This is a genomic window from Pseudomonas sp. NPDC089422 (assembly GCF_044749405.1).
Lineage (GTDB): Bacteria > Pseudomonadota > Gammaproteobacteria > Pseudomonadales > Pseudomonadaceae > Aquipseudomonas.
This window is the reverse complement of record NZ_JBIVHW010000008.1, coordinates 225,682-282,605: the sequence shown is the minus strand read 5'-3', so window position 1 is coordinate 282,605 and position 56,924 is coordinate 225,682. Positions and strand designations below refer to the sequence as shown.

Genomic DNA, 56,924 nt, shown 5'->3' with positions numbered 1-56,924 from the left:
TTCCAGGCCGGTATCCGCGCGCAGAAGGGCGTCGAACTGTGAGTGAAACGCGCAGCTGCCCGGCGGTGCTGATCGCAGCACCTGCCTCTGGTCAGGGCAAGACCACCGTGACTGCAGCCCTGGCCCGCCTGCACCGCAACCTGGGGCGTAACGTCCGGGTGTTCAAGTGCGGCCCGGATTTCCTCGACCCGATGATCCTGGAGCGGGCCAGTGGCGCGCCGGTGTACCAGCTCGATCTGTGGATGATCGGTGCCGAAGAAAGCCGTCGACTGCTGTGGCAAGCCGCAGAAGAAGCCGACCTGATTCTGATCGAAGGGGTGATGGGCCTGTTCGACGGTACCCCGTCGAGCGCCGATCTGGCCCGCCATTTCGGCGTGCCCGTGCTGGCGGTGATCGACGGCACGGCGATGGCCCAGACCTTCGGCGCCCTGGCCCTGGGCCTGGCGCGTTATCAGGCCGACCTGCCGTTCGCCGGCGTGCTGGCCAACCGAGTCGGTAGCCTGCGCCATGCGCAATTGCTCGAAGGCAGCCTGACCGAGGGCCTGCGTTGGTATGGCGGCCTTTCCCGCGAGCGCGGTATCGAGCTGCCCAGCCGCCACCTGGGGCTGGTTCAGGCCAGCGAACTGAACGACCTGGATGCCCGCCTGGATGCTGCGGCCGAAGCCCTCGGCGCCAGCTGCGACGCCGCCTTGCCACCGCCAGTAGCGTTTGCCGCGCCTGAGCCGCAACCGTGCGTTGCGTCGCTGAGCGGTGTGCGCATTGGAGTGGCGCGAGACGAAGCCTTCGCCTTTACCTACGGCGCCAATCTGGATCTGTTGCGCGACCTGGGCGCACAGTTGGCGTTCTTTTCGCCGCTGCACGACCGTGAGCTACCGGCAGTGGACAGCCTGTATCTGCCGGGTGGTTATCCAGAACTGCATCACCACGCATTGGCAGCCAATACGCCGATGTGCGAAGCGATCCGTGCCCATCATGCCCAGGGCAAGCCATTGCTGGCCGAGTGCGGCGGCATGCTGTACCTGCTCGACGCGCTGACGGATGTTGCAGGCGAGCGTGCCGAACTGCTCGGCCTGTTGCCCGGCGAGGCGGCCATGCAGAAGCGCCTGGCAGCCCTGGCCCTGCAGGCCGTAGAACTGCCGGAAGGCACCCTGCGCGGGCACACCTATCACCACTCGCTGACGACCACCGAACTGGAGCCGATCGCCCGGGGCTTGAGCCCCAACGGCGGGCGTGGCAACGAAGCGGTGTATCGGCTGGGCCGGCTGACCGCCTCCTACGTGCACTTCTACTTCCCGTCCAACCCTGATGCGGCGGCGGCGCTGTTGCGGCCATGAGCGATCACGCCTACAGCGCCGCCGAGCGCGCCGCGATCTACCGAGCGATCGGTGAGCGTCGCGACATGCGCCATTTTGCCGGTGGCTCGGTGGCGCCCGAGCTGCTCGGCCGCCTGCTGGCTGCCGCGCACCAGGCGCCCAGTGTCGGCCTGATGCAACCCTGGCGCTTCATTCGCATCACTCAACGGGAGCTGCGCGGGCGCATTCAGGGCCTGGTCGAAGAGGAGCGGGTGCGTACCGCCGAAGCCCTGGGCGAGCGCTCCGATGACTTCATGAAACTCAAGGTCGAAGGCATCAGCGACTGCGCCGAAGTGCTGGTGGCGGCGTTGATGGACAACCGCGAGCCGCACATCTTCGGCCGCCGCACCTTGCCGGAAATGGACCTGGCCTCCTTGGCCTGCGCCATCCAGAACCTGTGGCTGGCCGCCCGTGCCGAGGGCCTGGGGTTGGGCTGGGTTTCTCTGTTCGACCCGCAAGCCCTGGCCGCGCTGCTGGGCATGCCCGCTGGCGCCAAGCCGGTGGCGGTGTTGTGCCTGGGGCCGGTCAGCGAGTTCTACGCACAGCCGATGCTGGTACAGGAAAACTGGGCGCAAGAACGCCCCTTGAGTGAAATGCTGTTCGAGAACCAATGGGGAGAGCGCCCATGAGCGTGGCCTTGCTGACTGTGGCCGGAGTGGCCCTCGACGCGCTGCTGGGCGAGCCGCAGCGCCGACACCCGCTGGTGGGCTTCGGCAACCTGGCGTCGAGCCTGGAGCGCCGCTTGAATGCCGGTGGGCGCGGCTGGCGCAGCCATGGCGTGAGCGCCTGGTTCCTGGCTGTGGTACCGCTGACGCTGGTGGCGCTGATCCTGTCCTGGCTGCCCTATGTCGGCTGGCTGGTGGATGTGCTGGCGCTGTATTGCGCCCTCGGCTTGCGCAGCCTCGGCGAGCATGTGCTGCCGGTGGCCAACGCCTTGCGTCAAGGTGACCTGCAAGAGGCTCGGCGCCGTGTCGGTTATCTGGTCAGCCGGGAAACCCGCGAACTGGATGAGCCTGCCGTGGCTCGCGCAGCCACTGAATCGGTGCTGGAAAACGGCAGCGATGCGGTGTTCGCCGCGCTGTTCTGGTTCGCCGTGGCCGGTGCGCCGGGCGTGGTGCTGTACCGCCTGAGCAATACCCTGGATGCGATGTGGGGTTACCGTAACGAACGCTTCGAGCGCTTCGGCTGGTGCGCCGCACGCATCGACGACGTGCTGAACTATATTCCCGCCAGGCTCGTGGCGCTGACCTACGCGCTGCTGGGCAAGACGCGTCTGGCACTGACCTGCTGGCGCAAACAGGCGCCGCTGTGGGACAGCCCCAACGCTGGGCCGGTAATGGCCTCTGGTGCCGGTGCGCTGGGTGTCGAACTGGGCGGCCCGGCGGTGTACCACGGCGAACTGCACGAGCGCCCGCGCCTGGGTGAGGGGCCAATGGCCGATGCCGATGCCATCGAGCGCGGCTGGAGCCTGGTGCAGCGTGGCGTCTGGTTATGGGTACTGCTGATCTGCGTGGGAGCCTATCTGAATGCTTGAACACGGTGGCCGCCTGCTGCGGGCGGCGCGGCAATACGCAATTGCCCGCGAAGACTGGCTGGATCTGTCCAGCGGCATTGCCCCTTGGCCTTACCCGATCCCCCCGATTCCGCTGGATGCTTGGGCACGCCTGCCGGAAGCCGATGACGGCCTCGAAGACGCCGCGCGACACTATTACGGTGTGCGGCAACTGTTGCCGGTGGCAGGTTCCCAGGCGGCCATCCAGGCCCTGCCCCTGTTGCGCCCGCTGGGGCGCGTGGGTGTGCTGGCGCCGTGCTACGCCGAGCACCCGCATGCCTGGCAGCGGGCGGGGCATCAGTTGATCGAGCTGGATGAACGTCAGGTCGAGGCGCAGCTCGATCAGCTCGACGTGCTGGTGCTGGTCAATCCGAACAACCCGACCGGGCGGCTGGTGCCACGTGAACGGCTGCTGGCCTGGCATGCGCAGCTCGCGAAGCGCGGCGGCTGGCTGCTGGTGGACGAAGCGTTCATGGACAACTCGCCGGAACACAGCGTGGCTGATTGCGCCGAGCGCCCGGGCCTGATCGTGCTGCGTTCGTTCGGCAAGTTCTTCGGCCTGGCCGGTGTGCGACTGGGCTGTGTAGTGGCCGAATCCTCATTGTTGCAGGGCCTTGCCGAGTTGCTCGGGCCGTGGACCATCAGTGGTCCGACCCGGGTGCTGGCGCAAGCCTGCTTTGCCGACCACGCGGCGCATCAGGCCCAGATCGAACGCTGCGCCCAGGCCAGCCAACGCCTGGCTACGCTGTTGCAACGCTGCGGCCTGGCGCCCAGCGGCGGCTGCGACCTGTTCCAGTACCTGCGCAGCGAGCGTGCAGCCCACTTGCATGACTTTCTCGCCCGCCGCGGCATCCTCGTGCGCCTGTTCGAGCAGCCGGCTGCCGTGCGCCTTGGCCTGCCGGCAACTGCCGCAGACGAGCAACGGCTGGCCCAGGCCTTGGCTGATTATCAGAAGGAAACGGCATGACCACCCTCATGGTGCAAGGCACCACCTCCGATGCTGGCAAGAGCACGCTGGTTACCGCCCTGTGCCGCTGGCTGATGCGCCAGGGCGTCGGGGTGGTGCCGTTCAAGCCGCAGAACATGGCGCTCAACAGCGCGGTGACCGCCGACGGTGGCGAAATCGGCCGTGCCCAGGCGGTGCAGGCCCAGGCTTGCCGGCTGGCACCTCACACCGACATGAACCCGGTTCTGCTCAAGCCCAACAGCGACACGGGCGCCCAGGTGATCATCCATGGTCGCGCTGTCGCCAGCATGAACGCGGTGGCCTATCACGACTACAAGGTCATCGCCATGCAAGCTGTGCTGGCCTCGCACCAGCGCCTCAGCGCGGCCTATCCGGTGGTGATGGTCGAGGGCGCAGGTTCGCCAGCGGAGATCAACCTGCGCGCCGGTGACATCGCCAACATGGGCTTTGCCGAGGCGGTCGACTGCCCGGTGATCCTGGTGGCCGACATCAACCGTGGTGGGGTGTTCGCCCACCTGGTCGGCACCCTCGAACTGCTGTCGCCGAGCGAGCAGGCGCGGGTCAAGGGCTTCGTCATCAACCGCTTCCGCGGTGACATCGCGTTGCTGCAACCGGGCCTGGACTGGCTGGAGCAACGTACCGGCAAACCGGTGCTGGGCGTGCTGCCCTATGTCACCGACCTGCACCTGGAAGCCGAAGATGGCATCGACATCCGCCAGGGCGCCAAGCAGGATCGTGTGCTCAAGGTGATCGTCCCGGTGTTGCCACGCATCAGCAACCACACCGATTTCGACCCGCTGCGCCTGCACCCGCAGGTCGACCTGCAGTTCATCGGCCCGGGCCAGCCGATTCCGGCCGCCGACCTGATCATCCTGCCCGGCTCGAAGAGCGTGCGCGGCGACCTGGCGCAACTGCGCGAGCGAGGTTGGGACAAGGCCATCGAGCGGCACCTGCGCTATGGCGGCAAGCTGATCGGGATCTGTGGAGGCCTGCAGATGCTCGGCCGCCAAGTCCACGACCCACTTGGTCTCGAGGGCGCCGCCGGCTCCAGCCCCGGGCTTGGCCTGTTCGATTACGAGACGGTGCTCGAAGCCGACAAGCAACTGCGCAATGTCGCCGGGACCCTGAACCTTGAAGCCGCAGCGGTCGCCGGCTATGAAATTCACGCGGGCGTCACCGCAGGGCCTGCCTTGGAGCAGCCCGCGGTGCAGCTCGCCGATGGCCGTTGTGACGGCGCTGTCAGTGCCGATCGCCAGATCCTCGCCACCTACCTGCATGGCCTGTTCGAGGGCAGCCAGTCGTGTGCCGCGCTGCTGCGCTGGGCGGGGCTGGAGAATGCGCAGACCATCGATTACGAAGCCCTGCGTGAGCGTGACATCGAGCGCCTGGCCGATCTGGTGGAAAAACACCTGGACACCGCGCACCTTCGAACGCTCTGTGGAGTCGCCTGACATGCGCAACCTGATCCTCGGCGGCGCCCGCTCGGGCAAGAGTCGCCTGGCCGAGCAACTGGCCAGCGACAGCGGCCTGCCAGTGACCTACATCGCCACCAGCGAGCCACTCGATGGCGAAATGAACGAGCGCGTGCGCTTGCACCGCCAGCGTCGGCCTGAACACTGGGGGCTGATCGAAGAACCCTTGGCCCTGGCTGCCGTGCTGCGCGCGGAAGCCGCCGAGGGCCGATGCCTGCTGGTGGACTGCCTGACCTTGTGGCTGACCAACCTGCTGATGCTCGACGATCCGCAGCGGCTGGCCGCAGAGCGCGATGCGCTGCTCGACTGCCTGGAGCATTTGCCTGGCACCCTCATTCTGGTCAGCAACGAAACCGGCCTGGGCGTGGTGCCCATGGGCGAGCTGACCCGCCGTTATGTCGACCTGGCCGGCTGGCTGCACCAGGCCGTTGCCGAACGCTGCCAGCGCGTGGTGCTGACCGTGGCCGGCCTACCTCTCATGCTCAAAGGACCCGCTCTATGAACCAAGCCTGGTGGCGTGATGCCTGCCAACCCCTCGACAACGCCGCCATGGACCAGGCCCGCGCCCGTCAGCAGCAGCTGACCAAACCTGCCGGCTCGCTCGGCCAGCTGGAAGGCCTGGCCGTGCAGCTGGCTGGCCTGCAGGGCCGCGAGCGGCCAACCCTGGAGCAGGTCGCCATCAGCCTTTTCGCGGGCGACCACGGCGTGGTCGAGGAGGGCATTTCGGCCTACCCGCAGGCGGTCACCGGGCAGATGCTGCGCAACTTCGTCGGCGGTGGTGCGGCAATCAGCGTGCTGGCGCGCCAACTGCAGGCCAGTCTTGAAGTGATCGACCTGGGCACCATCGACCCTGAGCTGGAACTGCCAGGGGTGCGGCACCTGCGCCTCGGTGCTGGCACCGCCAACTTCGCCCGCCAGCCGGCCATGACCGATGCCCAGCTGCAGGCTGCCTTGCAGGCCGGTCGCGACAGCGCCCTGCGCGCAGCAGCCAATGGCGCGCAGCTGTTCATCGGTGGAGAGATGGGCATCGGCAACACCTCGGCCGCTGCTGCCCTGGCCAGTGCCATGCTGGCTTGCCCGGCACGTGAGCTGAGCGGGCCGGGTACCGGCCTGGATAGCGCAGGTGTTCGTCACAAGGCCGAAGTGATCGAGCGCGCCCTGGTGCTGCACGGCCTGCGCGCCGACCAGCCGTTGCAGGCGCTGGCTTGTGTCGGCGGCTTCGAGATCGCTGCGCTGACCGGTGCCTACCTGGCCTGCGCCCAGCAAGGCATTGCCGTGCTGGTGGATGGCTTCATCTGCAGTGTCGCGGCATTGCTGGCGGTGCGGCTCAATCCGCAGAGCCGTGACTGGCTGCTGTTCGCTCACCAGGGCGCCGAGCCTGGGCACAAGACCCTGCTCGCGGCACTGCAAGCCCAGCCATTGCTGGCGTTGGGCCTGCGCCTGGGTGAAGGCAGTGGAGCCGCCCTGGCGGTGCCGCTGATGCGCCTGGCCTGCGCCCTGCACGGGCAGATGGCGACCTTCGCCGAGGCGGCGGTGGCGGACCGCCCGGCATGATCCTCGACCTGCTGCGCCACGGTGAAACGGTGCAGGGCGGCGGCCTGCGCGGCAGCCTGGACGATGCCTTGACCGACAAGGGCTGGGGGCAGATGCGTGCAGCGCTGGCAGGTGCAGGCCCCTGGGATGTACTGGTCAGCTCGCCGTTGCAGCGCTGTGCGCGTTTTGCCGAGCAGCTGGGCATGCCGGTTCAGTTCGAAGGCGATCTGCAAGAGCTGCATTTCGGCGAATGGGAAGGGCGCAGTGCCCTGCAGATCATGCAAACCCAGGCCGACGAGCTGGGGCGTTTCTGGGTCGATCCGTACAGCTACACGCCGCCTGCAGGGGAGCCTGTCGCGGCCTTTGCCGAGCGTGTGTTCTCTGCCGTCGGGCGCCTGCGCCAGCTGCATGCCGGCAAGCGCGTGCTGTTGGTCACCCATGGTGGCGTCATGCGCCTGCTGTTGGCACGCGCCCGTGGGCTGCCCAGGGAGCAGTTGCTGCAGGTCGAGGTTGGCCATGGCGCCCTGATGCGCCTGGCGGTGGATGAGGCTGGCGCGATGCACGAGGTGCTCTGACATGCTGCCGTTCTGGATTGCCCTGCAGTTTCTCAGCAGCTTGCCCGTGCATTTGCCGGGGATGCCCGAGCCGCGTGAAACGGGCCGATCATTGTTGTGCTATCCGCTGGTCGGGTTGCTGTTCGGCCTGTTGCTGTGGTTGGCGAGCCACCTGCTGCAAGGTGTTGCGGCGCCGTTGCACGCGGCCCTGCTGCTGACGCTGTGGGTGTTGCTCAGTGGTGCGTTGCATCTGGATGGCCTGGCCGACAGTGCCGATGCCTGGCTGGGTGGCTTCGGTGACCGCGAGCGCACGCTGCAGATCATGAAAGATCCGCGCAGCGGGCCAATAGCCGTGGTCACCCTGGTGCTGGTACTGCTGCTGAAATTCTGTGCCCTGTGGGTGCTGGTGGAGCAGGGCGCAGGCATGGCCTTGCTGCTGGCGCCGGTGGTAGGGCGGGCGGCGATGCTCGGCTTGTTTCTCGGTACGCCTTACGTGCGTCGCGGGGGCCTGGGGCAGGCGCTGGCCGAGCACTTGCCGCGGCGTGCGGGCGTGTGGGTTCTGCTCGCCAGCATGCTGTTGTGTTTGCTGGCGGGTGGCGCGCGCGCGATCTTGCCGATGCTGGCGGCGATCGCGGTGTTCATCGGGTTACGCCGGTTGATGTGTAAGCGTCTGGGTGGGACCACGGGTGATACCGCAGGCGCCATGCTGGAGATTCTCGAACTGACTGTGCTGTTGGGCTTGGCGATTTAGGAACAGTCCTACAGTGTTTGGCGAAAATCCTTTCGGATAAAACTGGCTGCAGAATTGCGGAAAAATGCTGAAAAAATTCAGGAAATGACGCCTTTTCTGCAGCTATCTATGCTCGCGGTTTCTCTGTCACCGCGAAGGCATGGACAATGCGACGACTCCTGCTGGCCTTGTTGTTGGTCACCGTCAGTGGCTCCGTTACTGCAGCCGACCTGATCGACTTCTGGAACACCCCGCGCCACGGCGGCAACAGCTTCAATCGCTTGCCGCCGGATCAGGCCTACTTCGATGCGTTGAGTGCATATGGCGCGAGCTGGGTGCGGCTGTCCTACGACAAGTGGAAGCCGGCGCAGCGTGACTTCCTGTTGGGCGATGCGGATCGGTATGAGCAGTTGCCCGCCGCCGATCTCAAGCAGCTGCGCGATACCCTGGATCGCGCGCACAGGGCAGGGCTCAAGGTGGTCATCGCGCCGCTATCGCTACCTGGCATGCGTTGGTCGCAAAACAACCAGGGGCAGTTCGATGACCGTCTTTGGCAAGGTGGCGGATACGCTCGGCAAGCTGCCCGTTTCTGGCGCGACCTGGCCCGGGAGCTGAAAGACCATCCCGCCATCGCCGCCTACAACCTGGTCAACGAACCTGCCCCCGAGAAACTTGGCGGCCTGGCCGAGCACGCATCGGCTGAGCACATGCAGCAATGGTACGCCCAGGTGCAGGGTGGGTCGCGTGACCTGCCTGCCCTGTACGCGCAATTGATCGCGGCAATACGCGAGGTGGATGCCAAGACCCCGATCATGGTCGACGCGGGCTGGTTCGCCAGCGCCGATGCTTTCGGTTACTGGCAGGCGCCCCTGCAGGATGATCGAGTGCTCTACAGCGTGCACATGTATGAGCCCTATTCGGCCACCAGTGCGCCGAACCTGTTGCGCGAAGTCCCCATCGACTATCCCGGCCCGGCGCCGTTTGGTGGTGAAAACCAGCAATGGGATGCCGAACGGGTTCGTCACTATCTGAACTTGCCGTTGGCCTGGATGGAGCGCATGAAGCTGCCGCCTTCCCGGTTGGTCGTGGGGGAGTTCGGGTGCATGCGCCGACTGCCCGGTTGCAGCGAGTATCTGGAAGACGTCCTCTCGGTCATGGACCGACATCGCTTGCACTGGGCGTTCTACAGCTTCCGCGAAGACAACTGGGATGGCATGGACTACGAACTGGGCTCGGCAAAGGTGCCCTGGCGGTATTGGCAAGCGATCGAGCAAGGGGCTCCTGATCCGTTGCCACGCAAGGCCACAGCGGAATTCGAACCGATTCGGCGACGGCTGGCAGACTGAAACTTCTTGCAACATCCCGGGTGCGGGTATATACACGTATTCATGTTGACCAGTGAATGCATCTGCACCCACCTGCGTCGCGCCGCCCGAGGGGTGAGCCGGCATTACGACGAGGCCCTTGCCGGCTTCGGCATCAATGTCGCCCAGTTTTCCCTGTTGCGTCACCTGCAGCGGCTCGATCGCCCCAGTATCACCACGCTGGCCGAGGCCATGGGCCTGGAGCGCAGTACCTTGGGCCGTAACCTGCGCGTGCTGGAGGCAGAGGGCCTGGTAGCCCTGGCCGATGGCGATGACCAGCGCAACCGTGTGGTGTTGCTGACCGAGGCGGGCGCGGCACGTTTGCAAGCCGCCCATCCTGCCTGGGAGCAGGCGCAATTGATGCTGGTCGAGCAGTTGGGCGAAGGGCAACGTGACGAGCTTGTACGTTTGCTGGAGCGGCTTGCCTGATTCATTACGATTAGAAGCGGGTATATACCCGTACAACCTTGCGATGTGCTGGAGATAACGACAATGACTTCGGTGTGGCGAACCAGCGGGTGGGTACTTGTGGGGGCAGCGTTGATCCTGGCGCTGTCCCTGGGTGTGCGGCACGGTTTCGGCCTGTTCCTGGCGCCGATGAGCGCCGACTTTGGCTGGGGCCGTGAAGTGTTCGCCTTTGCCATCGCCCTGCAGAACCTGATCTGGGGCCTGGCACAGCCGTTTGCCGGGGCGCTGGCTGACCGTCTTGGTGCGGCTCGGGTGGTGATCATCGGTGGCATTCTCTATGCCGCTGGCCTGTTGTTGATGAGTACCGCCGATTCGGCCTGGTCGCTGTCGCTCAGTGCCGGCCTGCTGATCGGTATCGGCCTGTCTGGCACCTCATTTTCGGTCATCCTCGGTGTGGTCGGCCGCGCTGTTCCGGCGGAAAAACGCAGCATGGCCATGGGCATCGCCAGCGCTGCCGGTTCTTTCGGCCAGTTCGCCATGCTCCCCGGTACCCTCGGCCTGATCGAATGGCTGGGCTGGTCGTCGGCGCTATTGGTGCTTGGCTTGCTGGTGGCACTGATCGTGCCCTTTGTCGGCCTGCTGCGTGACCGCCCGCTGCCCAGTCATGGTGCAGAGCAGACGTTGGGCGAGGCCCTGCGCGAAGCGTGCTCGCACTCCGGTTTCTGGCTGCTTGCCCTGGGTTTCTTCGTCTGTGGCTTCCAGGTGGTCTTCATTGGCGTGCACCTGCCTGCCTACCTGGTTGACCAGCACCTGCCGGCGACCACCGGCACCACCGTGCTGGCGCTGGTCGGGTTGTTCAACATCGTGGGTACCTACACTGCCGGCTGGCTGGGTGGGCGCATGTCCAAGCCACGCCTGCTCACCGCACTGTATTTGCTGCGTGCAGTGGTGATCGCGTTGTTCCTGTGGGTGCCGGTGACTGAGGTGAGTGCCTACCTGTTCGGTATTGCCATGGGGCTGCTGTGGCTTTCCACCGTACCGTTGACCAATGGCACCGTGGCCACGGTATTCGGCGTGCGCAACCTGTCGATGCTCGGCGGCATCGTCTTCCTGTTCCACCAGCTGGGCGCCTTCCTGGGGGGCTGGCTGGGTGGCGTGGTGTACGACCAGACCGGCAACTATGACCTGGTCTGGCAGATTTCGATTCTGCTCAGCGTGCTGGCTGCCGCGCTCAACTGGCCGGTACGTGAACGGCCGGTCGCCCGCCTGCAGGTGCAAGCGGCATGAACCGCTACCTGGCCCGCGGGCTGCTGCTGGCGGCAGTGGCATTGTTGCTGGTGCTGGCGTGGTGGGGCTGGCAGCGGGGCGGGTTGGCGTTGATGCAGCTGGGCATGGGCGTTTGTTAAGCGCTACCCTGCAAGTTCAAGGATTGTCTTGCAGGAGGAATGAATGATGCGTGCCCATTGGTTGACGATGCCGTTGCTGGCGCTGCTGGCCGCCAGTACCAGCTGGGCTGCCGATTGCCCGGCGCTGTTGCAGGGCAGCTTGCCTGAATTGCGTGGCAAGGAGCAGGTCGACCTGTGCCAACGCTTCGGCGGCAAGCCGCTGGTGGTGGTCAATACGGCCAGTTATTGTGGTTTTGCACCGCAGTTCGAGGGGCTGGAGTCGACGTACAAGGAGTATCACGAGCAAGGCCTGGAAATGCTGGGTGTGCCGTCCAACGACTTCAAGCAGGAAGACGCCGATAGCGAGAAGACTGCCAAGGTCTGCTACGCCAACTACGGTGTGACCTTCACCATGACCAAGACCCAGGCGGTTCGCGGCACGGATGCGATACCGCTGTTTGTCGAGCTGGCGCACCAGAGCAGCGCGCCGAAATGGAACTTCTACAAGTACGTGGTGGATCGCCGGGGCAAGGTGATCGGCAACTTCTCCAGCTTGACCAAGCCGGATGATCCCGCCTTCAGGGCCGCGATCGAGAAGGCGATAGCCTCGCATCCGTAGGTGAAGTCGTGGTAAGGGCGGAAGGTGTTCGCGTAGAGGCTGACAGGTGTTCGCCGAAAGGTTTGCAGCGCCTGTCAGCCCTCACACAATTGCATTGCGGCTGCTTTTGTCAGTGTGGATGTACCGTAATTGCCACCAGCTTCAACACCACCGGCCTAACCATCAGTACGCACACAAATGCCACTGGCATCGCCAATTGGTAAGCCTTCAGCACATTGCTCAGGTACTCCGGGTTCACCCCGGCATTCGCCGCAGTGATCACGAAGCACATCAGCAGCGCCATGATCGATGACATGTAGAACGCGAACACGTACGGCGTTGCGCTCGGGCGCAGTTTGCGCCGGCTGCGCGTGTGGGGCAGATTGCTCATGCGATCTCCTGAAAGTTGGCTGAGGGCGCAGGTTAGCAATGCCGCCGGCAGCGGCTGTAGAGCCGCAGGGATGAGTTCTTTATAAAGAGATTCTTACGAATCGAAGAGCTCGCCATGGATCTGCTCAACGCCATCCGCAGTTTCATCAAGGTGGTCGAAGCCGGCAGCATCGCCGCCGGTGCCCGCAACCTTGGCCTCAGCCCGGCGGCGGTCAGCCAGAACCTGGCACGGCTGGAAGGGCACTTGCACGTGCGCCTGCTCAGCCGCACCACCCGCAGCATGGCGCTCACGCCTGCCGGTACTCAATACTACGAACGAGTCAGGCACATCGAGCGCGATCTGGCCCTTGCCGAACAAGCGGTCACCACGCCCGACAGTGAGCCCCAAGGGCGGCTGTGCATCGCCTCGACCTCTGCTTTTGGTCGCCATGTGCTGGCACCGCTGATCCCGGCCTTCAGTGCCCGCTACCCACTGATTTCGATAGAATTGATAACGACTGATCGCAAGGTCAATCACGCCCGCGAAGATGTCGATGTCAGCCTGCGCATCACCCCGCAACTCGAAGACCAACTGCTGGCGCGGCACATCGCGCGCATCCCGTTCATCTGCTGCGCGTCACCGGGTTACCTCGCCAGTGCCGGCTTGCCGACCACCCCGGAGGTGTTGAGGGAACATCGCTGCCTGGTATTTCGTTATCCGGTGGACGGCCGTTTCCTGCGTTGGGGCTTTGTGCGTGATGGCATGCGTTTCGAGGCGGAGTTCGGCACCGTATTGATCAGTGACGACATCGATGCCCTGACCCAGATGGCCCTCAATGATGGCGGCATCACCCGATTGGCCGAGTTCATCGTCAGGCCGCATCTGGCCTCGGGGGCACTGGTGCCGCTGTTCGAATACAGCGAAAGCGGCCAGGCCTATGCCCAGACCGAGCCAATGGATATCTACCTGTGCGTAGCCGATCGTTTCGCCATGACCGCAAAAGTGCGCGCGTTCATGGACTACCTGCGTGAGTCGTTGGGCGATGGCTGGCAAGTGCAGGCATGAAAAAACCGCCACGAGGGCGGTTTCTTGATGGGGCGGGTACGAATCAGAAGCGGTAGGTGAGCGAGGCACCGATACCGTGTGCGCTGTTCTCGTACTTGGCCTGGTAACGGCCCTTGGTCGGGCTTGCCAGGTTGACCTTGGTGTCCTCTTCCCACAGGTAGGAGTAGGCCACGTCGATGGTCATGTCGTCGGTTGGGCTGTAACCGGCACCGATGCTGATTGCCTTGCGATCGCCCGTAGGGATGCGTGGCGAGCGGTCGGTGTTGTTGGTTGGCGACTGGTCGACGGAGAAGCCGGTACGCAGGACCCACTCCTTGTTCACCTTGTAGGACGCGCCGATGGCGTGAGCCCAGGTATCGTGCCAGTTCTGCTCTTCGCTGATGGTGCCGAACTGGGCGGCCAGTGGTGCAGGGACTTCGTTGTTGACAGTGATGTCCTTCAGGCGGCTCCAGCGCGTCCAGGTGCTGCCTGCATACAGGGTCCACTGGTCGTCGAGTTCATGAGTCACCGAGAAGTCCACCGACTCAGGCGTCTTGATCTTCAGGGTGGCGTCGAACTTGCTGCCGCTGAAAGGCCCGATCAGGGCGTTGTTGATCTTGGTATTGCCTTCGAGCTTGTAGTCGACCATCGAGTGATAGGTCAGGCCGAGGCGGGTGCGATCGGTGGCCTGAACCAGGATGCCGACGTTGTAGCCGACAGCAGTGTCGTCGCCCTTGATCTTCACTTCGCCATCATTGACGCCAGGAGAGCGCGGGTTGATGGTGTTCGACCCCAGTTCGCCCTTGATCTTGTTGATGGTAGGGCCAAAGCCGATCGAAACCACGTCATTGAAGGCGTAGCTGACGGTTGGCTGGAACGTGATGACCTCGACGTGGCTCTTCTTGCCCCAGTAGCGTGCGGCGTCGCCGCTGCCGTAGTCGGTAACCAGGCCGAACGGCACGTAGACACCGAAGCCGACGCTCCAGTGCTCATCGAGCGGCTTGACGTAGTAGCCCATCGGTACCCCTACCGTTGGCACCATGTCACCGTCAGTTTCCCCTGGCAGCGGGCTGCTGCCCGGCCCCGAGATGTCGGTCTTGGCAATGACGGCTGCGCCCCCCACGGTCACTTGCTGGCGCTTGAGGCGAGACATGCCGGCAGGGTTGCCATACACCGTGCTGGCATCATCGGCAGCGGAAGAACGACCCGCGAAACCTGTCCCCATGCCGCTGACGCTTTGTTCGTTGAGGGCGAAGCCCGCCGCGAACAGTTGGCTGGATGCCAGAGCAACGGCTACGCCGAGGGAGGTTTTGAGCAATGCTTTTTTCATTATTAGAAACTCCTTGGGATCTCCGGGGCGAAAAGCTACCAACAAATCACGCGCCGCGCTATAGCCTCAATCACAGGAGATAGAGCGGTTTTGTAGGACAATCCGACCAAAATTCCCTTTTTTCCGGTAATGGTGTAGGACGCTTCTTAAGATGCCTGTGGCAATTTCTGTTCAACGCACAGTTGCCAGGCCTGGGTGAAGTCGCGCAGGCGACCTTGAGGGTGGAAAATCTGCCGCCAGATACGTGCCAGGCCGAGCAGGTCGTCGGCCGCTGGCAGCGGCGTGGACTGCTCTTCGATGAGCATCCAGGCGATGGCGGTGGAGTAGCGCAGGTTTACTGTCAGCTCCAGGTGTGGCCCGCCGAGGAAGGCGTGCTGGCTGGCCAGGCCGCGTACCAGGCTGGCGAGCTCCGGATCGCGCGCAAGAAAGTGGTCCCAGACTGCCTGGTGACGGCTTTCGCCGATGCGGTAGAGGCCGTGGCCACGGCGGTCGTGCAAGGCTGAACCGAGTGCCGATTGGCAGGCCGCGATACCCAGCAGAAGGGCCTCGGCGCTGGCGCAATGACGATTCAGATAGACCAGGGTTGGTCGGATCACATACTGACACAATTCATTCGCCGCGATACCCATGATGCCCTCGAGCAGTAAAGGGCCGACGGGCGCTGGAGCTTGGCAGCTGGAAATTGGTCAGGCCCGCCGGAAGCGGTAAGGACCGCTCGAGTTGAAGTGTAGTGTGATAATCGTGGTGTAAAGGGCTGTTTTTAAATCGATTGCTGCCTGCCACCCGGCGCTATATGCCCTGCGGCAATTAGGCCAAGAACGATCAGGTAGCTCGCGGCAGGCGCCATTCAGCCCTTGAATACCCCGACATTCGCCACTCACGCGGTCAGCGATTGACGGGTGCGGGCGATCACCGCCTGCAGCGGTTCCGAGCGGCTGTACTGTTCAGGGTACAGGCGTTCGGTGTGGCAGGCGACGCCGTGTTCGTCCACCAGGGTGAAGCTGAAGTTGCCCTTGCGTGGGGCGGTGATCAGGCACTTCAACGGCGAGAAGGCCTGGGAGAGGGTGCCAATGGCAGCCTGAATTTGATGATGAGTTTGCATATTGTTGGAGGTTCCTGCTTTAAACACGGGGTTATGATCCGTGCATGATAGAAACGTTCCAGTGACGCCTTTATTAAGGGACGAACGAACCTGACTGGAACAGGGCAGCCAGAGAGAGCGCAATCAAAGTGTGGGCGCTTGGGCTGACTGGTAGGTACTTCAGAAGGCAGGCAGCACGCCGGGGCCAAGGTTCTAGGCCGTCGGGGTGGAATCCTGATCAATCTTCCGGTTGATTCGTGCTTGAACAGCGCTGGGCTGGCGAGTGAATCATCGAGTGGGCCGGTCCTGGTTTCAGCAGCGATCGTTCGGGAGAGCGATGGGCTGCAAGGACGCTTCTGGCCAGAATTGACTTTCAGCTTGGGTACTAACGGTGCGCACCTTACCGAAACTGTGCGACCTTTGCAAGCGTTGTACGTTTCTTCAGGCTAGCCGCGCAGTATGGCGTGTCTTTCGCCCTATGGGAAGAGGGGGGAACGGGCCTCCAACCGGCCTGATGGGCCAATTTCGTGCATCCAAACGCAGGCTTTCGGTGCACTTGTTCACATTCGAGGCGTGACTTGTAACAGCCCGGAAACAGCCCTGTCGAAGCTCGCCAATGACTTGACTGGCACCTTAAGTCAATGAAAAAAAACACTAATTTTTGCTGGTGAAAAAATCGTCAGTTTGACTGTAGGCCCCATTTCACGGGGGTTTGCGGGCTCGTTGGAGGGGTTGTCCACCGAGTTATCCACAGGAACTGTGGATTGTCCCGAGCGCTTGCTCTAGGACGGGTGTGCCAGCAAATTAGAGAACTGTCCGACAATCGACAGGCATCAGCCGACCAGCCAGTCATCCACTCGGAAACGTCAAGAAAAAATCATCGAAAAAAAATTTCAATCCTCCGGAAATCGACACGTCATGCACGAAAAAAAGGAGTAGAGTGGCGCGCCTTTCGAATTGCCATCCCTGTCGGTCATGAAGTTTCGTGGTAAACCCCTCGCCAGCCCCGTTGCTGCCTCAGCAGCCCCTTCACCCAAACGCATTTCCCTGAAAGTGGCCCTCTGGTTGCTCGACAGCCCACGCCTGGGTGCCAGGCAGCAGGTCAAGCACATCGCCGGGCGGCTGCTCAAGCAGCCCGCGCGTGAAGGCGTGGTGGTGGCGCAGAGCCGCCTGGGGCAGATGCTCTGCCGTGATTGCGGCAATGCGCGCGACCGTCGCATCGGCCATGAACTGCTGCGCCAGGCGGCACGGGCCGGGGATCGGCGGGCGCAGCTGGAGTATGCGCGGCTGTTCCAGGCCGACGCGCCGGAACAGGCGCCCGACCCAGCAGACTGATAAGCTGCACTCAACTCGCAATAGTGTGATCGGGGTAAGCATGGCAGTGGATCTGACCAGCATTCTGCTGGGCTTGGTGGCAGGGGCCTTGCCTTGCCTGGGTTGGATCATGCAGGTTCAGCGCCGTCAGGGCGCGCGCCAGGGGGAGCAGGCCTTGCTGGAGGAGCGACTGAGCAGTGCGCAACTGGCTCAGGCCGGCCTGCAGGCGCAACTGGATGCCAGCCGCGACGAGGTCAGCGACCTCAGTGAAGCCAATACCGTCAAGCAGACCCAACTGGCCGCCCAGGGCCGCGAACTGGAGCTGCTGCAGATCGACCGTGACAATGCCCGCGATGCCGCCCACGCCTGGCACCTCGAACGCGCCACGCGTGAAGCCGAACTGCGTCGTCTGGAGGCCCAGGCCGCACGCCTGGAGGCCGAGCTGCGCGAACAGCAGGACAGCCACCAGCAGCGCCTGGAAGACCTCCAGGAGGCCCGTGACACCTTGCGCGCCCAGTTCGCCGACCTGGCCACGAAAATCTTCGACGAGCGCGAACAGCGCTTCGCCCAGACCAGCCAGCAGCACCTGGGCCAGTTGCTCGACCCGCTCAAGGAGCGCATCCAGGCGTTCGAAAAGCGCGTCGAGGAAAGCTACCAGCAGGAAGCCCGCGAGCGCTTCTCGCTGGGCAAGGAACTGGAGCGCCTGCAGCAACTCAACCTGCGCCTGTCCGACGAAGCCACCAACCTCACCCAGGCACTCAAGGGGCAGAAAACCCAGGGTAACTGGGGCGAGCTGATCCTCGAACGGGTGCTGGAACATGCCGGCCTGGAGAAAGGCCGCGAGTACCAGACCCAGGTCAGCCTGAAGAGCGCCGATGGCGAGCGCTTCCAGCCGGACGTGCTGATCATGCTGCCCGGTGACAAGCAGGTGGTGGTCGATGCCAAGGTCAGCCTCACCGCCTACCAGCAATTTGTCGGCAGCAACGACGAAGCCGCGCTCAAGCAGCATGTGCAGTCGCTGCGCAATCATGTCAAAGGCCTGTCGAGCAAGGACTACAACCGCCTCGAAGGCCTGCACAGCCTGGACTTCGTGCTGTTGTTCGTGCCGATCGAGGCGGCCTTCTCGGCAGCCCTGCAGGCCGAGCCCAACCTGTTCCAGGAGGCGTTCGACCGGCAGATCGTGATTGTCAGCCCGACCACCTTGCTGGCCACCCTGCGAGTCATCGACAGCCTGTGGAAGCAGGAGCGCCAGGGCCAGAACGCCCGTGAGATCGCCGAGCGCGCCGGTTGGCTGTACGACAAGTTCGTGCTGTTCATCCAGGACCTGGACGAACTGGGCAATCGCCTGCAACAGGTCGACAAGGCCTACGCTGCGGCACGCAACAAGCTGTGCGAAGGGCGCGGCAACCTGGTCAGCCGCAGTGAGCAGCTCAAGCTGCTTGGGGCCCGTGCCAGCAAGAGCCTGCCGGCCGAGCTGCTGGAACGGGCACTTTCAGACGAAGCAATGGCCGACGAGACCGTTACTGAACCAGGCTCAGATGGCGATTGAGCAGGGCGCGCAAGGCCGCCGGTTTCACCGGCTTGGCCAGGTAGTCCAGGCCTGCGGCATGCACGGTGGCCAAGGTTTCCTTGCTGCCGTCGGCGCTGATCACCACACCGGGCACTGGCTCGCCCAGGCGCGCACGTAACCAGCCCATCAGCCCGGTACCGGTTTCGCCGTCGTCCAGGTGGAAGTCCACCAACGCCAGGTGCGGACGCATGCCCTTGGCCAGCAGCGCTTCGCATTCGGCGCGGTTGCGTGCGGTCCACACCTGGCAGCCCCAGCGGCTGAGCAGGCTGTTCATGCCGATCAGGATGCTGTCTTCGTTGTCCACGCACAGCACCTGCAAGCCGGCCAGCGGCTGGCTCGCGGCTTCCACCGGGGCGCTTGGCGCTGCCGCGGCCTGGTGGGCGATCGGTACGTTGACGCGGAACACCGTGCCCTTGCCGGGCCAGGAGCGCACCTCCAGCTTGTGGCCAAGCACCCGGCACAGGCCGTCGGCGATCGCCAGGCCCAGGCCCAGGCCTTTTTCGGCGCGGGTCTGGTGGCTGTCCAGGCGCTTGAACTCCTGGAAAATCACCTGCAGCTTGTCGTCGGCAATGCCCGGGCCACGGTCCCAGACCTCCAGCCACAGCCGCTCGCCCTGGCGGCGCACCCCCAGCAGGATCGGGCTCTTGCCATAGCGCAGCGCGTTGGTCAGGAAGTTCTGCAGCACCCGGCGCAGCAGTTTCATGTCGCTGTCGACCCGCAGGCGGCTGCCGCGCAGGCGGAACTCCAGGCCCTTTTCGGCCGCCAGCACTTTGAACTCGGCGCCCAGGGTGTCGAACAGTTCGTTGAGGGCGAAGGGTTTGGCGTCGGGGGTGATCTTGCCGTTTTCCAGGCGCGAGATGTCCAGCAGGTCGCTGATCAATTCCTCGGCCGAGCGCAGCGAACTGTCCATATGCTGCACCAGCTGCTGGGCCTCTTCGTTCATGCCTTCGGCCTGCTGTGACAGGGCGGCAGAGAACAGCCGCGCAGCGTTCAGCGGCTGCATCAGGTCGTGGCTGACTGCCGCGAGGAAGCGGGTCTTGGACTTGCTCACGGCTTCGGCCTGGCTCTTGGCTTCCGACAGCGCCTGGTTGAGTTGCGACAGCTCGTGGGTCCGTTCAGCCACGCGTTGCTCCAGGCCTTCGTTGGCGTCGCGCAGCGCCTGTTCGGCCTCGCGGAACGGGGTGATGTCGGTGAAGCTCATGACAAAGCCGCCACCGGGCATCGGGTTGCCGATCAGCTCGATCACCCGGCCGTTGGGGAACAGTCGCTCGGAGGAATGGGCGCGGCCCTGACGCATCCAGTGCAGGCGCCGCGCCACGTGGACTTGCGCCTCGCCCGGGCCGCACAGGCCGCGCTCGGCGTTGTAGCGGATGATGTCGGCGATCGGCCGGCCGACGCTGATCAGCCCGTCGGGGTAGTTGAACAGTTCCAGGTAACGGCGGTTCCAGGCCACCAGGTGCAGGTTCTGGTCGACCACGCTGATGCCCTGGTTGATGTTCTCGATGGCGCCCTGCAGCAAGGCGCGGTTGAACTGCAGCACCTCGCTGGCTTCGTCGGCGATGCGCACCACGTCCTCGAGCTGCATGTCGCGGCCCTCGATGGCGGCCTTGACCACGGCGCGGGTCGAGGAGCTGCCGAGTACACCGGCGAGCAGGCGTTCGGTGTGTTCGATCCAGTCGCCGTCGGCATTCTGGTTGGGGTTGAAACCCTTGCCCTGGCGGTAGGCGAAACGGATGAAGCTTTGGCGTGCGCGTTCCTCGCCGACAAAGCGCGAGGCCAGGTTGAGCAGGTCATCGATCTGCACCGCCAGTAGCGGTTTGCTGCTGGGCCGGGCGCTGGTCTGCTGGCCGATGAAGCGGCCCGCCTGCCAGTGTTCCGACACGCGGGTGCGCGACAGCATCGACACCCACACGAACAGGGTGAAGTTGCCCGCCAGCGATAGCACGACGCCCTGGGTCAAGGGGCTGATCGGCAGGTCGAGCGGGTTGCCATGCAGCCAGGCCAGGCCCGGGAACAGCCCCAGCGACAGGCCCAGGCTATGGGCGATGATCGGCAGCACCAGGGTGTAGAACCACAGGAAGATGCCCGCCGCCAGGCCGGCGAACACGCCACGGCGGTTGGCCTGCTTCCAGTACAGCGCGCCGAGCATGGCCGGTGTCAGCTGGGTGACGGCGGCGAAGGCGATCTGGCCGATGGTGGCCAGGCTCGCCGTGGAGCCGAGCAGGCGGTAGCTGACATAGGCCAGCAACAGGATCACCACGATGGTCACCCGGCGCACCGACAGCATCCAGTGGCGGAACGCCTCGAACGGCCGTTCGGCGTTGTTGCGGCGCAGCAACCAGGGCAGCAGCATGTCGTTGGAGACCATGGTCGACAGCGCCACGGCCTCGACGATGACCATGCCGGTGGCGGCCGAAGCACCGCCGATGAAGGCCAGCAGGGCCAGGCTCGGGTGTGCTTCGGCCAGTGGCAGGCTGATGACGAAGGAGTCGGAGATCACAGAGCCCGGCAGCAGCATCTGCCCGGCCAGGGCGATCGGCACCACAAACAGCGCGGCCAGGGCCAGGTACAGCGGGAACACCCAGCGCGCCAGGCGCATGTCCTGGGGTTCGATGTTCTCCACCACGGTGACATGGAACTGCCGCGGCAGACAGATGATCGCCATCATCGCCACGGCGGTCTGCACCACCATCGACGGCCAGTTGATGGTTTCCTGCCAGTAGCTGTCCAGTTGCACCGACTGGCGCGCCTGGGTCAGCAGGTCGTCGAAGCCGTCGTACAGGTTGAACACCACGAACACGCCCACGGCGAGGAAGGCCAGCAGCTTGATCAGCGACTCGAAGGCAATTGCCAGGACCATGCCGCGGTGGTGCTCGGTGACGTCCAGGCTGCGTGTGCCGAAGACGATGGCGAACAGCGCCAGCACCAGCGACACCACCAGTGCCGTGTCCTGCACGCGGGTGCCGGTGGCGTCGGCGTTGGCGCCGATCAGCAGGTTGACGCCGAGCACGATGCCCTTGAGCTGCAGGGCAATGTAAGGCAGTACGCCGACCAGGCAGATCAGCGCCACCACCACCGCCAGGGACTGCGACTTGCCGTAGCGTGCGGCGATGAAGTCGGCGATCGAGGTAATGTTCTGCTGCTTGCTGATCAGCACCATCTTCTGCAGCACCCACGGCGCGAAGATCAGCAGCAGGATCGGGCCAAGGTAGATCGGCAGGAACGCCCAGAGTTGTTCGGCAGCCTGGCCGACCGCGCCGAAGAACGTCCAGCTGGTGCAGTACACTGCCAGCGACAGGCTGTACACCCAGGCACGCAGGCGCGGCGGCAACGGCGTGCTGCGGCGGTCGCCGTAGAAGGCGATGGCGAACATGATGGCCATATAGGCCAGGGCGACCACGGCGATCAGCCCGCTGGACAACGACATGAAAACTCCGGAGCAAAAAAGATAACGCGGTCCCGATCAATCAGTCTGGCACGCGGGCGGCGGTTCGTCAGCGCAGACGATGGTCGCAGCGGCGAGTCGTCGCAGCTTCATCGTTTGCCTGTACTGGCCTCTTCGCGGGCTTGTCCCGCGAAGAGGCCAGTACAGGCGACATCAATCCCGACGGGTACCCAGCCAGTAGAACACCCCTGCCAGTATCACCGACATCACCAGCAGGTAGAAGATCACCCCCGGCCACCACCGCCCCAGGGCGAACCCCACCAGCACCGGCCCCAGCGCTGCCCCAAGGTTGGACAGGTTCTGCGCCCCGTAATACACCCCGCGCAGGTGCTCCGGTGCAATCAGGTCGATGAACATGTATTCAGCAGGGATGACGATGATCTCGCCCAGGGTGAACACCAGCATCGCCAGGCACCAGGCCACTGCCGACCCAGCCATGGCAAAACCCAGCAGCCCGGCGATGAACAGCGCCATGCCGGCCAGCAGCCAGGGCATCAGCTGCTGGCGGCCGATGCGCCGACCGATCAGGTACTGCAGGGCAATCACCGTGACCGCGTTGGTGGTCACCAGGTAGCCGACCAGCCGTGCCGCCTCGCTGGCGCTGCTGGTCACCACCAGGTATTGCGACAGATACGCGGTGAACTGGCCGAACACCACCGCACTCAGCACGCCGCCCAGGGTGAAGCACACCAGCCGACGGTCACGCGCCAGCCCCAGCGCCACCTGGCTGAACCCGGCGCTCGGCTGTACTTGGGCGCTGGCCTGCAGCCCACGGTCGCCGAGCCGCCAGTAGGCCAGGCACATGCCCAGGCCGGTCAGCGCCGAGGCAATGAAAGGCAGGTGATCGTCCAGTTCCAGCAGCGCCACGCCGAGCAGCGGGCCGATGGCATAACCGACGTTGCTCAGGGTGTACTTGATGGCGAATACCTCGGCCCGTTGCTCCACCGGCAGCAGCGCGCAGAAGCCGGCCTTGGCGGCGATGTCGACCATTGCCAGGGCCAGGTTGATCAGCACCAGGCAGGTGAAGAACAGCCATACCGAACGGCTGGCGATGGCCACCACGAAGGCGAGGGCGAACACCAGCGTGCTGGCGCTGACCAGGGTGTGGTTGCGCACGGTATCGACCAGATGCCCGCCGTAGAGGCTCAGCAGCGAGGCAACGATCAGCGCGCCACCGATCAGCAGGCCGATCCGACCGACCGACAGTTGGAAGTTGTCGGCCAGGTAGACCACCAGGTAGGGCAGGGTGAGGGCGCGGGCCACGGTCAGGGTAAAAGTGGCGGCCAGCAACAGGCGGATGCTGGCGGGGTAGCGCTTGAGGGCGGCGAGCATTACCACGTCCTTGTGCATTCATGGGCTTGTGCAAGCATATGCCACGAACCCGCTGCCGCGCCTGTTCAGTGTGAAGCCGTCGCAGGGCTTTCGAGCAGGTTGTCATGCAGGCAGGCCAGCGTGTGCAGCGCATCCAGCAGCCATTTCAGCTCGTCCAGGCTGACCCCGGCTTCGATGTGGGCGTAGAACTGTTCCGTGCTGCTCAGGTCGCAAGGCAGTTCGACACCCATCAGGTCGTCATCCTCGAAGCTGATGCACAACTCGCCGCCTTCTTCGGAAAACTCCAGGTTCATGTCGATCAGGTTTGCCTCCAGTTCCAGCAAGTGCTCGATTGTCTCGGGCTTGGCGAAGCGGGCGCAGACCTTGCGGGTGATACCGGTCAGGTAGAAGGTATCCTCGAACTCGATGGAAGGCGTTTCATACAGGTAGTCGAAATCGACATCTTCCTGTTCGTCAGTGCGTACCGCAATGCCGCGCACCCATGGGAATTCGACGACCAGGCTGAAGCGGTTGTAATGGTCGTGAACGGTCCTGGTTTCGTAGTTGCCACCGCCAGTGCTGTGCCGCTCCTGCCGCTCATCGACATACTCCAGATTGAAGTAACTGAAATGGAAGGTATGCCGTTCCCCTTCATGGCGACCCTCGAAGGCACCGATGATTTCACTGCTGTGATCGCCCCTCAGGTAATCGGCGAAGTGGTCGGAAAGGCGCGAAAGGATGTGCTCGGGCGGCGTGCTGATGGGGCGAATCCCTGCCTCGATCATGCCCGCCCGCTGGGCGATTTGATAAGAAAGCTCCGGCAGCCATTCCTCGCTGGTGGGCGTGCCCTTCCACTTGGCGTAAGCCGCTCCTGCAAAGATCAGGATGCAAATGATCATCGACGCCTTGATCACTCCTGGATCACCGTTCAACTGCACCAGTCCTTGGGCCCAGGCACCCCCCAAAAGTAACGAGCCGAGCGACAGCGCGGCGTACATCAATGCCTTGCGCCAATCGCCAGTGTTCTCGAAACGCAGCCCACCCTGAAAATCGCGCAAGGACGCCACTACCTGCAGCAACTCATCTTTGCTCGTGGCGGCCTCGGTCATTTCCCTGGCGGCGATGATGGCCGCTTCCAGGCGCTCGTTATGGGTTATCGACACGGTTGAACTGCTCCATCAGTGCAAAGGCTGGAGGCATTCTGCCATCCCCGGCCTTTTTGTCCATGCGCCAGGGTGACCAGCGGAGGATTGACAGCCTTTCGGTCACCGGGAATACTCTGGCAATAATTCATATATATGTTTAGATAACAAGACGAGACCCGACCCATGCACCCACTGTCCGGTGATGCTCGACTGCCACGCTACCAACAGCTGCGCGATCACCTGATCGAGCAGATCGCCAACAACCGCTGGCGCCCGGGCGAGGCCATTCCCACCGAGGCCGCCCTGGCCACCGAGTTCGACATGTCCGTCGGCACCGTGCGCAAGGCTGTCGACGTGCTGGTCGCCGAAGGCGTGCTGGAGCGTCAACAGGGCCGCGGCACCTTCATCCGCCGCCCGCAGTTCCAGTCTTCGCTGTTCCGCTTCTTCCGCTTCGAAAGCGCCACTGGCGAGCGGCTGATGCCGGAAAGCCGCATCCTCTCGATCGAGCCGGTACCGGCGCCTTCGGCCGTTGCCCAGGCCCTGGGCCTGGCCGCCGAGGCCGAGGTCATCCGCATTGTCCGTACCCGTCTGCTCGGTGCCCAGCCAGTGCTCGCCGAGGAAATCTGGCTGCCGCGCCAGACCTTCCAGCCGCTGCTCGACGTCGAGCTGGACAGCAAAGGCCCGCTGCTCTACCCGATCTACGAGGAGCTGTGCGGTCAGGTGGTCGCCTACGCCGAAGAGACCCTGACCGCTGAAGCGGTCGATGCGGCCCATGGCCGCCTGTTGCAACTGCCGGCCGACAGCCCGGTGGTGGTGATCGAGCGCCTGGCCCGCGATTACGCCGGCAAGCCGTTGGAATGGCGCCGCTCGCGCGGCCACGCGCAGCACTTCCGCTACCGCGTCGACATTCGCTGAGCCGCTAAGCCGGCCGCTTCGCCCGTTACCCGTCTGCGCCGTTCTGCCACGGCGCAGTGGCTTCGCCTGCCCGGTCGCCAGCGTGCCAAGCGCTTCGGCACGCCCGGCCGTAACACACACGACTAGAAGGATAACAATCATGTTCAGCTGGTACCGCCAGATCACTTCACGGGAACGCAAGACGTTCTGGGCCTGTTTCGGTGGCTGGTCGCTCGATGCGCTTGAAGTGCAAATGTTCGGCCTCGCCATCCCCGCGCTGATCGCCGCGTTCTCCCTGACCAAGGGCGATGCCGGCCTGATCAGCGGCCTGACCCTGGTTACCTCGGCGATCGGTGGTTGGCTCGGCGGAACCTTGTCGGACCGTTATGGGCGCGTGCGGACCCTGCAGTGGATGATCCTCTGGTTCTCCTTCTTCACCTTCCTCTCGGCGTTCGTCACCGGGTTCTACCCGCTGCTGTTGGTCAAGGCCATGCAGGGCTTCGGCATCGGTGGCGAGTGGGCGGCCGGCGCGGTGCTGATGGCCGAGACCATCAATCCGAAATACCGCGGCAAGGTCATGGGCACCGTGCAGAGTGCCTGGGCCGTGGGCTGGGGCCTGGCGGTGGGCCTGTTCACCCTGATCTATTCGCTGGTGCCGGCTGAGTACGCCTGGCGGGTGATGTTCTTCGTCGGCTTGCTGCCGTCGCTGCTGATCATCTGGGTGCGCCGCAACGTGCCGGAGCCGGACAGCTTCCAGCGCCTGCAGAAGGAGAAGGCCATTCCCGGCAGCTTCTTCAAGTCCATGGCCGGCATCTTCCGCCCGGAACTGCTGCGCGTGACCCTGCTTGGCGGCCTGCTGGGCCTGGGTGCCCACGGTGGTTACCACGCGGTGATGACCTGGCTGCCGACCTTCCTCAAGACCGAACGCAACTTGTCGGTCCTGAACTCCGGTGGCTACCTGGCGGTGATCATCTTTGCCTTCTGGTGTGGTTGCGTGGTCAGCGGCCTGCTGATCGACCGCATCGGCCGTCGCAGGAACATCCTGCTGTTCGCGCTGTGCTGCGTGCTCACCGTGCAGGCCTATGTGTTCTTCCCGCTGACCAATACCCAGATGCTGTTCCTCGGCTTCCCGCTGGGCTTCTTCGCCGCCGGCATCCCGGCCAGCCTGGGAGCATTCTTCAACGAGCTGTACCCCGCCGACGTGCGCGGCGCCGGAGTCGGCTTCTGCTACAACTTCGGCCGCGTGCTGTCGGCGGTGTTCCCGTTCCTGGTCGGCCACATGAGCGAATCCATGTCGCTGGGTAGCGCGATCGGTATCGATGCTGGCATCGCCTACGGCGTGGCCATGCTCGCCGCGCTGTGCCTGCCGGAAACCCGTGGCCGCAACCTTGAGGCCACGCCAGCACCGGCAATGGCTGGCGCTGTCGCCAAGTAACCTGACTGTTCTGTGAAAACCATGCCCGACGTTCCTGCTCCACACCTGACCGCCATCGACAGCCATGCCCACGTCTTCAGCCGTGGGCTGAACCTGGCCAGCGAGCGGCGTTATGCCCCCAGCTACGATGCACCGCTGGGCGATTACCTGGGCCAGTTGCTGGCCCACGGTTTCAGCCACGGCGTACTGGTGCAGCCCAGCTTCCTGGGCACCGACAACCGCTACCTGCTCAGCGCCCTGCAAACCGTGCCGGGGCAACTGCGCGGGGTGGTGATGCTTGACCGGGACGTCGAGCGCGAGACGCTGCAGGAGATGGATCGGCTTGGGGTCAGGGGCGTGCGCCTGAACCTCATGGGGCAGGGGCTGCCAGATCTGACGGGCGCCGAGTGGCGGCCTTTGCTGGAGCGCATCGGTGAACAGGGCTGGCATCTGGAACTGCACCGCCATGTCGCGGACGTTCCTGCACTGGTGCGGGCGCTCGAGCCTTATGGCCTGGATATCGTCGTCGATCACTTTGGTCGCCCCGATGCCCGTCTGGGCCTGGGGCAGCCGGGTTTTGCCGAGCTGTTGACGCTGGGCGGCAAGGGCAAGGTGTGGGTCAAGGTATCGGGTATCTACCGGCTGGAAGGCACGCCGGAGCAGAACCTGGCATTTGCACGCCAGGCCCTGTGTGCGCTTGAGGCCCACTATGGTGCCGAACGGTTGATGTGGGGCAGTGACTGGCCGCATACCCAGCATGAGTCGGCGGTGAGCTTTAGCACGGCGGTCGAACAGTTCGAGGCCCTGGGGTGCTCGGCTGAATTGCATCGGGCGTTGCTGGTGGGTACTGCACAGGCACTGTTCGGCTTCGAATGATCGGATGCCTGTGCCGGGCTCTTCGCGGGCATGCCCCGCGAAGAGCCCGGCACAGGAAAATCAGAACCGGAACCGGCTGATCATCTGCTGCAACTGCCCACCCAAGCGCGCCAGCTCCACGCTGGACACCGAAGTCTGCTGACTGGCCTCGGCGGTCTGTTCGGAAATATCCCGCACTGTCACCACGCTGCGGCTGATCTCTTCAGCCACTGCGCTCTGCTGCTCCGAAGCCGCCGCAATCTGCTGGTTCATCAGCTGAATTCCCGACACTCGCTGGGTAATCCCCTCCAGCGCCACCCCGGCCTCACGCACCAGCGCCACGCTGCTTTCGGTCAGACTCTGGCTCTGCTCCATCAATTCGCTCACCGAACGGGTGCCGTCCTCAAGGCTGCCGATCGCCGACTCAATCTCCAGTGTCGACGCCTGGGTACGCTGTGCCAGGCTGCGCACTTCGTCCGCCACTACGGCAAAACCACGGCCCGCTTCACCGGCCCGCGCTGCTTCGATGGCGGCATTGAGCGCCAGCAGGTTGGTCTGTTCGGCCACGGCCTTGATCACATCCATGACCTTGCCGATGCGCTGGCTCTCGGTGCGCAGCGCTCCCATGGCTTCGCCAGTGGCCTCTACCTGGCTGGCCAGGCGACTGATCTGGGCGACGGCGCGGTTGACCACGCCGTCGCCTTCGCGGGCTTCGTCGTCGGTGGCACTGGCGGCCGCAGAAGCTTCGCCGGCATTGCGCGCCACTTCATGCACGGTGGCAGCCATTTCCTGCATGGCTGTGGCCACCTGGTCGGTTTCCACCTTCTGGTTGTTGGCGCCAGCGCTGGTCTGCTCGGTGATCGCCGAAAGCTCCTCGGTGGCGCTGGCGATCTGCGAAATGCCATCGCGCACCTGGGCGATCAGCTCGCGCAGGTTGCGGGTCATGCCCTGCAGGGCGTTCTGCAACTGGCCGACTTCGTCGCGGCGGCGACTGGCCGGTTGTGCGCTGAGGTCACCGGCAGCCACCTGTTCCATGGCCTTGAGTGCCTGGCGCAGCGGCTGGCTGATCTGCCGGGCAATGATCACGGCAGCCAGCGCGCCGATCAGCAAGGCGAGCAGGGTGGTGGCGATTTGCAGGGTGCGAGCGAAGTGGCTGTCCCTGGCGACCAGCACAGCCTGGTCATCCAGCAACTGGCCGATGACGCCGTTGAGGGTTTCGATGTCGTTGGCCATGGCGGCACGGTAGCCCACCAGGTTGCTGACCTCGCCACGGAACGCCTCGACGGCCTTGGCATAGGCGTGTATCTGCTGCTCCAGTTGCTGGAAATGCTGCGGGAAATTGCCGTTGAAGCGGGCGACCAGCCCAGGCAGATCGTTCACCGTGGTGGCGATCTGGGCGTTCATCAGTTTCTCGGTCTCGGCATTGGTGTTACCGGTATAACCGCGAACGTGGTAGCGCAGCAGGATCAGGTTTTCGCGAATCTGGTTGATCGCCTCGATGCGCACGAACCGCTGCTCGGCATCGGGCAGGGCACGTACCTGATTGCGAATCTGCTCGATGCTGGCAAACGACTGGGTGGCCAGCACGCCCATTTGCTTCTGCGCGGCGCGCATTTTTTCATAGGAGCGGAAACTGGCGGCCTGGTTGCTGCTGTAGCCCTGCAGTGCCTGGTCGGCGGTATTGATCAGCGCATGGGTCTGCGCCTTGATCATCACTTCGCGCAGCTTTTCCAGTGTTGGCTTGAATGCCTCCAGCGCAGCTTGCAGCTGCTTGCTTTCGGCAGAGGCGCCGTTGGCCATGGCGTGACGCAAGCGCGCTTCGCGCAGGTCGCCGAGGGCGTCGTTGAGGCGGGACACATCGCTGACCACCTCGCTGCGCCGTACCAGGCTGCCCAGGCCCTCCCAGCTGATCAGCGACTGCACGAGTGTCAGGCACAGCACCAGGCCGAAACCGAGGAAGAGTTTATGGGCGATCCTGAGGTCGCCGAACCAGGTAAACATTACTGCTGAGCTCCTTTTCTTGTGCGTTGGAGGAGACCTGAGGTCTGTTCCTTCTGTTAGATATAGTCATCTATATGAGTTATCGGCGAGTGTGACGAAATCTGAACAGTGATTGCGATGAAATTAATGTCACCGTGATATCAAGTTGAGAGCGGGTTCCTGTATTGCCCCGTGTTCCTTGCCAGGCGCAGGCTTTCCCGTGCAGATTTGTGGCTTGCAGCGCTCCGCGCGCCTCCAATGACAAAAGACACTCAGGAACAAGGACGATGAGTCACCCCTCGCAATTCACCTTGCTCGGCAAGCGGCGATTCCTGCCGTTCTTCGTCACCCAGCTGCTGGGTGCCTTCAACGACAACCTGTTCAAGCAGTCGCTGATCCTGGCGATCCTGTTCAAGCTCAGCCTGGGCGACGGTGACCGTTCGATCTGGGTCAACCTCTGCGCGCTGCTGTTCATCCTGCCGTTCTTCCTGTTCTCGGCGCTGGGCGGGCAGTTCGGCGAGAAGTTCGCCAAGGACGCGCTGATCCGCGCGATCAAGCTGGCCGAAATCGTCATCATGGCGGTCGGCGCCCTCGGCTTCGTCACCAACCACCTCACACTGATGCTGGTGGCGCTGTTCGGCATGGGCACCCACTCGGCGCTGTTCGGCCCGGTGAAGTACTCGATCCTGCCCCAGGCCCTGCGTGAAGAAGAGCTGGTGGGGGGCAACGGCCTGGTCGAGATGGGCACCTTCCTCGCCATCCTGGTCGGCACCATTGGCGCCGGGGTGATGATGGCCACCGACAGCTATGCCACGGTGGTGGCTGGTGGCGTGGTCGGCACTGCCGTGCTGGGCTACCTGGCCAGCCGCTGGATCCCGCGGGCCGCGGCTGCATCGCCGCAGATGACGCTGGACTGGAACATCTTCAAGCAGTCGTGGGTGATCCTGCGCATGGGCCTGGGGCAGACCCCGGCGGTGTCGCGTTCGATCGTCGGCAACTCGTGGTTCTGGTTCGTCGGCGCCATCTACCTGACCCAGATCCCGACCTACGCCCAGGAGTGGCTGCACGGTGACGAGACTGCAGTGACCCTGGTGCTGACCCTGTTCTCGGTGGGCATTGCCCTCGGTTCGCTGCTGTGTGAACGCCTCAGTGGGCGCAAGGTGGAAATCGGCCTGGTGCCGTTCGGCTCGTTCGGCCTGACCCTGTTCGGCCTGCTCTGGTGGTGGCACTCGGGTGACGTGCCGGCTGGCGCCCAGCCGCACGACTGGCTGGCGCTGCTGGGCATGCACCAGGCCTGGTGGATCCTGGTGTCGATCGTCGGCCTCGGCGTGTTCGGCGGTTTCTACATCGTGCCGTTGTACGCCCTGATCCAGGCACGCACCGCCGAGGATCAGCGGGCCCGGGTGATCGCCTCCAACAACATCCTCAATGCCCTGTTCATGGTGGTCTCGGCGATCTTCACCATCGTCCTGCTGAGCGTGCTCAAGCTGAGCATTCCACAGCTGTTCCTGGTGGTGTCGCTGTTGAACGTGTTGGTCAATGCCTACATCTTCAGGATCGTGCCCGAATTCACCATGCGCTTCCTGATCTGGCTGCTCAGCCACTCGATGTACCGCGTGCAGCACCGCGACCTCGAACGCATCCCTGACGAAGGCGCGGCGCTGCTGGTGTGCAACCACGTATCGTTCGTCGATGCGCTGCTGCTGGGCGGGGCGATCCGCCGGCCGATCCGCTTCGTCATGTACTACAGGATCTACAACTTGCCGGTGCTCAACTTCGTGTTCCGCACGGCGGGCGCCATTCCGATTGCCGGGCGCAACGAAGACCAGGCCACCTACGAGCGAGCCTTCGCCCGTATTGCTGAATACCTGGCGGACGGTGAACTGGTGTGCATCTTCCCGGAGGGCAAGCTGACGGGCGACGGCGAGATAGACGTGTTCAAGGGGGGCGTCAGCCGCATCCTCGAAGAAACCCCGGTGCCGGTGATTCCGCTGGCACTGCAGGGCCTGTGGGGGAGCTTTTTCAGCCGCGACCCGGCCAAGGGCTTCTTCAAGCGCCTGTGGTCGCGGGTGACCATCGTGGCGGGCGCCGCCATCCCGGTGGAGGCGGCGCAGCCAGACGCCTTGCGTGAGCAGGTCAGCCGCTTGCGCGGCGGCCTGCGATAAGGACGGGGATCAGCTGGCGCTGACTTTCAGGCCGATCAGGCCGGTGACGATCAGCGCCACGCTGGCCAGGCGCACCAGGGCCATCGACTCGCCGAACAGGATGATCCCGGCGATCACCGTGCCGACGGCGCCGACGCCGGTCCAGATGGCATAGGCGGTGCCCAGCGGCAGTTCCTTCATGGCCAGGCCCAGCAGGCCCAGGCTGATGGCCATGGCGGCGACGGTGAGCACGGTAGGCAGGGGCTTGCTGAAGCCGTCGGTGTATTTCAGGCCGACGGCCCAGCCGACCTCGAACAGGCCGGCGAAGAACAGGATAATCCAGGACATGATGCGTCTCCATCGTTGCAAATGATGGGGCCGTCCCCGGGATGGTCACGCCGTGCGTCGTGAGGTCGTCCTCACAGTGGCCATCAGGGTACACATCAATGCCTGGCCGGCTCAACCTCTTCAGCTGCGGCCGAAGGCTCCTCCATCCGCCGGAACCAGGTCGACAGCAGCGCCCCGGAGATGTTGTGCCAGACGCTGAACAACGCGCTCGGCACCGCCGCCAGCGGCGAGAAATGCGCTGCCGCCAGCGCCGCCCCGAGCCCCGAGTTCTGCATGCCCACCTCCAGCGCCAGCGACTTGCGCTGGGCCAGCGGCAGGTTGCAGAGCCGGCCGGTGAGATAACCCAGCAGATAGCCAAAGGTGTTGTGCAGCACCACCACCGCCATGATCAGCAAACCGGATTCGGCGATCTTGGCCTGGCTGGCCGCCACCACCGCACAGACGATCATCACGATGCTCACCACCGACACCAGTGGCAGCACCTGCACCGCCATCTGCACCCGCGCGCCCAGCAAGCGCTGGGCCAGCACGCCGAGCACGATCGGCAGCATCACCAGCTGCAGGATCGACCAGAACATGTCCATGAAGGACACCGGCAGCCAGGCGGATGCGAGGAACCAGATCAGTGCCGGGGTCAGCAGCGGGGCGAGGAGGGTGGTCACTGCAGCGATCGCCACCGCCAGCGCCAGGTCGCCCTTGGACAGCCAGACCATCACGTTCGACGCCGTGCCGCTCGGGCAGCAACCGACCAGGATCACGCCCACGGCGATTTCCGCCGGCAGGTGGAACAGCTGGCACAGCAGCCAGGCCATGCCCGGCATGATCACGAAGTGCGCCACCACGCCCAGGGCCACTCGCCAGGGCTGGCGGGCGAGGGCGGCGAAGTCGTCGAGCTTGAGGGTCAGGCCCATGCCGAACATCACCAGGCCCAGCAGTGGCACGATGGCCACCTTGAGGGCGATGAACCACTGGGGCATCAGGAAGGCCAGCACGGCGAACACCAGCACCCACAGGGCGAAGGTGTTGCCGACGAAGCGGCTGAGGGCGGCGAGGGCACGCATGGGGCAAGTCCTTTTCTATTTATAGCTTTGTGAATTTCACGGGACTTATCGCGGGCAAGCCCGCTCCTACACAGGTAATGCTGCACCCTGTAGGAGCGGGCTTGCCCGCGATGAGGCCGGTACTGACAGAAGATCACGCTCAGGCCAGCACCGGCAGATCAAGCAACTCAGACCCCTTGCGGAATCTCTTCGCCACCAAGCACTTCAAACAGCGCCGGCAGGAACTCGGCAAAGGTCATCATCATCAGCTGGAAGCTGGCATCGAACTGTTGCGCAGCCTCATCGCCACCGTCCTGTTCGGCCTGCTCCTGCAGCAGCTCCTCGAACTTCAGGCGCTTGATCACCATCTTGTCGTCGAGCACGAACGACAGCTTGTCCTGCCAGGCCAGGGCCAGCTGGGTGACCACCTTGCCGGTGCTCAGGTGCAGCTGGATTTCCTCGCTGGTCAGGTCCTGGCGCTTGCAGCGCACAATGCCGCCGTCTTCGGCGGTGTCCCGCAGCTCGCACTCGTCCAGTACATAGAAACCTTCGGCAGCCTGTTGCGACTTGACCCAGTCGGTCATGGTCGCGGTCGGTGCGATCTTCACGGTGACCGGGCGCACCGGCAGCGAGCCCATCACTTCGCGCAGGGTCGACAGCAGGTCTTCGGCGCGCTTGGCGCTGGCCGAGTTGACCAGGATCATGCCCAGGCGCGGGGCGATGGCGGCGAAGATCATCGAGCGGCGAATGAACGCGCGGGGCAGGAAGGCCTGGATGATCTCGTCCTTGATCTGATCGCGCTCTTTCTTGTAGACCTTGCGCATCTGCTCGGTCTCGATCTCTTCGACCTTCTCCTTCACCGCATCGTTGACCACGCTGCTTGGCAGGATGCGTTCTTCCTTGCGCGCGGCAACCAGCAGGAATTCGCCGCTGACGTGCACCAGGGGAGCGTCTTCGCCCTTGCCGAATGGCGCGATGAAACCATAGGTGGTCAGCTCCTGGCTGGCGCAGGGGCGGGCCGGTTTGGTGGCCAGGGCGGCTTCCAGCGCTTCAGGCTCGAACGGTACTTCCTGGGTCAGGCGGTAGGACAGCAGGTTCTTGAACCACATGGGGGGCAATCTCTCCTTAATGCATAAGGCGGGCATTATTCTCCGAGCAGTGCTCCGAGGCCAACCCTGTCAGAGGGCCAGCAGGGTCATATAAGGGAAGAAAAGCCCCGCCTGCGCTAGGTCTTTGAAAGGCTTGGAATTTTTTTTAAGAAAAATTAAAAAAGTGCTTGCCAGGGTGGCAGGCCGTCCGTAGAATGCGCGCCACACCGAGACGAAGGGTGATTAGCTCAGCCGGGAGAGCATCTGCCTTACAAGCAGAGGGTCGGCGGTTCGATCCCGTCATCACCCACCACTCGATGTATAGCGCAGCGGTAGTTCAGTCGGTTAGAATACCGGCCTGTCACGCCGGGGGTCGCGGGTTCGAGTCCCGTCCGCTGCGCCATATTCCACTTCCAGGGCCCACTGAACACCCGGAAGTAACAAAGAAAGCGACCTTAGGGTCGCTTTTTTTGTGCCCGAAATTTGCCAATGATAATTTTTGCGAAAAAGTTGCATCAATGGCTTGCCAGGCTGCTGGTTCGTCCGTAGAATGCGCGCCTCACCGAGACGAATGGGTGATTAGCTCAGCCGGGAGAGCATCTGCCTTACAAGCAGAGGGTCGGCGGTTCGATCCCGTCATCACCCACCACTCGTTGATTAGCGCAGCGGTAGTTCAGTCGGTTAGAATACCGGCCTGTCACGCCGGGGGTCGCGGGTTCGAGTCCCGTCCGCTGCGCCATATTCCGCTTCCAGGGCCCACTGAACACCCGGAAGCCACAAAAAAAGCGACCCTCGGGTCGCTTTTTTTGTTTCTACGCCATGCGCGCTCTTCTTGTAGGAGCGGCCTCGTGTCGCGAAAGGACCGCAAAGCGGTCCCCGCAGTATCAGCTCTAACGCTCTTCTTCCCGCAACGTCAGCACCTCGACCCCGTCCTCGGTCACCGCCACCGTATGCTCCCACTGTGCCGACAGGCAGTGGTCCCGGGTAATCACCGTCCAGCCATCCTTCAGCGTCCGCGTCCCGCGCCCGCCCTGGTTGATCATGGGTTCGATGGTGAACACCATGCCGGGCTGCAACTTCATGCCCATGCCGCGCAGGCCGAAATGCAGCACCTCGGGCCCTTCGTGCATCTGCTGGCCGATGCCATGGCCGCAGTATTCGCGTACCACGCTGTAGCCGGCCGCTTCGGCATGGGCCTGGATGGCGTGGCCGATGTCCCCCAGCGTCGCCCCGGGGCGTACCTGTTCGATGCCTTTCCATAGCGCATCGTAAGTGGTGTCGACCAACCGCTGCGCGTCTTCGCTGATCGCCCCGATGCTGTACATCTTCGACGAGTCGGCAATGTAACCGCCCTGTTCGAGGGTGATGTCGACGTTGATGATCGAGCCTTCCTTCAGCACTTCATCGACCTTGGGGATGCCGTGGCAGACCACATGGTCCACCGAGGTATTGAGCGAGTAGGGGAAGCCGTACTGGCCTTTGCTGGCCGGGCGGGCCTTGAGGGTATCGACGATGAATGCCTCGGCGCGGTCGTTGATCTGCATCGTGGTCACGCCGGGGCGGATGAAACTGTCGAGTTCGGCGAACACCTGGGCCAACAGACGGCCGGCGTTGCGCATCAGTTCGAGTTGGGCGGGGGTCTTGAGGATCACCTTGGACATGGAATGCGGGCTGTAGCTCTTGCTGAAAATTGCCCCAGCATAGCGCCATGGGTCACTCGCTTGCCACCGCGTGGTGCGCTGCCTGTACCGGCCTCTTCGCGGGGCAAGCCCGCTCCTACAGGATATCCGTGCGCTCGGAGCCTCTCGATTCCTGTAGGAGCGGGCTTGCCCGCGAAAGGGCCGGCACAGCTGGCCCACTAATTGCTGAATGACCGCCATCCAGGGCTATCAACGTCGACAGCCCAGAAACCTCACGACAAAGGCGCCGTGTTGCCCCGCTTGCTTTGCAAGCCTGGGCAGCCGGCGCCTTTTTGCGTTCCTGAAAGGGGAGACCGCCCATGGCCACAAGCGAAGTACGCAGCGTATGCCCCTACTGTGGCGTCGGTTGCGGCATCGTCATGAGCATCAAGGACGGCAAGGTCAGCAAGATCAGCGGCGACAAGCAACACCCGAGCAACTTCGGCCGCCTGTGCACCAAGGGCCTCACCGCGCACCTGCCCCTGACCGCCGCCGGGCGCATGGAAGACGCTTACCTGCGCCAGCAACGCAGCCAGCAGCCGGCGCGCAGCAGCCTGGATCAGGCCATTGCCCAGGCCGGCGAGCGCCTGCGCGGCATCATCGACCAGCACGGCGCGGACGCCGTGGCGCTGTATGTGTCCGGGCAGATGTCGCTGGAAGCCCAGTACCTGGCCAACAAGCTGGCCAAGGGGTTCATCCGCACCCGGCATATCGAGTCCAACTCGCGGCTGTGCATGGCCAGTGCCGGCAGTGGCTACAAACTGTCGCTCGGCGCCGACGGCCCGCCCGGCAGCTACCAGGATTTCGACCACGCCGAAGTGTTCCTGGTGATCGGCGCGAACATGGCCGACTGCCACCCGATCCTGTTCCTGCGCCTGCTCGACCGGGTCAAGGCTGGCGCCAGACTGATCGTCGTCGACCCGCGGCGCACCGCCACCGCCGACAAGGCCGACCTGTTCCTGCAGGTGCGCCCCGGCACTGACATGGCCCTGCTCAACGGCCTGCTGCACCTGCTGCACCACAACGGCCACACCGACCCCACGTTCATTGCCCGTCACACCGAAGGCTGGGGCGAGCTGCCGGCCTTTCTCGACGATTACACCCCGGAGCGCGTGGCTGCCATCACCGGTCTGCGTGAGGCCGACATCCGCCAGGCAGCAGAATGGATCGGCACCGCCGAGGAGTGGATGAGCTGCTGGACCATGGGCCTCAATCAGAGCATCCACGGCACCTGGCACAGCAACGCCCTGTGCAACCTGCACCTGGCCACCGGCGCCATCTGCCGCCCCGGCAGCGGGCCGTTTTCCCTGACCGGTCAGCCCAATGCCATGGGCGGCCGCGAGATGGGCTACATGGGCCCGGGCCTGCCGGGCCAGCGTTCGGCGCTGGTGGCGGCGGACCGCGCCTTCGTCGAGGAGCAATGGCGCCTGCAACCGGGCAGCCTGCGTAGCGAAGGTGGTGAGGGCACGATCGCGCTGTTCGAGCAGATGAAAGCCGGCGAGGTGAAAGCCTGCTGGGTGATCTGCAGCAACCCGGTGGCCAGCGTCGCCAACCGCCAGCAAGTGATTGACGGTCTGCGCCAGGCCGAGCTGGTGATTACCCAGGACGCCTTTCTCGACACCGAGACCAACCGCTACGCCGACATCCTCCTGCCCGCCGCGCTGTGGGCCGAAGGCGAGGGCGTGATGATCAACAGCGAGCGCAACCTGACGCTGATGGCACAAGCGGTCCAGGCCCCGGGCCAGAGCCTGGCGGATTGGCAGATCATCGCCCGGGTCGCCTGTGCCATGGGCTACGCCGAGGCCTTCGATTACCCTGACGCCGAGGCGGTGTACGACGAGATCCGACGCTTCTGGAACCCCGCCAGCGGTTACGACCTGCGCGGCATCGGCTACGAGCAGTTGCGCCACAGCCCACGGCAATGGCCCTGCGCGCCGGGCCGCGCAGATGACCGCAGCCCGCTGCGTTACCTGAACGACGGTAGCAGCCAGCACCTGTTGCGCGATGCCGAGGGCAATGCGCCGGCCCTGGCGTTCCCCACCGCCAGCGGCAAGGCACGCTTCTTTGCCCGGCCCTGGCTGCCGGCGCCCGAGCTGCCAGACGCCGACTACCCGCTGGTGCTCAACACCGGCCGCGTGCAGCACCAGTGGCACACCCTGACCAAGACCGGCAAGGTTCCAGCGCTGAACAAGCTGGAGCCCGGGCCCTTTGTTGAAATCCACCCCGAAGATGCTGCCCGCCTGGGCATCGCCGACAAGGACCAGGTTGCCATTCGCTCACGTCGCGGCCGGGCCGTGCTGCCGGCGCGCCTCAGCGACCGGGTCATGCCCGGCAACTGCTTTGCGCCGTTCCACTGGAATGACCTGATCGGCGAGCAGCTGGCGATCAATGCCGTCACCTGCGATGCAGTCGACCCGCTGTCGCTGCAGCCGGCGTTCAAGCATTGCGCCGTGGCGCTGGAGCGGGTCGCTGGCGAACGCATCGATGCCCTTGAACTGAACACTGCCATCCCGGAGCCTGCCCGCATGCCGACCGCGACCCTGTCCCGCCTGCTTGGCCTGGACACCCTGCCAGCCCCGGTGCTGGCCGATGACGAGCGTCATTACCTGCAGGGCTTCCTGCTCGGCCTCGACCAGTCACGTGCCGAGGGCGTGCCCAGCCTGCCGGCCAGCGCACCGCTGGCTGCTTCACGGCGGCTGTTCGTCGATGGTTTGCTGGCAGGGTTGTTTGCGCAGCCAGGCGCCGCCCCGGCCATTGCCGCACCGCGCCACCAGGTGTTGTGGGCTTCGCAGACGGGCAATGGCGAGGCGCTTGCCGAGCGTTGTGCCGAGCGCCTGCGCGGCGCTGGCCTGGAGGTACAGCTCAGCTGCATGGAGACGGTCAGCCCCAGCCAGCTGCAAGGCGCCGCGAGTGTCGTGCTGATCACCAGTACCTTCGGCGACGGGGACGCGCCCGACAGCGCCACGGCGTTCTGGCAGGCGCTGCAAGGCGAGCAGGGCGCCTGCTGCACGGAGTTGCCATATGCCGTGCTGGCCCTGGGGGACTCCAGCTACGACCAATTCTGTGGCTTTGGCCGCAAGCTCGACCAGCGCCTGGCCGAACTGGGCGGGCGCCGCTTGCTGCAGCGGGTCGATTGCGAACCGGACTTCGATGAGGCCTTCGCCGGTTGGCTCGAAGCCCTGCTACCGGAGCTCGGCAGCGCGGGCTCGCCAGCACCGGTCAGTGAACCGGCGCCAGTCGCGAGCTACAGCAAGCAGCAACCGTGGTCGGCCCCGCTGCTGGAGAATCACCTTCTCAACGGCCCGGGTGCCAGCAAGGAAACCCGCCAGCTGGTGTTCGACCTGTCCGGCAGCGGTCTCACCTATGCCGCTGGCGATGCCTTGGGCGTCTGGCCGCGCAACTGCCCTGCACTGGTCGAGGAGCTGCTGGCGCTGATGCGCCTCGATGGCCAGGTGCTGGTGGCGTTGAAGGGGCAGCCGGCGATGCCATTGGCCGAAGCCCTGGAAAGCCATCTGGAAATCGCCAAGGTCACCCCGCAGCAACTGCAGGCGTTCAGCGCGCAGGCCGCCGACCTGCAACGCCTGCTGCAACCCGAGTGCAAGGCCGAACTGCAGGACTGGCTGTGGGGGCGGCAGTTGGCCGATGTGCTGCGGGCGTTCCCTCAGCAGTTGCCGCTGGCTACCTGGCTCGACCTGCTCAAGCCGCTGCAGCCGCGCCTGTATTCGATCAGTTCCAGCCCGCTGGCGCATCTGGAGCAGGTGCACCTGACCGTTTCCACCGTGCGCTACGGCGAGCGCAAGGGCGTGTGCTCCACCTTCCTCGCCGATCGGGCGCAGGCACTGAAGGTGGCGATCTATCCGCAGGTCTCGAAGCACTTCCGCTTGCCCGAGGACGACACGGTACCGGTGATCATGGTCGGCCCCGGCACCGGCATCGCGCCGTTCCGCGCCTTCCTCGAAGAGCGCGAGGCGCGCGGCGCCAGAGGCGGTAACTGGCTGTTCTTCGGCGAGCAGCATGCGGCCACGGATTTCTACTATCAGGCACAGCTGCAGGCCTGGCAGGCGAGTGGTCACCTGCGCCTGGATACGGCGTTCTCGCGGGACCAGGCCGAGAAGGTCTATGTGCAGCAGCGCATGCTCGAGCAAGGCGCGCAGCTGTGGCAGTGGCTGGAGGCGGGGGCGTACTTCTATGTCTGTGGTGACGCCCAGCGCATGGCCAAGGATGTGGATGCCGCGTTGCGTGAGGTCATCGCCGTGCACGGAGGCGTGGATGCCGATGCCTATGTCGAAGCGTTGAGCAAGGCCAAGCGGTATCGGCGCGATGTGTATTGATGTGCTCCAGGATGGGGAGTGCTGCACTTTAAATGTGCGTCGGCAGTGCCGGCCCTTTCGCGGGACAAGCCCGCTCCTACGGTACGGTGCAGTACTCAAAGCCAATGGAGTCCCTGTATGTGCGGGCTTGTCCCGCGAAAGGGCCAGCACTGCCAACAGGATTGGCACAGTCCCTGCTTTATCCCCGTTACAAAAAGCCCACTGATCAACGGCGATCAACCCGGGCCACCCACCGTGATGAATACAGGCAAAGGCGCCTGGAGCTTCGGCTCCAGGCGCTTTTTTTTTTGATCGAGGATCGGCTTATGAAGGCAACAGCGAGCGGGCAACGAGAGCGACTGGTCATCGTCGGCAACGGCATGGTCGGCCACCATTGCGTGGAGCAACTGGTCGAACGCGGCGCCCTCGCGCGCTTCGAGCTGCACGTGTTCGGTGAAGAACGCCTGCGTGCCTACGACCGCGTACACCTGTCGGAGTATTTTGCCGGCAGCTGTGCCGAGACCTTGGCCCTCTGCGGGCAGGACTACTACGGCGACAGCGGCGTGCACCTGCACTTGGGCGAAGCGGTGCTGGAAATCGACCGCGAACGCTGCGAGGTGGTGACTGCCGAAGGCCGCTACGGCTATGACCATTTGGTCCTGGCCACGGGTTCCTACCCGTTCGTGCCTCCGATCGAGGGCTCCAGCGGCAACGCCCGCCTGGTCTACCGCACCCTCGACGACCTCGATGCCATTCGCGCCGCTGCCGGGCAAGCGCGCCGTGGCGTGGTGGTCGGTGGCGGCCTGCTCGGCCTGGAAGCCGCCAACGCGCTGAAGTCCCTCGGCCTGGAGGCACACGTGGTGGAGTTCGCCCCGCGGCTGATGCCGGTGCAGCTGGACGGCGAGGGCGGCGCCGCGCTCAAGGCGCAGATCGAAGCGTTGGGGGTGGGCGTGCACTTGTCGCGCGCCACCCAGTCGATCTGCGCGGGTGAAGCCTACCGCTACCGCATGAATTTCGACGGCGGTGAACACCTGGAAACCGACCTGATCGTGTTCTCGGCCGGTATCCGCCCACAGGATGCCCTTGGCCGCGCCTGCGGCCTGGAGATCGCTGCGCGGGGTGGCGTGGTGATCGACAACCACTGCCGCAGCAGCGACCCGCGCATTTTCGCCATCGGCGAATGCGCCTCGTGGAACGGCAGCGTGTTCGGCCTGGTCGCCCCGGGCTACAGCATGGCGCGCAACCTGGCAGCGTTGCTGATGGGCGAAGCCGCCAACGCATTTACCGGTGCCGACATGTCGACCAAGCTCAAGCTGCTGGGCGTGGATGTCGGCTCCATCGGCGATGCCCACGGTGCCACGCCAGGCTCGCGCAGCTACCGCTTCATCGACGAGGCCAACAGTGCCTACCGCCGGCTGGTGGTGGATGCCAGTGGCAAGCACGTGCTCGGCGCCGTGCTGGTGGGCGACAACAGCTACTACGACACCCTGCTGCAGTACGCCCAGAACGGCATCGCCTTGCCGGCCGACCCGGCAGCGTTGATCCTGCCGCTGGGCGGTGGCGTACCGGCTCTCGGTGCCGACGCGCTACCCGATAGCGCGACCATCTGCTCGTGCCACAACGTCAGCAAGGGCGCGGTGTGTGCAGCCATCGACAGCGGCTGCGGCGACCTGGCTGCGGTCAAGAGCTGCACCAAGGCGGCCACCGGCTGCGGCGGTTGTGCAGCGTTGCTCAAGCAGGTGTTCGAGCACGAGCTCACCGCCCGTGGCGTGACCGTCGACAAGAGCCTGTGCGAACACTTCGCCTACACCCGTCAGGAGCTCTATGGGCTGGTGCGGGTCGAGGGCATCCGCACCTTCAACGAACTGCTCGAACGCCACGGCAAGGGCCCTGTCGGCTGCGACATCTGCAAGCCCGCAGTGGGCTCGATTCTCGCCTCGTGCTGGAACCAGCCGATCATGGACCCGGCGCTGGTGCCGCTGCAGGACACCAACGACACCTTCATGGCCAACATGCAGAAGAACGGCACCTACTCGGTGGTGCCGCGCATCCCGGGTGGCGAGATCACCCCTGACAAGCTGATCGTGATCGGCCAGGTGGCGAAAAAGTACGACCTCTACACCAAGATCACCGGTGGCCAGCGCATCGACCTGTTCGGCGCCCAGCTGCACGAGCTGCCGCTGATCTGGGGCGAGCTGATCGCAGCCGGCTTCGAGACCGGCCACGCCTACGGCAAGTCGACGCGTACGGTGAAGTCGTGCGTGGGCAGCACCTGGTGCCGCTACGGTGTGCAGGACAGCGTCGCCATGGCCCTGCGCCTGGAAGACCGCTACAAGGGCCTGCGCAGCCCACACAAGCTCAAGTTTGCCGTCTCCGGCTGCACCCGCGAATGCGCCGAGGCGCAGAGCAAGGACATCGGCGTGATCGCGACCGACAAGGGCTGGAACCTTTACATCTGCGGCAACGGCGGCATGCGCCCGCGCCACGCCGAGCTGTTCGCCACCGACCTCGACGACGAAACCCTGGTGCGCCTGATCGACCGCGTGCTGATGTTCTACATCCGCACGGCCGACAAGTTGCAGCGCACTTCGGTCTGGCGCGAAAGCCTGGAAGGCGGCCTGGACTACCTCAAGCAGGTGATCCTCGACGACAGCCTGGGCCTGGCGGCCGAGCTGGAGGCGCAGATGCAGCATGTGGTCGACCAGTATGAGTGCGAATGGGCCAACGCCCTCAACGACCCTGAAAAGCTCAAGCGCTTCCGCACCTTCGTCAACGACCGGCGCGCCGACCCGGACGTGCACTTCGTGCGCGAACGCGAACAACGCCGGCCCGCTGCACCGCTGCACCTGATCCCAACTGTCGAGGAGGCTGTCTGATGAACTTGTCCAATGCTGCTGTGAAGACCCAAGAGAACTGGCAGGCGGTGTGCCAGGCTGATGACCTGGTGGCCGACTCTGGCGTGGTGGTGTGGCTTGAGGGGGCGCAGGTGGCGGTGTTCTACCTGCCCGAGCTGGAGCAGAGCCTTTACGCGGTGGATAACCGTGATCCGCGGTCGGGGGCCAATATCATCGGCCGCGGGCTGGTGGGTAGTCTGCAGGGGGAACTGGTGGTGGCGGCGCCGTTGTACAAGCAGCACTTCAGCTTGCAGAGCGGGGCATGCCTGGAAGATGCCGGGCAGCGGCTGCGGGTGTGGCCGGTGCGGTTGAATGGCGGCTCGGTGGAACTGGCGGTGGCATGATGCATCGCAAGGTCCTCCACCGTTTTTTGAGAACGGTGGAGGACCTGTGGGAGAACTTTCTTGCTCGATCTCAAAGCAGGCGCGATCCCTGTGGGAGCCGCGCTTGCCGGCGATGGGCCGCAAAGCGGCCCCCTTTATGTATGGCTAGCCAGATCATTCAACTTGCCAGCCAGCATCGCTTTCCTCCAGATACCCACCATGGTCAGTTCGATCCCCCTGGCGCGCCACAGCCTTGCCTTCTATCTGGTAGGCTGCCGAGCCGCTGACGATCACTGCCCCGCAACTTGTCCGGTCACCGACCCTGGCCACGGCCTTGCCGTTGAAGGTGTAGTGGGGGCTGCCGGATTCCACGACGCTTTTGCCGTGGATCGGGCAGGTATGGGAGTGGCCAACGACTACCACAGGTTTCATGGTTGTTCTCCTGGGGCGGGGGCGGTGCGGGATTCCAGGTCCATTTCAGCGGGCCACTGGACCTTGGGGGCGAGGCGGTCAAACGGGTTGCGATGAAATGCATCTTCCCAAGGACCGGGATTTGGGAATTCATCCCAGTCTCTGGGGGGATGAACGAAGTCAGGTAGTGCTTCAGGGCCATTTTCCATAAAAGCTCTGGCTATTGACCAGTAAAGTGTACCTTGATGTATGTCATCACAAAGAAAAACGCGATCTATGATTTCGTTGGTCTCGGAGTTTTTGATTGATATCATTACTCTCTCTTTTAGTCCGCCGTAGCCCAAGGGTACATAGGTGCGGTAAGTTTCTGCTGTGAGGTCCTCCCAGTTGTAGCTGATGGGTCTGACTCCCCAGTTTTTTCGGCCGAAAGGATAGGTTTGCTCGAATCTATACTGATAGAGGTAAATTTTTCGACGAAGTCTGTTGAAACGAATAGGTTCGTGGCGCGGCCTTTCAAGGTCTAGACGAATTATCGGTATGCCAACGTATATGGTGCCAAGGATTAAAGTAAGAAATGCGACTATTCTGAGGTCAAGTGCGAAGAACCATGTTGGGTCGTCATATACTATAAGTAGAATTGTAGTAAGCATGGTGATAACTGCCGCTGACCCTAGAATTAAAGAGAGTCCTCGGGGTTTCAGGGGGGCTCGGGGTATTTCTAGGTAAATGTTATCCGCGTGATTGGGTGGTGGGTAGAGACCTGTTCTGGTTTGAGCAAGGTTGCAGTTTGTATTGGGTGCTGGTAAGTCATATTGCCAGCCGAATTCTCGATCTGTGATATTCACAAGTTGCTCTCCTTGACTTCAAACTCTGCGTAAGCCTCTGGTATGTTGCGGTCCGGCCAATAGCTAAGGGTTAAAGAGGCCGACGTGATGTTGTGCTGTGCAGTGTCAGGGGCTAACTTTAATTGGCCGGTGAATATTTTTATTGAATGGTTTTCATTTTTTTGGTTTGATTCTTGGCGATCTTCATTAACCACTAATGAGTCAATCAAGTAGTCGATTTTGCCTGGATTTTTTGTGGGTTTTATGGGGGCTTGTGTTGAACTTTTATTCGGCAGGGCTGGAGGGTAATGCTCTTTAGAAATTATTGATTCTCCAGCAATTAGATTTGGGTAAATCCCATCTCCATGCCGATGAACCAGAAGAGTCCAGCGGTAGCTGGACGTTGAGTCGATGAAACGAGGGAGCGCGAGCTTGAACGTTAAGGTTTGGTGCGTTTTCAGGTTGATAGGAATACCTATTTTTGTGTTTATTGGTTGATCGACGAAAAAGGTTTCAAATTTTAATTCGCCGTTGAGGCCAAGCGTGGCTGCGTTCAATTCGGCGAACGCAATGTCTGCATAAATGGGTGAATCCCAGTGAATGCGCGGAGTTTCATTAGCTTTTCCAAAGTAGCAGCGGCGAGCCCAGCGTTCTAATGCTGTTGACTCCTGCTGACCTGCCTTTTTCATAAAGCTGTACGCGAGAAAGGTGAGAATAATCGATAGCCCTAAAGTCCCCACTGTTAACGGCGTGGATACGGCAAAAATCGCAAAAACTGTCCCTGCGAACGCAGACCCTCCCGCAGCAAAGTAGTAATTTCTCGCGCGTGTATCTCCTGCTTCATCAGCGCGCCGCGATGCTATGTACGCTTGAATAGCGTCAAAAATTCCAGATACTGCGTTAAGGGTGGCTCCATACCTCGCGACAGCACGACCCATGGACTTATCTATTTTAGTAGTTGCCTTTCGCGGCATTAACAAGCCGATTAACTCCACGCTGCTGCCGACTATGCCAAGACCCGACCCATACAGGGTCATCATGGCCTCCGCCGATTTAGGGGCAATTTCTTCCTCTGCTTTCTTTAAGTTCTTACTATGGCTGTCACCCAGCAGATAAAGCCCGCCCAGCGAAAGTAATAATTCCCAGCTTTTTCCGGTTCCTCGTAATCCGGTGAAGCTGTCACGTACCAATTGTGAAGCTTGGCCAGCGCTGATTTTCATCCCATTCAGTGTTTTCCGTGCATCCAGTTCTAGCGTTCCGGCCGCTACCTTGATTTCCACTAGCGCCATCTTCGCGGCATCGTTCAACTGGTTGACGTTCAGTTTGACCTCCCTTGCCAACCGCTCATGCAGTTCATACGCCGTGCCCTCGACCCAGACGCTGACCGGGATTACCTGATGCGCGATCTTCGGGTCGAGCACGGCAAGGCTCAGCAGCCCGGTCTGGATGATCGGTTTGACCTTGCGCGCTCCGTTCTGCGCACCGGCTTGCAGTTCGTCGAGGGACAACATCATGCCTTCCCGCGCCTTGGCCAGTTTCTCGCTGGCGCTGTTCTGCAGTTCACGCAGGTGCGCGCTTTGCAGGGCGTAGTACTCACCCAACTTCATCTGTACCTGCAGTTCGATCAGGTGCACACCGTTGTAAACCCGTTGGCTGGCACTGTTCAGATGCCGCACGGCCTGCTGAATGCCGGGGTCCAGGTGCACTTGCAAGCGCAGACTGGCGGCATTGACTGCGCCCTGTAGTTCGGTGATGGCCTGCTTGAGCGAATCTCGCATCTTCAGGCCGGCGTCTTCGCTGGAGATGAACTTGCTCAAGGCGCTGTAGAGCTTTTCGCTGTCGTTCCAGTGGGTTGGCTCGTTCGCGGAGAAGCTTGGCAGCAGGGCTGCCATCAGTGGCCCGTCGCGAAGAAGGAGCGCCCGGTAGGGTGGGCTATTCGGGTCCTGCAGCCACTTCAGCCACAATGCTTCGCTGGTGTTGGAAGCTGGCTCAGGATTGATGGACGGCGCTTCGGTGATGCCACCCGCCAGGCAGGCAGCGATGGTCTTGCTGTAGGCGATGCGCGACTCGCGGTCCCGGCCGTCGTAGTCGTGGCGCTCGATGACGGCGAAGGCAGCGCTCTCGCAGAGTTCCGCGTAGGTGCTAGCATGCCGGTCGATATAGGCCTGGAAGCGGGCCTCCTCTTGTTCATACTCCGCCTGGAACGCCGCACGCCGAGGTTCGTCATAGCGCTCCTCGAGCTTTTCGTCGCTCTCTTGCTGGCGCATCTCGACCACGCGCTGACGCTCCACCTCGGGATCGGTGAACACGGGCGGCCCATCACCGGTCTGTGCCTCGAACGTGAACACTTTCTGCGCAGCCCACTCACGCTGAGTGGCGCGGATGATCTGCAGGATCTGCGACGTCTGCAGCTGATAGGCGCGCAGCGGATCCTCGCGCCAGGCCTGGCGCTTGACCACCCAGTTCAGGCGCTGGTGGTTGTACTCCTGGATCAGGCCGACGGTGTCGTCGAGTACTACTGCCAGCACGCCGTTTTCCAGCTGGTGGCGGGCCATGGCGTTGACCACATAACCGCGCAGGGCGGTCTTGCGCCGGAACCGACTCTGGAAGCCGTGTGCACTGTCGAACGGGCCGTTCAACTGCTGGGCATATTCGAACACCTGGCGGTCGACCTGAAGGTTGTCCGGGGTCATGGCCAGGCCCAGCAGTTCGGGGTTGTTGCGCGCCTGGATCAGGTCGAGTCCTTCGAAGCGATGTGCAGGTGCTTGGCCGCTTTTGTAAGCCTGCAGCACGCTGACCGGCCAGGGATCGCTGGAAAAGGCCAGCCAGGCCGAACCGTAGGTGTCGGTGTCGATGTTGAGGAAGGACGAGGGGAGGTCGTGGTCCTCGTGCATGCAGCGCTCGGGCAGCGACGGTGGTGGTCCCGGGTTTGGCTCGTAGGGATTGAAGCGGCGCAGGTGGCCTTGCGCGGTGACTTCGTAGGCATGCCAGATGCGCTGGTCGAGCAGCACATAGAGGTAGCCGCTGCGCAAGGTGCGCAGGCCCATCCGGGTTTGCGTGGCGGGGTCGCTGCCGGGGCGGGTATCGGGGACCACGGCGTGGCGCAGGGGGAGGATGGGCAGGCCCTGGCGCTGGCAGGCCTTGCAGGGCGTCAGGAGGAAGTCGACTTCGGCGACTGCATTGGCAATGTCTTGAGTGATGCTCATGGGTAGGCCTGTGGCTGGGGAGTGGCTGCAACCAGGCGTTGCCAGCTCGAATCGGAAAAATGCGCAAACATCTCAGCGAGAGGCCGTTGCTGACGGATGGCCATGTCGATCATGTCGCGCACGGCTTTCTGCGTGTGCAGCCGCGGGTGCAGCCGAAGCAGGTGAAGGGCCATTACCAGGATGTCTTGCTCAACCTTCAGGCCGAGTCTGCGTGCGTCATCGATATGGTTGGACGCTCGTACGGCGGCAAACGGAGGGAACTCGCGGGCGCCGGGAAGTGCAGGCAATGTCCTCCATGCCGCTAATACGGCCTCGATCAGCGCGGTGTCCTGCTGTACACGGATGGTGCCTGCAGGCAAACCGCGCCGGGTGTGGGGCTGACCTTTCAGGCTTGCCAGGCTGCCGCCACTGGTCATGAAGACCCAGCGCTCGATCGGCCACCACGGCCCCTGTTCTGCATGCTCGAACAACGCGGCCAGCAGTTCCAGGCGCAGAGGTTCGTAAACAGGGTGAAATGACGTCGCTGCGGATGCATCGGGCAAACGGCACAGCGCGGTCAGGTGGCTTGCAATGGCGGAGGGGGGCGCTTCGCTGAACAGCCAGCCGCAAACCTGGCGCTTGCGGCGATGCATGTCGTATTCCGCAGCCTGTGCTGTCAGCGCCAGCATCGCTGTGTCAGGCAAGCTGCCGGGTGAACCAAGGCACACGAGCACGGGATGCAATCCAGCTGAATGGGGCAGGTCAGGCCGAACCACGTGTGTCATCGCACTGTCACCCACCACCGACTTCAGGCTTGCGAATAATGAATGTTCGCTGTCTTTCGGAACTGCCAGCGGATCCAGCAGCACATAGCTGTACTGCCCGGGGCGGTGCTGCTCGTTGAGGCGTTCGACCAAGGCGTCGCTGTTCATCGGCCTTTTTCCTCGCACCCGTCGCCGTCATTGGCGAGCAGGTCCAGGATCAACGTGTTTTCCGAACCCTCCATGGCCGCTCTGGTCGGACCAAGCAACGTGAGTGTCAGGCCGTTCAGGGTGATGCCTTGCTGATCCAGCACGATGCTGCCGCCGGGGCTTCTGAACTCGATTCGCTCGCTGGCCTGCAGCTGGTAGAGCGTCGTTTGCTGGCTCACGCCCCCGCCGATGCTGATCTGCTGTCGCCCTTTGACGTGCAACTCACTCTGCCCACCGATGGCGACATGGTGATTGGCACCTGTGGTCTCACGATGATCATTTTCGATTCGCGAGACCAGGTCCTTGCCGATGTCCACCTGGCAGCTACGCCCGACCCGTCGAGTACAGTCGCGCCCGGTTTCCTGAAGCAAGTCATTACCCACTTTCAGCTGTTCGTCATTACCGACCTGCTCGACGCGGTTACGCCCGACGCGGGTGGTCTCATCGTGCTTGACCACATTGTTCTGGTCCCGCTCGGCATGGATGAACACTTCCTGCCGGCCCAGCTCATCCTCGAATCGCAACTCGTTGTAACCATCGCCCTTGTGGGTCTGGCTCTTGATGGTCATGCGGGTCTTGTGTTGCGGCAGGTCGTATGGCGGCAGCTGGTTGCCGCAGTAGGTGCGGCCGGTGATGATCGGCTGGTCGGGGTCACCGTTTACGTACTGGACGATTACCTCTTGACCGATGCGCGGGATGGCCATCGAGCCCCAGCTGCCGCCGGCCCAGCCTTGTGAAACACGTACCCAGCACGAACTGGACGCGTTGCTCTTGCTCTCACGGTCCCAGGGAAAGCTGACCTTGACCCGGCCCCACGGGTCGCAAAAGATCTCCTCGCCAGGCGGGCCGACCACCGTGGCCATGTGCGGGCCGTCGACACGCGGTCGGGGCAAGGGCGCCGGCCGCCATTCGGCCATGCCGGGGACCAGTACCGCATTTTGCACGTAATGGCTGCCTTGTTTGGCGTCGACGGCGCCTTTCTGCAGGCTGGTGGGCTGGCTACCCTCGTGGTGGGCGCTGATCACCCGCCAGAGCACATTGAGGTTTTTGCGCGGGTGGCCGGTTAGGGTGAAGGCCAGGCCTGGTTGCAGGCGTACGTCATCGCCTGTGACTTCGGCAATCCGTGCATCGTGGCGCAAGCCGGTCAAACGGGTCTGGGTGAAAGGGATGCCAACCGCTTCGCGCTTGTAGCGCCCGGGGTAGTCGAAGCGCTCGTAGTCCATGGACTGGTGCACATCGCCCTTGGCGTGGGCGTGCTGGTCCAGGCGATAGGTTGGGTGGGTGAAGGTGTAGTCACGTTGGGCCTGGCGCGCAGTGCGGACGTTCTCGCTGTAGTGGAAGCGCCGCAGGCAAGGCTGCGCCTGGGCGCCCCCGCTGTTGACGTGGTACAGCACAGGGGCGGGGTGGCTTGCATCCTCCGCTTCGTAGGAGCCATGCTGCTCGCCTTTGGCCTGAATGGGACCCTGTCTGATCAGCCCCAGTGATAACAGGCAGTCGGTAACAAGCAGCTTGTGCTGCTTGGGGCTGTGTTCGAAGCGGTAGACGAGGCCTTCTTCAGCAGCGAGGCGGGCGATGAAGTCGAGGTCGGTCTCGCCAGCCTGAACGCAGAACTCACGGACCTGGTGCTCACGGCTGGTGCTCAGTTCGAAAGGCAGGATGCCCTGGCGCTGGAGCATCAGTTCGAGAATCTGTGGAACGGTCTTGTGCTGGAAGATACGCCAGTTCGAGCGCAGGCCGGCGCGGGCCAGTTGCGGTTCGACCACCGCGTGATAATGGGTACGGTGGAAGCCGCTGTCGCCCTGGCGGAAACGGCTGACCAGTCCGTGTACGTAACGAACCGGACGGCCTGCGTCCCGGATGGTGAACAATGCAGGCTTGTCGAGCAGTTGGGCGAAGTCGATGTCGTCGTAGAAGCTGATGAGTTCCAGCGTTAACTGGAAAGGGGTACTCAGGGCCTCCTTGAGCTCGAACGACACCACTTCGAGTTCGGTACCAGCCGCCAGGGGCTGGAAGCTGAAACGGAGATCGAATTGTCTAGGCATAAGGGACTCCTTTCACCCGTCTTCGCGCGGCTATGCCGGCCAACGGTTGGTTAGCGAACAGGCGCATCTGATCTGCACCTGAACACTAACGAGGAATCAATTCTCAGAGGAGCTTGGCTCTTCCTATAGCTTTGTAGGGTTTTTCACCAGTTAGCGTTCGATAAGTGTTGAGCGGAAATACTTGATGTAAGTTTGTGCGGTAAAAAGTCGAACGGTAAATGGCTGCCCGTGCTTCACCATTGGTAGTTGAGGCACCCTTGCTGTCGACTAGCCATTCACTGTCCTCACTGCAGATTCAAACTAGTTCACCAACCCTTGTGGCTTACGCCCGGCAAACACATCCACCAGGCTCGCCACCACCATCTCGCCCATCCGCGTGCGGGTCTGTACCGTAGCGCTGGCCCGGTGCGGCTGCAGCACCACATCTTCACGCTCGAACAACGCCTCGGGCACCCGCGGTTCATCGGCAAACACATCCAGCGCCGCGCCAGCAATCTCGCCGGCCTCCAGTGCCGCGATCAACGCCGGCTCATCCACCAGCTTGCCGCGCGCGATGTTGATCAGATACCCCTCGGCTCCCAACGCCTGCAGCACCTGGCGGTTGACCAGCGCCTCGCCCTTGTCGGCCGCCGCCGCCAGGATCAGCGCATCGCTGTCCTTGGCCAGTTGCACCAGATCTGCCTCGAAACCATACGGCACCTCCAGCGCCTGCAGGTCGGTGTAGCGAATCGGGCAACCGAACGCCGCCGCCCGTTGCGCCACGGCGCGGCCGACCCGGCCCATGCCGACGATGCCCACGCGCATGCCCGACACCTGACGGGCCAGCGGCAACGGTGCCAGCGGTGTGGCGCTGGTGGCCCAGTGGCCGGCACGGACGAAACGGTCACCGGTGCAGATGCCCCGGCACACGCCGATCAGCAGGCCGATGGCGAGGTCGGCGACATCCTCGGTGAGGGCACCGATGGTCGCGGTCACCTGAATACCGCGATCACGGGCATAGGCCAGATCCACTGCGTCGGTACCGACGCCATTGACCGCGATCACTTCCAGGTTGGGCAGGCGCGCCATCAGCGCCTGGCTGATGCCGGTGTGGCCACCGGTGATCACGCCGCGGATATTGTCGGCATGCTGGCTGACATAGGCATCCTTGTCGGCCTGTTCGTAGTAGCGGCGCACGGTGAAGAGTTGTTCCAGGCGCTCGCGGATTTGCGGGATGAGGATCGGGCTCAGTTGCAGGACTTCAGGTTTCATCGGTCACTCCATCAGAAACAGGGGTCAGCCACGGCCAACGAAAGGCATGTTGCTGGCCATCACGGTCATGTTCAGTACGTTGGCGTCCAGCGGCAGCGCGGCGATGTAGCGCACCGCGTCGGCCACATGGCGCACGTCGAGCATCGGCTCGGCGGCGATCTCGCCGTTGGCCTGGCGCACACCACGGGTCATGCGCTCGGACAGTTCGGTCAGGGCGTTGCCGATGTCCACCTGGCTGCAGACGATGTTGTAGGGGCGGCCGTCCAGCGCCAGCGCCTTGGTCAGGCCCAGCACCGCGTGCTTGCTGGCGGTGTAGGGCGCGGTGAACGGGCGCGGGGTGTGCGCCGAGATCGAGCCGTTGTTGATGATCCGCCCGCCTTGTGGCTGCTGGCGGCGCATCAGGCCGAAGGCGGCGCGGGCGCAGAGGAACACGCCGTCGACGTTGGTGGCGATGACGTTGCGCCAGTTCTCCAGCGGCAGTTCGTCGACCGGCACGGCGGGGGCATTGATGCCAGCGTTGTTGAAGATCACATCGAGGCGGCCATGCACTTCCTCAATGGTGGCGAACAGCTGCGCGACGCTTTGCTCGTCGCGTACGTCGGTGGGCACGGCCAGGGCTTCAGCGCCCGCTGCCAGCGCCTGTTCAACCACCGCTTGCAGCGGTTCTGCGCGGCGCCCGGCGAGGACCAGGCTGAAGCCGTCCTCCAGCAGGGCAAGGGCGACGGCACGGCCGATGCCGCTGCCAGCGCCGGTGACCAGGGCGATTTTCTTGTCTTGGCTCATGTGGGGCTCCAATAGGTTCAGGCGGCGTGGGCGGCTTGCCCGGCAGGGCGAGGGCCGACGCGCAGTTGCAGTTCGCCGACGCCATCGATGCCGGCGTGGATCGTGTCGCCCGGGTTCAGCGGCGCCACACCGGGCGGGCTGCCGGTCATGATCAGGTCGCCAGGACGCAACGGCAGCTGGCGTGACAGCCGGCTGATGACCTCGGCCAACGGCCAGGTCTGCTGGCTCAGGTGCGCGCGCTGGCGCTCCTGGCCGTTCACTTGCAGCCACAGCGACGCCTCCAGCGGCCAGGCGCATTCGCTGGCAGGGACGATGGCGGTCATCGGTGCCGAGGCTTCGAACACCTTGGCGCCTTCCCAGGGCAGGCCCTCGGCCTTGGCCTTGCGCTGGTGGTCGCGACGGGTCAGGTCAAGGCCGGCGGCAAAGCCGAACACGTGCTCCAGGGCATGCTCCGGGGCAATGTCGGCACCGCCCTTGGCGATGGCGGCTACCAGCTCGATTTCGTGGCAGAACTCATCGGTCTGCGGCGGGAAGGGCAGTTCGCCCTGCGCCTCGACCACATTGCTCGCCGGCTTCATGAAGAACACCGGCTCCTGTGGCGCCGGGCCGTAGGACTCTGGCCATGGGTAGTTGCGGCCCAGGCAGAACACCCGGCCGACCGGGAAGCGCGCAGCGCTGCCACGGACCGGCAGGCTGACGATGGCCGGTGGGTTGAACAGGTAGGTCATGGGTGAATCCTCCGTGCTGGAATGGCCAGCGTAAGGCAGAGGCTGGCCGGCAAAGTTGGACGAAAGCGGGGTCGGCTTGGACTAATCCGGGCTCATGCCGCCATCTTCAGCTCGATGCGATACAGCTTCCCGAGCAGCAGCGAGTAGGACAGGGTGCCCATCAGCGCCACGCCACCGATGAACCAGAACGCCATGGCGAACGAGCCACTGGCATGCACGATCGCGCCTATCACGATCGGCGTGACAATGCCGCCAATGTTCGCCGCCAGGCTGGTGACCCCGCCGGTGAGACCGATCAGTTCCTTGGGCGCCACTTCCGACACCGCCGCCCACGACGCCGAGGCGATGCCCTGGGCGAAGAACGCCAGGGTGAGGATGGCGATGCACAGCACATTGGAGTCGGTGAAGTTCACCAGCACGATCGACATGCCCAGCATCGAGCCCACCACCAGCGGCAGCTTGCGTGCGAACGACAGCGAGTAGCCCTTGCGGATCAGCAGGTCGGAAACGATCCCCGCGAGGAGGATGCCGACCGTGGCGCCAATGAACGGCATGACGGCGAAGATGCCGACCTTGATCAAGGTCAGCTGGCGCTCTTCGATCAGGTAGGTGGGGAACCAGGTGAGGAAGAAGTACAGCGCCGAAGTGCTGGCGAACTTGCCCAGGCAGATGGCCCAGACCTGGCGATAGCGGAACAGTTCGGCGACTTGGCGCCAGTCGAAGCGGGTACGTTCCTGGCTGCTTTTCACCAGGCCGCCGCCGTCTTCGATGTAGGCCAGTTCTTCCGTGCTGACCTTCTTGCAGTTCAGCGGGTCGCGGTACAGCCACAGCCACACCACGCCGAACAGGATGCCGACCAGGCCGGTGCTGTAGAACACATGGCGCCAGTCGTAGGTGGTCGCCAGCCACAGCAGCGCGCCGGTGAACAGCGCGGTGCCCAGGTACTGGCCACACACATAGATGCTGCTGGCCATGCCGCGTTCGCGGGCGGGGAACCACACCGTCACCGCACGGCTGTTGGCCGGGAAGGCCGGGGCCTCCATGGCGCCGACCGCCAGGCGCAGGCCGAACAGCGAGACGAAGCCGCTGGCCAGGCCCTGGGCCACGGTGACTGCCGACCAGCTGATCAACGATACGCCGTAGGTCAGGCGGGAGCCGAAGCGGTCGGCGATGAAGCCGGCAGGCACCAGGGCCAGGGCGTAGGTCCAGGCGAAGGCGGAGAAGATCAGGCCCATCTCGACCTTGTCCAGGCCCAAATCCTTGGCCATGAACGGCGCAGCGATGGAAATGTTCACCCGGTCGACGTAGTTGATGATGGTCGCCACCAGCAGCAGCGACAGCATGAACCAGCGGCGTCGCGTAGGCAGGCGCTGGGCAGGGGCCGCGTCCAGCGCGTACGACGACGCGGCGCGGGGGGTAGGCGTGCTCGACATGAGTCGACCTCGTTTGTTGTTGTTGGTAGAGGTTGGGCTGCAGTCCCTTTTCTAAGGTGGTCGTACAACGAAGGGATTGCAACGGCGGTTTTAGACCGTTTTTTCCACGCCAGGCGGGGCAGGGCTGCGCTGTCCAAGAAAAATCACAGCTGGGGTTTTGTGCGGTTTTATCGCTGAATGTCACGTTTTATGCGGGTTGCGTGGATTTGCTGTTGCGCAGGTTTTTGCAGAAGGGGTTAAATTGCAGAGTTTGGACGTCGTACAACTAAGAGTTCTGGAGATTGCCCATGCCCCCCAAGCGCGAGGTCCCGACCTATGTCATGCAGCAGCGCAGCGAGCTGATGGATTTCTACATCCGCGACCAGCGCGGCCGCCCCGCCGAGACCGCGCCGCATCGTCACGAGTATTTCCAGATCCAGGTCAATTTCGGTGGCGACACGGTGCAGCACATCGGCAGCGTGCAGCGCCCTTTCAGGCGCAACACCCTGGCCTTCATCCTGCCGCACCGGGTGCATGTGATCCCGCACCCGGCCGACAGCGACTTCGTGGTGATCAATTTCTCCCAGACGTTCCTGTTGCCGCACCTGGCCTGCGACCCGATGGACCTGGAAGAGGTGTCGATCCTGCAGGCCCCGGAACTGTCACCGTTCCGCTTCCAGGAGCATCTCGACTTCTGCCTCGATGAGGCCGACTTCGCCGAGGTGCGGCAGGTCCTCGAACGCATGCGCGCACTGGATGCCAACCGTCGCTTCGGCACCCGCGAAGTGCTCAAGGGCCTGTTGCTGCAACTGATCGGCCAGGTCTGCAGCCTGTATGCCGAGCCGCTGCGCGAACTGGCAGACAGCAATGCCGCGCAGCTCAGCCGCCGCGCCGCGCTGGGCCGCATGAGCGAGTACCTGCGTCGGCACATCGACGACCCCGACCTTAACCTGCAGAAAGTCGCCGCCGCCACCTACCTGTCGCCGACCTACCTGACCCACTGGCTGCGCAAGGAAATCGGCAAGACGTTCAGCGAGCTGGTGCTGGAGCGGCGCATGCACGCCGCACGCAACTTCCTGCTCAATGGCAGCCGCCCGGTGGGTGAGGTGGCGCGGCTCTGTGGCTTTGCCGATGAAGCCTACTTTTCCCGGCGCTTTCGGCAGATTCATGGTTTGCCGCCCGGGCAGTTCCGCCGCCAGCAGCGCGACCCGGATACGCCGCAGGTGGCGATGCGGTAAGCTTGGCCGCATGAACCTCGACACCCGCATCAAGTACCGCCATCTGCTGTGTTTCCTGGAGATTGCCCGACAGGGCAGCCTGGCCAGGGCTGCCGACAGTCTGGCGATCAGCCAGCCGGCGATTTCCAAGACGCTCAAGGAGCTCGAAGACCTGCTCGAGGCGCGCCTGTTCGAGCGCAGCCGCCAGGGTGTCGAGCTGACCCCCGCGGGCACTCGCTTCATGCGTTACGCCGGGCCCAGCGTGCAGGCGCTGCGCGATGGCGTGAGCAGCCTGCGTGGTGAAGCGCGGGCGCCGTCGCAGGTGCGCATTGGCGTGCTGTCGACGGTCGAGGGGCTGCTCATGCCCGAGGTGCTGTGCCGCCTGCATCAGCGCCACGAGGCGCTGGTGATCAGCGTGGTGACGGGGGTCAGTGCGCAGTTGCTCGGCCAGTTGCATCTGGGCGAGCTGGAGCTGGTGGTCGGGCGCATGACCGACAGCCCGCAGATCCAGGGCCTGTCGTTCGAGCACCTGTACAGCGAGTCGATGGCCCTGGTGGTGCGCCCTGGCCATCCCTTGCTGGCCAGCGCACCGGTGGAGCGCCAGCG

47 protein-coding genes, 4 tRNA genes and 2 pseudogenes (2 of these 53 only partly in view) are annotated in these 56,924 nt (G+C 63.8%); 31 read left to right on the top strand and 22 right to left on the bottom strand.

All coding sequences use genetic code 11. The features are described 5' to 3' along the window. The 15 genes from cobO to ACIPZ8_RS17455 form a co-directional block, all read left to right on the top strand. Window positions 1-42, top strand: the final stretch of a protein-coding gene (cobO, locus tag ACIPZ8_RS17525; RefSeq protein ID WP_201205366.1) for a cob(I)yrinic acid a,c-diamide adenosyltransferase. Its footprint begins 570 nt before the window's first position; 42 of the gene's 612 nt are visible here — the last part of the coding sequence; its start codon lies off the left edge, out of view; its stop codon occupies window positions 40-42. Next, window positions 39-1,334, top strand: coding sequence for a cobyrinate a,c-diamide synthase (locus ACIPZ8_RS17520; RefSeq protein WP_400725600.1), 1,296 nt, complete (start codon window positions 39-41; stop codon window positions 1,332-1,334). Before cobO ends, ACIPZ8_RS17520 begins: the two co-directional genes overlap by 4 nt. Then, window positions 1,331-1,981, top strand: a complete 651-nt coding sequence (gene bluB, locus ACIPZ8_RS17515; RefSeq protein WP_294336736.1) for a 5,6-dimethylbenzimidazole synthase — start codon at window positions 1,331-1,333, stop codon at window positions 1,979-1,981. The genes ACIPZ8_RS17520 and bluB overlap by 4 nt, the downstream gene beginning before the upstream one ends. Further along, a complete protein-coding gene (gene cbiB, locus ACIPZ8_RS17510; RefSeq protein WP_400725596.1) occupies window positions 1,978-2,886 on the top strand; it encodes an adenosylcobinamide-phosphate synthase CbiB in 909 nt (302 codons plus the stop codon). Before bluB ends, cbiB begins: the two co-directional genes overlap by 4 nt. After that, a complete protein-coding gene (gene cobD, locus ACIPZ8_RS17505; RefSeq protein ID WP_400725593.1) occupies window positions 2,879-3,871 on the top strand; it encodes a threonine-phosphate decarboxylase CobD in 993 nt (330 codons plus the stop codon). The genes cbiB and cobD overlap by 8 nt, the downstream gene beginning before the upstream one ends. Then, entirely contained in the window at window positions 3,868-5,322 is a 1,455-nt protein-coding gene (locus ACIPZ8_RS17500) for a cobyric acid synthase (RefSeq protein WP_400725590.1), read from the top strand. The genes cobD and ACIPZ8_RS17500 overlap by 4 nt, the downstream gene beginning before the upstream one ends. A gap of 1 nt (window position 5,323) precedes the next feature. Then, window positions 5,324-5,845, top strand: coding sequence for a bifunctional adenosylcobinamide kinase/adenosylcobinamide-phosphate guanylyltransferase (cobU, locus tag ACIPZ8_RS17495; protein ID WP_400725588.1), 522 nt, complete (start codon window positions 5,324-5,326; stop codon window positions 5,843-5,845). Continuing rightward, window positions 5,842-6,897, top strand: coding sequence for a nicotinate-nucleotide--dimethylbenzimidazole phosphoribosyltransferase (gene cobT, locus ACIPZ8_RS17490; protein ID WP_400725586.1), 1,056 nt, complete (start codon window positions 5,842-5,844; stop codon window positions 6,895-6,897). The genes cobU and cobT overlap by 4 nt, the downstream gene beginning before the upstream one ends. Then, window positions 6,894-7,451 (top strand): alpha-ribazole phosphatase family protein, encoded by a 558-nt coding sequence (cobC, locus tag ACIPZ8_RS17485; protein ID WP_400725583.1) that lies wholly within the window; start codon window positions 6,894-6,896, stop codon window positions 7,449-7,451. The genes cobT and cobC overlap by 4 nt, the downstream gene beginning before the upstream one ends. 1 nt (window position 7,452) lies before the next feature. Beyond that, a complete protein-coding gene (locus tag ACIPZ8_RS17480; RefSeq protein WP_400725580.1) occupies window positions 7,453-8,181 on the top strand; it encodes an adenosylcobinamide-GDP ribazoletransferase in 729 nt (242 codons plus the stop codon). A gap of 146 nt (window positions 8,182-8,327) precedes the next feature. After that, a complete protein-coding gene (locus tag ACIPZ8_RS17475) occupies window positions 8,328-9,506 on the top strand; it encodes a glycoside hydrolase family 5 protein (RefSeq protein WP_400725577.1) in 1,179 nt (392 codons plus the stop codon). 42 nt (window positions 9,507-9,548) lie between these two features. Continuing rightward, complete coding sequence (locus tag ACIPZ8_RS17470; protein ID WP_400725574.1) at window positions 9,549-9,953, top strand: MarR family winged helix-turn-helix transcriptional regulator; 405 nt, start codon at window positions 9,549-9,551, stop codon at window positions 9,951-9,953. A gap of 63 nt (window positions 9,954-10,016) precedes the next feature. Next, window positions 10,017-11,219, top strand: a complete 1,203-nt coding sequence (locus tag ACIPZ8_RS17465) for an MFS transporter (protein WP_400725571.1) — start codon at window positions 10,017-10,019, stop codon at window positions 11,217-11,219. Then, the gene (locus tag ACIPZ8_RS17460) at window positions 11,216-11,338 is read left to right on the top strand and encodes a hypothetical protein (protein ID WP_400725568.1); all 123 of its coding nucleotides are present in this window, start codon (window positions 11,216-11,218) and stop codon (window positions 11,336-11,338) included. Before ACIPZ8_RS17465 ends, ACIPZ8_RS17460 begins: the two co-directional genes overlap by 4 nt. A gap of 46 nt (window positions 11,339-11,384) precedes the next feature. Then, on the top strand, window positions 11,385-11,936 hold the full coding sequence (locus ACIPZ8_RS17455; RefSeq protein WP_400725667.1) for a glutathione peroxidase: 552 nt from the start codon (window positions 11,385-11,387) through the stop codon (window positions 11,934-11,936). A gap of 109 nt (window positions 11,937-12,045) precedes the next feature. On the opposite strand, the gene ACIPZ8_RS17450 is transcribed toward ACIPZ8_RS17455, so the two are convergent. Further along, window positions 12,046-12,306 carry a DUF2798 domain-containing protein gene (locus ACIPZ8_RS17450; protein WP_400725565.1) on the bottom strand — a complete coding sequence of 87 codons (261 nt, stop codon included), beginning with the start codon at window positions 12,304-12,306 and terminating at the stop codon, window positions 12,046-12,048. A 114-nt stretch (window positions 12,307-12,420) separates the two neighbouring features. On the opposite strand from ACIPZ8_RS17450, the gene ACIPZ8_RS17445 reads away from it, so the two are divergent. Further along, window positions 12,421-13,350 carry a LysR family transcriptional regulator gene (locus ACIPZ8_RS17445; protein WP_400725562.1) on the top strand — a complete coding sequence of 310 codons (930 nt, stop codon included), beginning with the start codon at window positions 12,421-12,423 and terminating at the stop codon, window positions 13,348-13,350. A 43-nt stretch (window positions 13,351-13,393) separates the two neighbouring features. Here ACIPZ8_RS17445 and ACIPZ8_RS17440 read toward each other — a convergent pair whose 3' ends face one another. From ACIPZ8_RS17440 to ACIPZ8_RS17430, 3 genes are all read right to left on the bottom strand, one after another. Then, window positions 13,394-14,659, bottom strand: coding sequence for an OmpP1/FadL family transporter (locus ACIPZ8_RS17440; protein ID WP_400725559.1), 1,266 nt, complete (start codon window positions 14,657-14,659; stop codon window positions 13,394-13,396). Window positions 14,660-14,805: 146 nt separating this feature from the next. After that, the gene (locus ACIPZ8_RS17435; RefSeq protein WP_400725556.1) at window positions 14,806-15,288 is read right to left on the bottom strand and encodes a hypothetical protein; all 483 of its coding nucleotides are present in this window, start codon (window positions 15,286-15,288) and stop codon (window positions 14,806-14,808) included. A gap of 248 nt (window positions 15,289-15,536) precedes the next feature. Beyond that, complete coding sequence (locus ACIPZ8_RS17430) at window positions 15,537-15,761, bottom strand: hypothetical protein (RefSeq protein WP_012313162.1); 225 nt, start codon at window positions 15,759-15,761, stop codon at window positions 15,537-15,539. A gap of 954 nt (window positions 15,762-16,715) precedes the next feature. On the opposite strand from ACIPZ8_RS17430, the pseudogene ACIPZ8_RS17425 reads away from it, so the two are divergent. Together ACIPZ8_RS17425 and rmuC are read left to right on the top strand one after the other, a co-directional pair. Continuing rightward, window positions 16,716-17,057 (top strand): annotated as a pseudogene (locus ACIPZ8_RS17425) (sel1 repeat family protein); the annotation flags it as partial. Between the two features lie 172 nt (window positions 17,058-17,229). Then, window positions 17,230-18,603, top strand: a complete 1,374-nt coding sequence (gene rmuC / locus ACIPZ8_RS17420) for a DNA recombination protein RmuC (protein WP_400725664.1) — start codon at window positions 17,230-17,232, stop codon at window positions 18,601-18,603. On the opposite strand, the gene ACIPZ8_RS17415 is transcribed toward rmuC, so the two are convergent. The 3 genes from ACIPZ8_RS17415 to ACIPZ8_RS17405 all read right to left on the bottom strand — a co-directional run bounded on the left by ACIPZ8_RS17415 (window position 18,575) and on the right by ACIPZ8_RS17405 (window position 24,543). After that, entirely contained in the window at window positions 18,575-22,051 is a 3,477-nt protein-coding gene (locus ACIPZ8_RS17415; RefSeq protein WP_400725553.1) for a NahK/ErcS family hybrid sensor histidine kinase/response regulator, read from the bottom strand. The genes rmuC and ACIPZ8_RS17415 overlap by 29 nt on opposite strands. Before the next feature lie 171 nt (window positions 22,052-22,222). Then, a complete protein-coding gene (locus tag ACIPZ8_RS17410) occupies window positions 22,223-23,401 on the bottom strand; it encodes an MFS transporter (RefSeq protein WP_400725550.1) in 1,179 nt (392 codons plus the stop codon). A gap of 65 nt (window positions 23,402-23,466) precedes the next feature. After that, window positions 23,467-24,543: a hypothetical protein gene (locus tag ACIPZ8_RS17405; RefSeq protein WP_400725547.1), complete on the bottom strand. Its 1,077-nt coding sequence runs from the start codon at window positions 24,541-24,543 to the stop codon at window positions 23,467-23,469. 165 nt (window positions 24,544-24,708) lie between these two features. On the opposite strand from ACIPZ8_RS17405, the gene ACIPZ8_RS17400 reads away from it, so the two are divergent. From ACIPZ8_RS17400 to ACIPZ8_RS17390, 3 genes are all read left to right on the top strand, one after another. After that, window positions 24,709-25,440, top strand: coding sequence for a GntR family transcriptional regulator (locus ACIPZ8_RS17400; protein WP_400725544.1), 732 nt, complete (start codon window positions 24,709-24,711; stop codon window positions 25,438-25,440). A 139-nt stretch (window positions 25,441-25,579) separates the two neighbouring features. Continuing rightward, a complete protein-coding gene (locus ACIPZ8_RS17395) occupies window positions 25,580-26,854 on the top strand; it encodes an MFS transporter (protein ID WP_400725541.1) in 1,275 nt (424 codons plus the stop codon). A gap of 21 nt (window positions 26,855-26,875) precedes the next feature. Next, complete coding sequence (locus ACIPZ8_RS17390) at window positions 26,876-27,709, top strand: amidohydrolase family protein (RefSeq protein WP_400725538.1); 834 nt, start codon at window positions 26,876-26,878, stop codon at window positions 27,707-27,709. Window positions 27,710-27,769: 60 nt separating this feature from the next. Here the strand turns inward: ACIPZ8_RS17390 and ACIPZ8_RS17385 are convergent, their stop codons facing one another. Beyond that, a complete protein-coding gene (locus ACIPZ8_RS17385; RefSeq protein ID WP_400725661.1) occupies window positions 27,770-28,483 on the bottom strand; it encodes a methyl-accepting chemotaxis protein in 714 nt (237 codons plus the stop codon). 141 nt (window positions 28,484-28,624) lie between these two features. After that, window positions 28,625-29,689: pseudogene (locus tag ACIPZ8_RS17380) on the bottom strand (methyl-accepting chemotaxis protein); the annotation flags it as partial. Window positions 29,690-29,955: 266 nt separating this feature from the next. On the opposite strand from ACIPZ8_RS17380, the gene ACIPZ8_RS17375 reads away from it, so the two are divergent. Next, entirely contained in the window at window positions 29,956-31,833 is a 1,878-nt protein-coding gene (locus ACIPZ8_RS17375) for an MFS transporter (RefSeq protein WP_400725535.1), read from the top strand. 9 nt (window positions 31,834-31,842) lie between these two features. Here ACIPZ8_RS17375 and sugE read toward each other — a convergent pair whose 3' ends face one another. The 3 genes from sugE to rdgC form a co-directional block, all read right to left on the bottom strand. Next, on the bottom strand, window positions 31,843-32,160 hold the full coding sequence (sugE, locus tag ACIPZ8_RS17370) for a quaternary ammonium compound efflux SMR transporter SugE (protein ID WP_103449539.1): 318 nt from the start codon (window positions 32,158-32,160) through the stop codon (window positions 31,843-31,845). A gap of 95 nt (window positions 32,161-32,255) precedes the next feature. Continuing rightward, window positions 32,256-33,221, bottom strand: coding sequence for a bile acid:sodium symporter family protein (locus tag ACIPZ8_RS17365; protein WP_400725532.1), 966 nt, complete (start codon window positions 33,219-33,221; stop codon window positions 32,256-32,258). 167 nt (window positions 33,222-33,388) lie between these two features. Then, window positions 33,389-34,309 carry a recombination-associated protein RdgC gene (gene rdgC, locus ACIPZ8_RS17360; protein WP_400725529.1) on the bottom strand — a complete coding sequence of 307 codons (921 nt, stop codon included), beginning with the start codon at window positions 34,307-34,309 and terminating at the stop codon, window positions 33,389-33,391. Between the two features lie 216 nt (window positions 34,310-34,525). Between rdgC and ACIPZ8_RS17355 the strand changes: the two genes are divergently transcribed. The 4 genes from ACIPZ8_RS17355 (at window position 34,526) to ACIPZ8_RS17340 (ending at window position 35,027) form a co-directional block, all read left to right on the top strand. Beyond that, window positions 34,526-34,601 (top strand) — tRNA-Val (locus ACIPZ8_RS17355). Window positions 34,602-34,614: 13 nt separating this feature from the next. Then, window positions 34,615-34,691, top strand: a tRNA-Asp gene (locus tag ACIPZ8_RS17350). Window positions 34,692-34,861: 170 nt separating this feature from the next. Further along, window positions 34,862-34,937 (top strand) — tRNA-Val (locus ACIPZ8_RS17345). 13 nt (window positions 34,938-34,950) lie between these two features. Continuing rightward, window positions 34,951-35,027 (top strand) — tRNA-Asp (locus ACIPZ8_RS17340). Between the two features lie 151 nt (window positions 35,028-35,178). On the opposite strand, the gene map is transcribed toward ACIPZ8_RS17340, so the two are convergent. After that, entirely contained in the window at window positions 35,179-35,949 is a 771-nt protein-coding gene (gene map, locus ACIPZ8_RS17335) for a type I methionyl aminopeptidase (protein WP_294338860.1), read from the bottom strand. A gap of 338 nt (window positions 35,950-36,287) precedes the next feature. Between map and ACIPZ8_RS17330 the strand changes: the two genes are divergently transcribed. From ACIPZ8_RS17330 to nirD, 3 genes are all read left to right on the top strand, one after another. Further along, a complete protein-coding gene (locus ACIPZ8_RS17330; RefSeq protein ID WP_400725526.1) occupies window positions 36,288-40,298 on the top strand; it encodes a molybdopterin-dependent oxidoreductase in 4,011 nt (1,336 codons plus the stop codon). Between the two features lie 305 nt (window positions 40,299-40,603). Further along, a complete protein-coding gene (nirB, locus tag ACIPZ8_RS17325; RefSeq protein ID WP_400725523.1) occupies window positions 40,604-43,153 on the top strand; it encodes a nitrite reductase large subunit NirB in 2,550 nt (849 codons plus the stop codon). Beyond that, a complete protein-coding gene (gene nirD / locus ACIPZ8_RS17320; RefSeq protein WP_400725520.1) occupies window positions 43,153-43,515 on the top strand; it encodes a nitrite reductase small subunit NirD in 363 nt (120 codons plus the stop codon). Before nirB ends, nirD begins: the two co-directional genes overlap by 1 nt. 153 nt (window positions 43,516-43,668) lie before the next feature. Here the strand turns inward: nirD and ACIPZ8_RS17315 are convergent, their stop codons facing one another. From ACIPZ8_RS17315 to ACIPZ8_RS17275, 9 genes are all read right to left on the bottom strand, one after another. Beyond that, window positions 43,669-43,926 (bottom strand): PAAR domain-containing protein, encoded by a 258-nt coding sequence (locus tag ACIPZ8_RS17315; RefSeq protein ID WP_400725517.1) that lies wholly within the window; start codon window positions 43,924-43,926, stop codon window positions 43,669-43,671. After that, on the bottom strand, window positions 43,923-44,750 hold the full coding sequence (locus ACIPZ8_RS17310; protein ID WP_400725514.1) for a DUF6708 domain-containing protein: 828 nt from the start codon (window positions 44,748-44,750) through the stop codon (window positions 43,923-43,925). The genes ACIPZ8_RS17315 and ACIPZ8_RS17310 overlap by 4 nt, the downstream gene beginning before the upstream one ends. Next, window positions 44,747-47,935, bottom strand: a complete 3,189-nt coding sequence (locus ACIPZ8_RS17305) for a T6SS effector BTH_I2691 family protein (protein WP_400725511.1) — start codon at window positions 47,933-47,935, stop codon at window positions 44,747-44,749. Before ACIPZ8_RS17305 ends, ACIPZ8_RS17310 begins: the two co-directional genes overlap by 4 nt. Continuing rightward, window positions 47,932-48,846, bottom strand: a complete 915-nt coding sequence (locus ACIPZ8_RS17300) for a hypothetical protein (protein ID WP_400725508.1) — start codon at window positions 48,844-48,846, stop codon at window positions 47,932-47,934. Before ACIPZ8_RS17300 ends, ACIPZ8_RS17305 begins: the two co-directional genes overlap by 4 nt. Then, on the bottom strand, window positions 48,843-50,927 hold the full coding sequence (locus ACIPZ8_RS17295) for a type VI secretion system Vgr family protein (protein WP_400725505.1): 2,085 nt from the start codon (window positions 50,925-50,927) through the stop codon (window positions 48,843-48,845). The genes ACIPZ8_RS17300 and ACIPZ8_RS17295 overlap by 4 nt, the downstream gene beginning before the upstream one ends. Before the next feature lie 300 nt (window positions 50,928-51,227). Continuing rightward, the gene (locus ACIPZ8_RS17290; RefSeq protein ID WP_400725502.1) at window positions 51,228-52,178 is read right to left on the bottom strand and encodes a 2-hydroxyacid dehydrogenase; all 951 of its coding nucleotides are present in this window, start codon (window positions 52,176-52,178) and stop codon (window positions 51,228-51,230) included. A 24-nt stretch (window positions 52,179-52,202) separates the two neighbouring features. After that, window positions 52,203-52,961 carry an SDR family oxidoreductase gene (locus tag ACIPZ8_RS17285; RefSeq protein ID WP_400725499.1) on the bottom strand — a complete coding sequence of 253 codons (759 nt, stop codon included), beginning with the start codon at window positions 52,959-52,961 and terminating at the stop codon, window positions 52,203-52,205. Window positions 52,962-52,978: 17 nt separating this feature from the next. After that, window positions 52,979-53,689 (bottom strand): fumarylacetoacetate hydrolase family protein, encoded by a 711-nt coding sequence (locus ACIPZ8_RS17280; RefSeq protein ID WP_400725496.1) that lies wholly within the window; start codon window positions 53,687-53,689, stop codon window positions 52,979-52,981. Window positions 53,690-53,781: 92 nt separating this feature from the next. Continuing rightward, window positions 53,782-55,122 (bottom strand): MFS transporter, encoded by a 1,341-nt coding sequence (locus ACIPZ8_RS17275; RefSeq protein ID WP_400725493.1) that lies wholly within the window; start codon window positions 55,120-55,122, stop codon window positions 53,782-53,784. A gap of 287 nt (window positions 55,123-55,409) precedes the next feature. On the opposite strand from ACIPZ8_RS17275, the gene ACIPZ8_RS17270 reads away from it, so the two are divergent. Both ACIPZ8_RS17270 and pcaQ read left to right on the top strand, forming a co-directional pair. Further along, complete coding sequence (locus ACIPZ8_RS17270; protein ID WP_400725490.1) at window positions 55,410-56,339, top strand: helix-turn-helix transcriptional regulator; 930 nt, start codon at window positions 55,410-55,412, stop codon at window positions 56,337-56,339. Between the two features lie 10 nt (window positions 56,340-56,349). Continuing rightward, window positions 56,350-56,924, top strand: the 5' portion of a protein-coding gene (gene pcaQ / locus ACIPZ8_RS17265; RefSeq protein WP_400725487.1) for a pca operon transcription factor PcaQ. 358 nt of this gene lie beyond the right edge of the window; 575 of the gene's 933 nt are visible here — the first part of the coding sequence; its start codon is at window positions 56,350-56,352; its stop codon lies off the right edge, out of view.

Coding starts and splice junctions, on each gene's coding strand:
- ACIPZ8_RS17500 (WP_400725590.1), top strand. CDS start 3,868: ATGACCACCCTCATGGTGCAAGGCACCACCTCCGATGCTGGCAAGAGC.
- cobT (WP_400725586.1), top strand. CDS start 5,842: ATGAACCAAGCCTGGTGGCGTGATGCCTGCCAACCCCTCGACAACGCC.
- ACIPZ8_RS17305 (WP_400725511.1), bottom strand. CDS start 47,935: ATGAGCATCACTCAAGACATTGCCAATGCAGTCGCCGAAGTCGACTTC.
- ACIPZ8_RS17480 (WP_400725580.1), top strand. CDS start 7,453: ATGCTGCCGTTCTGGATTGCCCTGCAGTTTCTCAGCAGCTTGCCCGTG.
- ACIPZ8_RS17455 (WP_400725667.1), top strand. CDS start 11,385: ATGCGTGCCCATTGGTTGACGATGCCGTTGCTGGCGCTGCTGGCCGCC.
- ACIPZ8_RS17400 (WP_400725544.1), top strand. CDS start 24,709: ATGCACCCACTGTCCGGTGATGCTCGACTGCCACGCTACCAACAGCTG.
- ACIPZ8_RS17365 (WP_400725532.1), bottom strand. CDS start 33,221: ATGCGTGCCCTCGCCGCCCTCAGCCGCTTCGTCGGCAACACCTTCGCC.
- ACIPZ8_RS17295 (WP_400725505.1), bottom strand. CDS start 50,927: ATGCCTAGACAATTCGATCTCCGTTTCAGCTTCCAGCCCCTGGCGGCT.
- cobC (WP_400725583.1), top strand. CDS start 6,894: ATGATCCTCGACCTGCTGCGCCACGGTGAAACGGTGCAGGGCGGCGGC.
- map (WP_294338860.1), bottom strand. CDS start 35,949: ATGTCCAAGGTGATCCTCAAGACCCCCGCCCAACTCGAACTGATGCGC.
- rdgC (WP_400725529.1), bottom strand. CDS start 34,309: ATGTGGTTCAAGAACCTGCTGTCCTACCGCCTGACCCAGGAAGTACCG.
- ACIPZ8_RS17290 (WP_400725502.1), bottom strand. CDS start 52,178: ATGAAACCTGAAGTCCTGCAACTGAGCCCGATCCTCATCCCGCAAATC.
- ACIPZ8_RS17465 (WP_400725571.1), top strand. CDS start 10,017: ATGACTTCGGTGTGGCGAACCAGCGGGTGGGTACTTGTGGGGGCAGCG.
- ACIPZ8_RS17300 (WP_400725508.1), bottom strand. CDS start 48,846: ATGAACAGCGACGCCTTGGTCGAACGCCTCAACGAGCAGCACCGCCCC.
- ACIPZ8_RS17435 (WP_400725556.1), bottom strand. CDS start 15,288: ATGGGTATCGCGGCGAATGAATTGTGTCAGTATGTGATCCGACCAACC.
- ACIPZ8_RS17470 (WP_400725574.1), top strand. CDS start 9,549: ATGTTGACCAGTGAATGCATCTGCACCCACCTGCGTCGCGCCGCCCGA.
- ACIPZ8_RS17375 (WP_400725535.1), top strand. CDS start 29,956: ATGAGTCACCCCTCGCAATTCACCTTGCTCGGCAAGCGGCGATTCCTG.
- bluB (WP_294336736.1), top strand. CDS start 1,331: ATGAGCGATCACGCCTACAGCGCCGCCGAGCGCGCCGCGATCTACCGA.
- ACIPZ8_RS17390 (WP_400725538.1), top strand. CDS start 26,876: ATGCCCGACGTTCCTGCTCCACACCTGACCGCCATCGACAGCCATGCC.
- ACIPZ8_RS17475 (WP_400725577.1), top strand. CDS start 8,328: ATGCGACGACTCCTGCTGGCCTTGTTGTTGGTCACCGTCAGTGGCTCC.
- ACIPZ8_RS17440 (WP_400725559.1), bottom strand. CDS start 14,659: ATGAAAAAAGCATTGCTCAAAACCTCCCTCGGCGTAGCCGTTGCTCTG.
- ACIPZ8_RS17430 (WP_012313162.1), bottom strand. CDS start 15,761: ATGCAAACTCATCATCAAATTCAGGCTGCCATTGGCACCCTCTCCCAG.
- ACIPZ8_RS17445 (WP_400725562.1), top strand. CDS start 12,421: ATGGATCTGCTCAACGCCATCCGCAGTTTCATCAAGGTGGTCGAAGCC.
- ACIPZ8_RS17385 (WP_400725661.1), bottom strand. CDS start 28,483: ATGCAGGAAATGGCTGCCACCGTGCATGAAGTGGCGCGCAATGCCGGC.
- ACIPZ8_RS17280 (WP_400725496.1), bottom strand. CDS start 53,689: ATGACCTACCTGTTCAACCCACCGGCCATCGTCAGCCTGCCGGTCCGT.
- ACIPZ8_RS17275 (WP_400725493.1), bottom strand. CDS start 55,122: ATGTCGAGCACGCCTACCCCCCGCGCCGCGTCGTCGTACGCGCTGGAC.
- ACIPZ8_RS17395 (WP_400725541.1), top strand. CDS start 25,580: ATGTTCAGCTGGTACCGCCAGATCACTTCACGGGAACGCAAGACGTTC.
- nirB (WP_400725523.1), top strand. CDS start 40,604: ATGAAGGCAACAGCGAGCGGGCAACGAGAGCGACTGGTCATCGTCGGC.
- cbiB (WP_400725596.1), top strand. CDS start 1,978: ATGAGCGTGGCCTTGCTGACTGTGGCCGGAGTGGCCCTCGACGCGCTG.
- ACIPZ8_RS17415 (WP_400725553.1), bottom strand. CDS start 22,051: ATGTCGTTGTCCAGCGGGCTGATCGCCGTGGTCGCCCTGGCCTATATG.
- ACIPZ8_RS17410 (WP_400725550.1), bottom strand. CDS start 23,401: ATGCTCGCCGCCCTCAAGCGCTACCCCGCCAGCATCCGCCTGTTGCTG.
- cobD (WP_400725593.1), top strand. CDS start 2,879: ATGCTTGAACACGGTGGCCGCCTGCTGCGGGCGGCGCGGCAATACGCA.
- ACIPZ8_RS17450 (WP_400725565.1), bottom strand. CDS start 12,306: ATGAGCAATCTGCCCCACACGCGCAGCCGGCGCAAACTGCGCCCGAGC.
- nirD (WP_400725520.1), top strand. CDS start 43,153: ATGAACTTGTCCAATGCTGCTGTGAAGACCCAAGAGAACTGGCAGGCG.
- ACIPZ8_RS17330 (WP_400725526.1), top strand. CDS start 36,288: ATGGCCACAAGCGAAGTACGCAGCGTATGCCCCTACTGTGGCGTCGGT.
- ACIPZ8_RS17285 (WP_400725499.1), bottom strand. CDS start 52,961: ATGAGCCAAGACAAGAAAATCGCCCTGGTCACCGGCGCTGGCAGCGGC.
- ACIPZ8_RS17315 (WP_400725517.1), bottom strand. CDS start 43,926: ATGAAACCTGTGGTAGTCGTTGGCCACTCCCATACCTGCCCGATCCAC.
- cobU (WP_400725588.1), top strand. CDS start 5,324: ATGCGCAACCTGATCCTCGGCGGCGCCCGCTCGGGCAAGAGTCGCCTG.
- ACIPZ8_RS17270 (WP_400725490.1), top strand. CDS start 55,410: ATGCCCCCCAAGCGCGAGGTCCCGACCTATGTCATGCAGCAGCGCAGC.
- sugE (WP_103449539.1), bottom strand. CDS start 32,160: ATGTCCTGGATTATCCTGTTCTTCGCCGGCCTGTTCGAGGTCGGCTGG.
- ACIPZ8_RS17460 (WP_400725568.1), top strand. CDS start 11,216: ATGAACCGCTACCTGGCCCGCGGGCTGCTGCTGGCGGCAGTGGCATTG.